General features: G+C 40.8%; 49 protein-coding genes, 1 tRNA gene and 2 pseudogenes (1 of these 52 running past the window's edge). 8 read left to right on the top strand and 44 right to left on the bottom strand.

The genetic code is table 11. From position 1 onward, the window contains the following. The 8 genes and pseudogenes from HT711_RS10355 to HT711_RS10320 all read right to left on the bottom strand — a co-directional run. Positions 1–279, bottom strand: the 5' portion of a protein-coding gene (locus HT711_RS10355) for an MATE family efflux transporter (protein ID WP_173250133.1). 1092 nt of this gene lie to the left of the window's left edge; only the first 279 of its 1371 coding nucleotides appear in the window; its start codon is at positions 277–279; the stop codon falls past the left edge of the window. A 114-nt stretch (positions 280–393) separates the two neighbouring features. After that, positions 394–1560: a recombinase RecA gene (gene recA / locus HT711_RS10350; RefSeq protein WP_173250131.1), complete on the bottom strand. Its 1167-nt coding sequence runs from the start codon at positions 1558–1560 to the stop codon at positions 394–396. Positions 1561–1614: 54 nt separating this feature from the next. Further along, positions 1615–2871: a competence/damage-inducible protein A gene (locus HT711_RS10345; RefSeq protein ID WP_173250129.1), complete on the bottom strand. Its 1257-nt coding sequence runs from the start codon at positions 2869–2871 to the stop codon at positions 1615–1617. An 83-nt stretch (positions 2872–2954) separates the two neighbouring features. Continuing rightward, the gene (locus HT711_RS10340; protein WP_000239274.1) at positions 2955–3971 is read right to left on the bottom strand and encodes an LCP family protein; all 1017 of its coding nucleotides are present in this window, start codon (positions 3969–3971) and stop codon (positions 2955–2957) included. Positions 3972–3978: 7 nt separating this feature from the next. Then, positions 3979–4497: a GNAT family N-acetyltransferase gene (locus HT711_RS10335; protein WP_101781719.1), complete on the bottom strand. Its 519-nt coding sequence runs from the start codon at positions 4495–4497 to the stop codon at positions 3979–3981. Continuing rightward, positions 4487–4930: a tRNA (adenosine(37)-N6)-threonylcarbamoyltransferase complex ATPase subunit type 1 TsaE gene (gene tsaE, locus HT711_RS10330; RefSeq protein ID WP_173233572.1), complete on the bottom strand. Its 444-nt coding sequence runs from the start codon at positions 4928–4930 to the stop codon at positions 4487–4489. The genes HT711_RS10335 and tsaE overlap by 11 nt, the downstream gene beginning before the upstream one ends. 189 nt (positions 4931–5119) lie before the next feature. Beyond that, a complete protein-coding gene (locus HT711_RS10325) occupies positions 5120–5740 on the bottom strand; it encodes a hypothetical protein (protein ID WP_049511713.1) in 621 nt (206 codons plus the stop codon). Positions 5741–6045: 305 nt separating this feature from the next. Next, positions 6046–6414: pseudogene (locus tag HT711_RS10320) on the bottom strand (transcriptional regulator); the annotation flags it as partial. A 267-nt stretch (positions 6415–6681) separates the two neighbouring features. Between HT711_RS10320 and HT711_RS11455 the strand changes: the two are divergent. The 5 genes from HT711_RS11455 to HT711_RS11500 all read left to right on the top strand — a co-directional run bounded on the left by HT711_RS11455 (position 6682) and on the right by HT711_RS11500 (position 10633). Then, a complete protein-coding gene (locus HT711_RS11455) occupies positions 6682–6852 on the top strand; it encodes a PhrA family quorum-sensing system peptide (protein ID WP_267241016.1) in 171 nt (56 codons plus the stop codon). A 314-nt stretch (positions 6853–7166) separates the two neighbouring features. Next, the gene (locus HT711_RS10315; protein ID WP_045611574.1) at positions 7167–7469 is read left to right on the top strand and encodes a lactococcin 972 family bacteriocin; all 303 of its coding nucleotides are present in this window, start codon (positions 7167–7169) and stop codon (positions 7467–7469) included. A 95-nt stretch (positions 7470–7564) separates the two neighbouring features. Continuing rightward, a complete protein-coding gene (locus tag HT711_RS10310; RefSeq protein ID WP_173233574.1) occupies positions 7565–9580 on the top strand; it encodes a DUF1430 domain-containing protein in 2016 nt (671 codons plus the stop codon). Between the two features lies 1 nt (position 9581). Beyond that, the gene (locus tag HT711_RS10305; RefSeq protein WP_000571433.1) at positions 9582–10214 is read left to right on the top strand and encodes an ABC transporter ATP-binding protein; all 633 of its coding nucleotides are present in this window, start codon (positions 9582–9584) and stop codon (positions 10212–10214) included. Positions 10215–10354: 140 nt separating this feature from the next. Next, positions 10355–10633 carry a competence protein ComA gene (locus tag HT711_RS11500; protein ID WP_173233576.1) on the top strand — a complete coding sequence of 93 codons (279 nt, stop codon included), beginning with the start codon at positions 10355–10357 and terminating at the stop codon, positions 10631–10633. 508 nt (positions 10634–11141) lie between these two features. Here the strand turns inward: HT711_RS11500 and ndk are convergent. The 4 genes from ndk to rpoB all read right to left on the bottom strand — a co-directional run bounded on the left by ndk (position 11142) and on the right by rpoB (position 19144). Further along, positions 11142–11555, bottom strand: coding sequence for a nucleoside-diphosphate kinase (ndk, locus tag HT711_RS10295; RefSeq protein WP_173233578.1), 414 nt, complete (start codon positions 11553–11555; stop codon positions 11142–11144). Positions 11556–11604: 49 nt separating this feature from the next. Further along, entirely contained in the window at positions 11605–11736 is a 132-nt protein-coding gene (locus HT711_RS11125; RefSeq protein ID WP_191904182.1) for a chlorohydrolase, read from the bottom strand. Positions 11737–11822: 86 nt separating this feature from the next. Next, positions 11823–15500 (bottom strand): DNA-directed RNA polymerase subunit beta', encoded by a 3678-nt coding sequence (gene rpoC, locus HT711_RS10290; protein WP_049487426.1) that lies wholly within the window; start codon positions 15498–15500, stop codon positions 11823–11825. A gap of 32 nt (positions 15501–15532) precedes the next feature. Further along, the gene (rpoB, locus tag HT711_RS10285) at positions 15533–19144 is read right to left on the bottom strand and encodes a DNA-directed RNA polymerase subunit beta (protein WP_173233579.1); all 3612 of its coding nucleotides are present in this window, start codon (positions 19142–19144) and stop codon (positions 15533–15535) included. A gap of 413 nt (positions 19145–19557) precedes the next feature. Here rpoB and HT711_RS10280 point away from each other — a divergent pair. After that, positions 19558–19628: transfer RNA gene (locus HT711_RS10280), tRNA-Cys, on the top strand. 246 nt (positions 19629–19874) lie between these two features. On the opposite strand, the gene HT711_RS10275 is transcribed toward HT711_RS10280, so the two are convergent. The 11 genes from HT711_RS10275 to HT711_RS10225 form a co-directional block, all read right to left on the bottom strand. Next, entirely contained in the window at positions 19875–21206 is a 1332-nt protein-coding gene (locus HT711_RS10275; protein WP_173233581.1) for a hemolysin family protein, read from the bottom strand. Between the two features lie 154 nt (positions 21207–21360). Next, positions 21361–22185, bottom strand: coding sequence for a DNA/RNA non-specific endonuclease (locus HT711_RS10270; protein WP_173212200.1), 825 nt, complete (start codon positions 22183–22185; stop codon positions 21361–21363). A 38-nt stretch (positions 22186–22223) separates the two neighbouring features. Further along, positions 22224–22418, bottom strand: a complete 195-nt coding sequence (locus HT711_RS10265) for a DNA-directed RNA polymerase subunit beta (RefSeq protein WP_050236587.1) — start codon at positions 22416–22418, stop codon at positions 22224–22226. Beyond that, entirely contained in the window at positions 22405–23688 is a 1284-nt protein-coding gene (gene murA / locus HT711_RS10260; RefSeq protein ID WP_057488227.1) for a UDP-N-acetylglucosamine 1-carboxyvinyltransferase, read from the bottom strand. The genes HT711_RS10265 and murA overlap by 14 nt, the downstream gene beginning before the upstream one ends. Positions 23689–23711: 23 nt before the next feature. Beyond that, positions 23712–23942: a DUF1146 family protein gene (locus HT711_RS10255; RefSeq protein ID WP_078156193.1), complete on the bottom strand. Its 231-nt coding sequence runs from the start codon at positions 23940–23942 to the stop codon at positions 23712–23714. A gap of 57 nt (positions 23943–23999) precedes the next feature. Then, positions 24000–25037 carry a SepM family pheromone-processing serine protease gene (locus tag HT711_RS10250; protein WP_173233583.1) on the bottom strand — a complete coding sequence of 346 codons (1038 nt, stop codon included), beginning with the start codon at positions 25035–25037 and terminating at the stop codon, positions 24000–24002. Beyond that, positions 25021–25509 (bottom strand): pantetheine-phosphate adenylyltransferase, encoded by a 489-nt coding sequence (gene coaD / locus HT711_RS10245; RefSeq protein WP_057488225.1) that lies wholly within the window; start codon positions 25507–25509, stop codon positions 25021–25023. Before coaD ends, HT711_RS10250 begins: the two co-directional genes overlap by 17 nt. Continuing rightward, complete coding sequence (gene rsmD / locus HT711_RS10240; RefSeq protein ID WP_000706954.1) at positions 25499–26038, bottom strand: 16S rRNA (guanine(966)-N(2))-methyltransferase RsmD; 540 nt, start codon at positions 26036–26038, stop codon at positions 25499–25501. The genes coaD and rsmD overlap by 11 nt, the downstream gene beginning before the upstream one ends. A gap of 167 nt (positions 26039–26205) precedes the next feature. Next, the gene (gene asnA, locus HT711_RS10235) at positions 26206–27198 is read right to left on the bottom strand and encodes an aspartate--ammonia ligase (protein ID WP_000748003.1); all 993 of its coding nucleotides are present in this window, start codon (positions 27196–27198) and stop codon (positions 26206–26208) included. 109 nt (positions 27199–27307) lie between these two features. Further along, positions 27308–27991, bottom strand: coding sequence for a Bax inhibitor-1/YccA family protein (locus HT711_RS10230; RefSeq protein ID WP_173233585.1), 684 nt, complete (start codon positions 27989–27991; stop codon positions 27308–27310). A gap of 55 nt (positions 27992–28046) precedes the next feature. Further along, positions 28047–28787, bottom strand: a complete 741-nt coding sequence (locus tag HT711_RS10225) for an RNA methyltransferase (RefSeq protein WP_173233587.1) — start codon at positions 28785–28787, stop codon at positions 28047–28049. 33 nt (positions 28788–28820) lie between these two features. Here HT711_RS10225 and HT711_RS10220 point away from each other — a divergent pair, with 33 nt between their 5' ends. Together HT711_RS10220 and yidC are read left to right on the top strand one after the other, a co-directional pair. Then, a complete protein-coding gene (locus HT711_RS10220) occupies positions 28821–29099 on the top strand; it encodes an acylphosphatase (RefSeq protein ID WP_001174612.1) in 279 nt (92 codons plus the stop codon). Between the two features lie 77 nt (positions 29100–29176). After that, positions 29177–30103, top strand: a complete 927-nt coding sequence (gene yidC / locus HT711_RS10215) for a membrane protein insertase YidC (protein WP_173233589.1) — start codon at positions 29177–29179, stop codon at positions 30101–30103. Between the two features lie 37 nt (positions 30104–30140). Here the strand turns inward: yidC and HT711_RS11370 are convergent, their stop codons facing one another. The 21 genes and pseudogenes from HT711_RS11370 to rpmH all read right to left on the bottom strand — a co-directional run bounded on the left by HT711_RS11370 (position 30141) and on the right by rpmH (position 57514). Next, positions 30141–30335 (bottom strand): hypothetical protein, encoded by a 195-nt coding sequence (locus HT711_RS11370; protein ID WP_240149010.1) that lies wholly within the window; start codon positions 30333–30335, stop codon positions 30141–30143. A 39-nt stretch (positions 30336–30374) separates the two neighbouring features. After that, positions 30375–31169, bottom strand: coding sequence for a pyruvate formate-lyase-activating protein (pflA, locus tag HT711_RS10210; protein ID WP_057488220.1), 795 nt, complete (start codon positions 31167–31169; stop codon positions 30375–30377). A 125-nt stretch (positions 31170–31294) separates the two neighbouring features. Beyond that, positions 31295–32545: a diaminopimelate decarboxylase gene (locus HT711_RS10205; protein WP_173233591.1), complete on the bottom strand. Its 1251-nt coding sequence runs from the start codon at positions 32543–32545 to the stop codon at positions 31295–31297. Positions 32546–32611: 66 nt separating this feature from the next. Further along, positions 32612–33439 (bottom strand): pur operon repressor, encoded by an 828-nt coding sequence (purR, locus tag HT711_RS10200; RefSeq protein WP_025169708.1) that lies wholly within the window; start codon positions 33437–33439, stop codon positions 32612–32614. 266 nt (positions 33440–33705) lie between these two features. Further along, complete coding sequence (locus HT711_RS10195) at positions 33706–34647, bottom strand: 3'-5' exoribonuclease YhaM family protein (protein ID WP_173233593.1); 942 nt, start codon at positions 34645–34647, stop codon at positions 33706–33708. Then, a complete protein-coding gene (locus tag HT711_RS10190) occupies positions 34637–35893 on the bottom strand; it encodes a DNA recombination protein RmuC (RefSeq protein ID WP_173233596.1) in 1257 nt (418 codons plus the stop codon). Before HT711_RS10190 ends, HT711_RS10195 begins: the two co-directional genes overlap by 11 nt. A gap of 1 nt (position 35894) precedes the next feature. Further along, positions 35895–36557 (bottom strand): thiamine diphosphokinase, encoded by a 663-nt coding sequence (locus HT711_RS10185; RefSeq protein ID WP_173233598.1) that lies wholly within the window; start codon positions 36555–36557, stop codon positions 35895–35897. After that, a complete protein-coding gene (gene rpe / locus HT711_RS10180; RefSeq protein ID WP_173233600.1) occupies positions 36520–37176 on the bottom strand; it encodes a ribulose-phosphate 3-epimerase in 657 nt (218 codons plus the stop codon). The genes HT711_RS10185 and rpe overlap by 38 nt, the downstream gene beginning before the upstream one ends. A gap of 10 nt (positions 37177–37186) precedes the next feature. Further along, complete coding sequence (rsgA, locus tag HT711_RS10175; protein WP_173233602.1) at positions 37187–38065, bottom strand: ribosome small subunit-dependent GTPase A; 879 nt, start codon at positions 38063–38065, stop codon at positions 37187–37189. Position 38066: 1 nt separating this feature from the next. After that, positions 38067–38939, bottom strand: coding sequence for a 16S rRNA (adenine(1518)-N(6)/adenine(1519)-N(6))-dimethyltransferase RsmA (rsmA, locus tag HT711_RS10170; RefSeq protein ID WP_173250127.1), 873 nt, complete (start codon positions 38937–38939; stop codon positions 38067–38069). Between the two features lie 130 nt (positions 38940–39069). Beyond that, positions 39070–39378, bottom strand: coding sequence for a hypothetical protein (locus tag HT711_RS10165; RefSeq protein WP_173250125.1), 309 nt, complete (start codon positions 39376–39378; stop codon positions 39070–39072). Then, the gene (locus HT711_RS10160; RefSeq protein WP_000565529.1) at positions 39371–40012 is read right to left on the bottom strand and encodes an ABC transporter ATP-binding protein; all 642 of its coding nucleotides are present in this window, start codon (positions 40010–40012) and stop codon (positions 39371–39373) included. The genes HT711_RS10165 and HT711_RS10160 overlap by 8 nt, the downstream gene beginning before the upstream one ends. 1 nt (position 40013) lies before the next feature. After that, positions 40014–42044: a bacteriocin-associated integral membrane family protein gene (locus HT711_RS10155; RefSeq protein WP_173250123.1), complete on the bottom strand. Its 2031-nt coding sequence runs from the start codon at positions 42042–42044 to the stop codon at positions 40014–40016. A gap of 103 nt (positions 42045–42147) precedes the next feature. Continuing rightward, positions 42148–42444 carry a lactococcin 972 family bacteriocin gene (locus HT711_RS10150; RefSeq protein ID WP_023936706.1) on the bottom strand — a complete coding sequence of 99 codons (297 nt, stop codon included), beginning with the start codon at positions 42442–42444 and terminating at the stop codon, positions 42148–42150. Positions 42445–42891: 447 nt separating this feature from the next. Then, the gene (locus tag HT711_RS10145) at positions 42892–43803 is read right to left on the bottom strand and encodes an XRE family transcriptional regulator (protein WP_164226881.1); all 912 of its coding nucleotides are present in this window, start codon (positions 43801–43803) and stop codon (positions 42892–42894) included. 71 nt (positions 43804–43874) lie between these two features. Next, positions 43875–44435, bottom strand: coding sequence for a ribonuclease M5 (gene rnmV / locus HT711_RS10140; protein ID WP_049521364.1), 561 nt, complete (start codon positions 44433–44435; stop codon positions 43875–43877). Continuing rightward, the gene (locus tag HT711_RS10135; protein WP_173250122.1) at positions 44435–45208 is read right to left on the bottom strand and encodes a TatD family hydrolase; all 774 of its coding nucleotides are present in this window, start codon (positions 45206–45208) and stop codon (positions 44435–44437) included. Before HT711_RS10135 ends, rnmV begins: the two co-directional genes overlap by 1 nt. A gap of 303 nt (positions 45209–45511) precedes the next feature. Beyond that, a complete protein-coding gene (locus HT711_RS11495; RefSeq protein WP_345890518.1) occupies positions 45512–46597 on the bottom strand; it encodes a DUF1542 domain-containing protein in 1086 nt (361 codons plus the stop codon). 66 nt (positions 46598–46663) lie between these two features. After that, positions 46664–54730 (bottom strand): annotated as a pseudogene (locus HT711_RS10130) (DUF1542 domain-containing protein); the annotation flags it as partial. A gap of 546 nt (positions 54731–55276) precedes the next feature. Further along, the gene (locus HT711_RS10125) at positions 55277–57241 is read right to left on the bottom strand and encodes a peptide ABC transporter substrate-binding protein (RefSeq protein ID WP_173250117.1); all 1965 of its coding nucleotides are present in this window, start codon (positions 57239–57241) and stop codon (positions 55277–55279) included. 138 nt (positions 57242–57379) lie between these two features. Then, positions 57380–57514 (bottom strand): 50S ribosomal protein L34, encoded by a 135-nt coding sequence (rpmH, locus tag HT711_RS10120; RefSeq protein ID WP_000831905.1) that lies wholly within the window; start codon positions 57512–57514, stop codon positions 57380–57382. Positions 57515–57671 lie beyond the last annotated feature (157 nt).

The raw sequence follows: 57671 nt of genomic DNA, 5'->3' as shown, positions 1-57671 counted from the left end.
CTTGATTTTTGTGAAATTCCGAGCCCCGTAATAACGGGCAATAACAATTCCCATGCCATTGCCAACACCAAGAGTAAAACCTACAATCAGGTCAAAAATGGCAGTTGTCGCCCCTACTGCAGCCAAGGAATCTTGACCAAGAAAACGCCCAACAATCAAGACATCAGCAGTGTTATAGAGTTGCTGAAAGATATTAGACAGCAAGATTGGGAAGGCAAAACTCACAAGCGAGGGAAGAATAGGACCATGAATCAGGTCCACTGTTCGTTTTTTATTCATAAGGCTATTATATCAGCTTTCTAGCAGAGCGACAAGAAACAGCAAACTATAGGAAATCTGAAATCTTGAACAAAGAATCGAAAAAGCAGTGGATTTCTCCACTACTTGGACAGCTTATTCTTCAATTTCGATTTCAAGTTCATCGCCTAGGTCAAGCGTAACCTCTTCATTCACAGAATCTGCTTGAACTGCTTCTTCTTTTTTAGCTTCAACACCTTCTACAGAAGCTTCTTCTCCATCAATCAAGCCAAATTTAGAACGGACTTGCTTATCAATTTCATCAAAGATTTCTGTGTGCTCTGCCAAGTATTTCTTAGCATTCTCAGAACCTTGCCCGATTTTTTCATCCTTGTAAGAATACCAAGCCCCTGCTTTTTTGATAATATCCAAATCGCTTGCAATCTTCAAAAGCTCACCAGTCTTAGAAATTCCTTCTCCGTACATAATTTCAACTACGGCTTCCTTAAACGGTGGAGCTACCTTATTTTTTACAACCTTAATCTTAGTTTCTTTACCAACATTGGTTTCTTTTTGGTCACCAGTTCCCTTAATTTGTGTATTACCACGAACATCCAAACGCACTGAAGCATAGAATTTCAGAGCACGTCCACCAGGTGTTGTTTCTGGATTTCCAAACATGACTCCAACTTTTTCACGCAATTGGTTGATAAAGATGGCAATTGTTTTGGTTTTATTGATAGAGGCGCCAAGTTTACGCATGGCCTGGCTCATCATACGAGCCTGCAAACCAACGTGGTTATCTCCTATATCTCCATCAATTTCCGCACGAGGGACAAGGGCAGCAACTGAGTCGACTACGACAAGATCAACTGCACCTGAATCAATCAATTTTCCTGCAATCTCAAGACCTTGCTCTCCTGAGTCTGGTTGGGACAAGAGCAATTCGTCAATATTGACACCAAGAGCCGCAGCATAAGCTGGATCGAGGGCATGTTCCGCATCGATAAAGGCTGCAATCCCACCTTCTTTTTGCGCTTGTGCAACTGCATGAAGGGCAACCGTTGTCTTACCAGATGACTCTGGTCCATAGATTTCGATGATACGTCCCTTAGGATAACCACCTGAACCAAGGGCAATGTCAAGAGCCAAAGAACCTGAGCTCATCACTTGCACCTTTTGCTCGGCACGTTCACCCAAACGCATGATGGATCCTTTACCAAAGTCTTTCTCAATCAATTTAAGAGCGTCATTCAAGGCTTTTTCACGTTCTGCCCCAAATTTTTTTGAAATTTCTTCTAATTTTTTTGGTTTTTTCGCCATTCTATTCTCCTACATTCTAATGATCCTCAGACCTATCTACTATTATATCAAAAGTTAGTCACTTAATAAAGCCTTGCGAACTAGGTTAAAGGCATGCATAACCGCAATGTGACGTACATCTGCTCTACTTCTGCCTCCAATATTCACCTTGATAACCTCAGTTCCTTGCTCTTGAGCCAAGCCTATGAAGACTGTCCCAGCTGGGTATCCTTCTAGGCTATCTGGTCCTGCCACTCCAGTCAAACTAATTCCAAAATCAGACTGGGTCTTACTTCGTGCCTGCTCAGCCATCTTCTGAGCTGTAAATTCAGACACCACACCATGTTCTTCCAAATCCTTGACAGGAATATCCAACATGTTTGATTTTTTCTCCAAGCTATAGGTCACAAAACCACCCTTAAATATACTGGAAGCACCAGAAAAATCTGCTAGACTAGCTTGGAAAAGACCCGCCGTCAAACTCTCTGCAGCCGTGATGGTTTTCCCTTGTTTTTTCAGTTCCTCTATCACAATGCTGGCTAAACTAGTTTCTTCCCCATAACCATAGCAAAGTTCTCGTAAACAAATTCCTTCAAAGGTCTGGCGATCCAAGATTTGGTTTTCTAAGATATCCAGCACTTGATTCGCTTCTTCTTGACTGCTAGCCTTTGTTGACAGACGCAAGGTTACCTCTCCTGTCTTGGCATAAGGTGCCAAGGTAGGATCGGTCTGATTATCAATCAAATCAGCCAAAATCGTAACCAACTGGCTCTCGCCAATCCCAAAGAAACGAAGAACTCGGGAATATAGCTTGCTTCCTGTCATTAACTTGGGTAGAAGGTGGTTTAAGACCATAGGTTTCAATTCACTTGGTGGACCTGGAAGGACAACGTAGGTCACTCCATCGACTTCCAATATTCCTCCCACAGCCAGTCCTGTTTCGTTTGGCAGTGGAGTCGCTCCTTCTACAATTTGAGCTTGTCTTTCGTTATTCGGTGTTCGGGCATAGTCTGGTCTCTGGGCAAAAAAGACATCCAACTTCTCCTGTGCCTGAGAGTCAAAGACTAATTCTTTCCCTAAAAATTTAGCCAGAGTTTGTTTGGTCAAATCGTCCTCAGTTGGCCCCAAACCGCCTGTCAAAATCACCAGACTGCTACGTTGACTGGCAATCTCAAGTAAAGACAAGAGACGAGCTTCATTGTCTCCTACAGCCGTTTGAAAATAAATATCTACCCCAATCTCTGCTAGTTTTTCCGATAAAAACTGGGCATTGGTGTTGACAATCTGTCCTGTCAAAATCTCTGTTCCAACAGCAATGATTTCTGCTTTCATGTTTCCTCCTACCTATCTATTCGTATTTTTTTGAAAAAATCGCAGGAAATTTCCTACGATTGATTTTTTATTTGTATCAAAAGTTAATTATCTTCATCACCAACAGGTGCTCTGCCAAATAAATCTTCAAATAAGACCGCATTGGTTTCAAGCTGAGTGACTTCTTCTTGTCCCAAAGAACGTCGGAGTAGATTTTGCATTTCCAACATATGTGCTCTCGAAACAATCTGGTAAGAAACACCTTGAAGCATCTCTCCTTCACCCTGCAACTGCTGAGTTTCAATGGTTTTAAATGAATCTTTATAGCCTAGCAAGTTAGGGATACTTTTTGCAGACAAATCAATATTGGTCTGCATATTGTCACTCAAAGCTTTTAGAATCTCTTGATAATGACCAACGCTATTTAAACTGAGGGCTTTTTCCATGACTTTTTGAATAACTTCACGTTGACGTTTTTGACGACCATAATCCCCCTCAGGATCTTGGTAACGCATTCGTGCATAGACTAGGGCTTCTTCTCCCCCAATATGTTGCTCCCCAACACCGATAGAAATGGTATTAAATTCTTCTTGGTCACTGATAGAAATTGGGAAACCTAGGGTATTATTGACTGTAATACCACCTACTGCATCCACTAGTTTTTGCAACCCTTTCATATTGACCATCACATAGCGATCAATATGGATATTCATCATTTTTTGAATGGTTTCTATAGCAAGCTCTGCTCCACCATCTGCATATGCTGAATTCAGTTTCGCTTCATGAGCCTGACCATTCCCTGATTCAATGCGCGTCAGAATATCCCGCTCTAAACTCATCATCGTTGTTTTTTTCGTTTTAGGATTCACTGTCATCAAGATCATGCTATCACTTCTACCGACCCAAGTTTCAGTTCGTTCAGCATTTCCGGTGTCCACTCCCATTAACAGAATGGTCAAAGGTTCAGTTGCTTCGATAACCTTGGTTTCTTCGCCGATTTTTTTATAGGTTTTAGCTAAGGTTTCTGTCCCTTGTTGATAAATAGTATAAGCAAAAATACCTGCTCCTACTACAGTTACAGAAAGTAAAGCTAGCACCATTCCAATAATTTTTTTAACCATATTTCTACTAATCGATCAGTTTACCCATCAAGTAAACATCGATAAATTTCCCTTCTTCTATATATGCCCCACGCTCTTGGCGACCTTCAATGACAAAGCCATGCTTTTGATACAGATGAACTGCAGCTTGATTACGAGTTTGGACAGTCAGTTGGAGACGACGCAGAATGCCACTTGCTTGTGCCCACTCTATCGCTTCTTCTAGCAACAAACTTCCCAAGCCATTATTCCAATATCTTTTCCCAATCACAATGAAGAGATCTCCAATATGACGGACTCTCTTACGCTGGTCAGCTGTAATATTTACAATACCAGCAATTTTATCATTTAAGAATGCAAGTAAGGTTATCTGATTGTCCGAACTAGCTTGCTTGTTGAGGAATATTTCCATCTCCTCACTGGTCAAGAGAATACCATCTCTGTCTAGGCTGGTAAAATCTGTCTCCAAACTTACACGATTTAAAAAAGCCACTAATTCAGCTGCATCTTTGGGCTCTGCTTCCCTAATGAGCAATTCATACTCCATGTCGAAGCTCCTCTAAGAGTTTCTCAGCACGCAAACCCTTTGCCTGAAAATTTAAACGACGTCCATCTGCTTCTTTTAGAATTTCCAATTCTAAATAAGTATCTGGCAAGGCATCTCCTAAGAGATTTCCCCACTCAATAACAGTCACGCCTCCACCAAAGAGAAATTCATCCAAATCAATAGAATCCGCATCTCCTCCAATACGATAAACATCTAAATGGTAAAGCGGAAGACGCCCCTCATACTCTCTTACGATAGTATAGGTGGGACTTTTAATCATTTGAGAAATCTGTAATCCTTTTGCAAGTCCTTTAGTAAAGGTCGTTTTACCTGCACCCAGTTCTCCAGTTAAGATTAAAACATCATTCTTTTCTAATAAATGACCCAAACGCTCCCCTAAGGCTTGCAGTTCTTCTTCATTTTTTGTGTACATATTCTTATTATACCAAAAACTTTTCTTTTGTGTCTATTTTCCTGCTAAACTTATACTCAATGAAAATCAAAGAGCAAACTAGGAAGCTAGCCGCAGGCTGTACTTGAGTACGGCAAGGCGACGCTGACGTAGTTTGAAGAGATTTTCGAAGAGTATTACCATCATAACATCCATAAAAACAAGCCTTCTCTAAAAGAAAATGAGCGTAGCAATGACCAATACAAGATCTCGGAAAATATGACCATAAAAGGAAACTTCCTTCTTAACAGAATTTGGGACAAGATAGGCTGCAAAAAACAAACCCAGTCCAATATAAATCAGAAGAGAGACAATGGTCATTGGATTTCTTAAGAAGAGAAGTGTTGCTAAAATAGTCACCAACACTGTCTTTTTTCTGTCTAGCATAGCAAGCAAATCGCGCATGTATTTTTTCAAGGGTAAAAAAATCAGCAAATCTAGTCCAAATAGGAAAAAGAAGGATGGCAATAAAAAGTCAACTAATTCTTGCTGCAGAGTATTTTTGATGAACAAGTTATCTGACAGGACAAGAACAGCTCCTAACAAATTAATTAAGAGCAGGATACTGTAAAAAAGCTTCACTGACCGCTTACTGGCTAGGACACTGTGGACTTCTTGCTTACGGGTATAAAGATAATTTACTCCAGCACAGATTCCTGAAACGAAAACCATACTTCCGATGAAAAAAGCTGTACTTTGTTTAAAGGACAAGATGCATTCCTTCCATAGGAAACAGCTACTCAAACTGATTTGAATTAAAGCTAACAAAAATAAGATTCTCATTGATTTCATCTTTTCTCTCCCTTCCTACCAATCATTATACTAGGAGAAAAGAGAGAACTGCTTCTAATCTTCTCAAATGTCTTTTTAAGACGCTAAACAAACATGAGAGACTAATACTCAATGAAAATCAAAGAGCAATCTAGGAAGCTAGCCGCAGGTTGCTCAAAACACTGTTTTGTGATTGCAGATAGAGCTGACGTGGTTTGAAGAGATTTTGGAAGAATATAAACTTGAAATAAGGCTGATAGTATTCATTTCACTATCAGCCTTACAGGTTATTTAACGTTTCAGAAAAACTATAATGTCAAGATTAACTAAACAGTATCTAATTCCTTCAAATAATTTTCTATCTTCATCAACATTAAAGGATTGTTATAAATCTTACATAACTCTCTTGCTTCTATATAATAATTTTTGACTTGTTCTTTGTCTAGAAATTTAGCTCCAGCATTTCCTACAAGAATAAGTAGAGGAGCCAGTTGGTAGCTTGTCTGTCTTTGTTTACAGAGTTCAATCGTCTCAAGAGCTTCTTGGATGGCTTCGTTATATTTTTCCTTTGATACTAGGTAGTGAGCGTAGTTGTAACGAACTCTGATGTAGCCAAATAAAAACTCTTGATGCTCAAAATTTTTTGTCTGATATAACTCCATTAAATGAAAGTAGTTTACCTCATATTCTTGTTCACAAATTCCTTCTGCAAGAGTTTGTTGGGAGAGTCTCAACTCTTTTCTTTTCAATCTGAATTTTTCAGCTAATGTAGTCATAAAAACAAAAAACCTTCCTAATTTATATTTGTCAATTATATATCATTTAGTTAAAGACGGCAAATATTTGCTCGATAAAATTACAAATAGAAATAATAAAAAAAGTTCAAAATATAATAAAAATACTTGACTGAATAATATACATATGTTAAAATAAAAACAAGGAAACAGAAAGGGGTTTCACGAATAAAGAAAAATCGTGGAATTCAAAAATTAGCTATATTAGTATTACTAGGTGTTTTTACGTTTAGTAACACAATTCCTTACCAACAGTTTGTTCAGAAGAATAAACGATTGGAGATTCGAGTGCAATTACAAAAGAATTCCAATGGTCTTGATGTTGGGAAGGCAGATTGATTTCGTATTACTTTAAAATTCAACTATTTAGAGAAAGGTATTCTTATGAGAGCTTGTAACAATACCAGATAGATATAAGAATGGAGATGTTTGATAAAATGCTTTCATAGCTAACCAACTGTTGAAAATTATGAGTTACAAAATCTAAAGTATTTAAGATTGGTTTATAAAATTAGGTCTCTGCCTGTAGAAAGGAACGTGCAGTTAGAAAGGAGGAAAAAATAGGATACTATAATTCAGACTGAGATTTCTAATTAAAATATGTAGTTGCATTTCGCTCATTTTCATAATATTTCATTCAGAGGAGTAATAATATGTTAAAATTTAGAAAAGTAGTTGCATCATCCCTTGCCGTTTTGGCATGTAGTTTGGCTCTTCCTGTTTTGGCAGTTTCTCTCCATGGTGGCGAGTGGACCTATGGAGGCTATCATGATCCAAATAATTGGGGAGCATTTTCGAATTATTATCATGGTTCAGAGGATCACTGGGCCTATGTTGGAAGTAATGGACGTGACAATCAAAAAACAGCTTATGCAGGAGCACATAGTGCGGCCTATGCGTTTGTTAATACAAATTTTGGGGAGCAAGTTACATTTGATGCGGGATTGCAAGAATAATTGAAGAAGATTCTTTTATCAATAGTTTAGTAAGCTTGTTAGTTTATAGAGGGCAGGGGTATTTCTGCCCTCTATTTTAGAATAAGGAATGCACTATGAAAAAATTATTTATACTCATATCCAACCTGCTTGCTAGTTTGTTCTTTGTTTGGGTATTTACCATTTGGACTGATACATATGTTTCCCATTATTACCCCAACGTTGTTGTACGTGATTCTTCCCCTGAAACAACTTTTCAGCATGTTGCTACACGCTTGGAAAAACTAGCAGAAGAAACGGATAGCTTTATTGCGATTCAACACCAGGATCCTAACTCAGAAGGTACTCCAGTGTTTTCTTATACGACCTTTGGGAACGGAAAGTTGCCTGATGGGCTACAGGAAAAAAATCTAGAAGATGCTCAAAGTAGTAGTGTTGAAACAAACTATTTTGTATTCGATGGAAACCTAGATATTCACTTGCTAAGGGAGGAGCTAAGTCAACTTGGCTTGACTAACATGCACCTGATAATTCCATCTAAACTATCTACGTTAATGGCTATCTTTAGTAACGGATTTCAGTTAATCGGTTTATTGATTTTCATCTTAACCTTTGGAGCACTGACTTTAATTAGTCAAATTAGCCAATTACGGTCGTCGGGCATTCGCCTCATTTCAGGAGAGAAACGGTGGTCCATTTTCCTTAGACCAGTTGGTGAGGATTTGAAAGGGATAGCTGTTGGTTTCAGTTTAGCTGGCGTGCTCGCCATTCTTATGCAAAAAATTCTGTCGCTTCCAACGCAATCCCTAATGACCATAGGAGAAGGCTTGCTCAGTTATAATCTCATCTTGTTGTTGATCTCCCTGTTTTTCGCTCAACTCTTCGCAGTTGGGATAAAAAAGATACACCTGATGCAGATTATAAAAGGGCAAGTGCCTGTCAGAGGAATCATTAGTTTGATTTTAATCGGTCAACTATTAGCGATTATTATTGTAACGCTGGGAATAGGGAGTAGCTTAAAGTATTCCCAAGCCTGGCAACAGCATCGGATTGGACAAGAGGCTTGGAGCCAGGAAAGGCAACTGATTACCCTATCATTCAGCCGTGAAGGAACGAGTCCTGGTTTTGATGAACAAGCTCAAAGGAAACTCAGAACTTGGTATCAATTGATGGATCTGGCTGTTTCAGAAAAAAAGGCTTTCTTATCTAGACACCAGTTAATTGACCGTACTTTGCAAAATGGCATGGCTTCCTCCAAAAACTTTATAACCTCTACAGAATGGCACGATTACAACCCGAATGGCAATGTCCTTATCGTCACACCGCAATACTTGGAGCGTCAAAACATTCCTGTAGATACAACTATTGAGCAAAAGATGAATCACCTTGATGTAGGGGAGTTTGTCTTATTGCTGCCTGAACACCTCCGTTCAGAGGAAGAACATTATAAATCTGTTTTTGAAGACGACTTAACCAGTCGCATGTCTAGTAAAGATGAACGACAGCAAATGACTGCTACGGTAGGTTATTTGGAATCAGGTCAGGATCGTTTTGTGTATAATACGACCCCTATTTCTTACCAGCAGTTTTTGAAAGATCCAATCATCATTGTTATAACACCCCAATCAACTGGTCCACAGTCCATTTTCTTTTGGGTAGACGCAGTACAGAATTACGTTCTCTTTAATCAATTGTCTGATGCCCAGGAGCTTATCCAGAGACAAGGCATTGAAAATTGGGTCTCAGAAATGCAAACAGGTTACCACAACTACATCACATTATCGGATAATATCCAGAGGGAACGTTGGGTAATGCTAGCAGGAGCTGTGCTTGGGATTACAACTTCAATCTTGTTGTTTAACACTATGAATAGGCTCTACTTTGAAGAATTTAGACGTGCCATTTTTATCAAACGCATTGCAGGTCTCAGGTTCTTAGAAATCCATCGCACTTATCTCTTTGCTCAACTGGGTGTGTTTTTACTGGGATTTGTTGCGAGTGTATTTCTTATGGTAGAGATAGTAGTTGCTTTCTTAGTCTCGTTACTCTTTACTGGTCTATCTCTTTTACAGTTACATGTCCAAATGCAGAAAGAAAACAAGATGTCCATGCTTGTTTTGAAGGGAGGTTAATATGATTGAACTTAAACAGGTGAGTAAATCTTTTGGAGAACGAGAGTTATTTTCGAATCTTTCAATGACATTTGAGGCTGGAAAAGTCTATGCCTTAATTGGTTCAAGTGGTAGCGGAAAAACAACCTTGATGAACATGATTGGAAAATTAGAATCTTATGATGGGACGATTTTTTACCGAGGTAAAGACTTGGCCAATTATAAATCGAGTGATTTTTTCCGTCACGAATTGGGCTACCTCTTCCAAAACTTTGGCTTAATTGAAAACCAAAGTATTGAAGAAAACCTTAAGCTAGGTCTCATTGGTCAAAAGTTGAGTCGGTCGGAACAGCGGTTGAGGCAGAAGCAGGCTTTAGAACAGGTCGGCCTGGCTTATCTTGACCTAGATAAGCGCATCTTTGAGTTATCGGGCGGAGAATCGCAACGGGTTGCCTTGGCAAAAATTATCTTAAAGAATCCACCCTTTATTCTGGCAGATGAGCCAACAGCTTCAATAGACCCAGCAACCTCTCAGTTGATTATGGAGATTTTGCTATCTCTTCGAGATGATAATAGGCTAATCATTATCGCAACACATAATCCGGCAATTTGGGAGATGGCTGATGAAGTGTTCACGATGGATCGTCTGAAATAAAAATCCTTGTTTTTAATTGCACGATGAGTTACTAAAATATTATCATGAATCAATAATTGGAGTTAATTTAGAATTGTATTTTATTGATATTGAGGTAACTTTTTCTTGATAAAGGAAGAAATAGTGGAGAGGAAGTTAGAATGAAAAAATTCGACAATTATATTATTGAGAAGCCTTGCGATTCTAATTCAGATAAACTGCAAAAAATCTTAATAATTGAAAGTTTGGTAGATGATATTTTGCAATTTTCTCTCAGAATCAATAATAGTGTAGGAGAGATTTTCCTCCTACAACCGTTTCAAAAGAAAACTATCTTTATTCCATGTTATTTTGAGGAAGATATTGTGAAAGTCAAAGATGATGATAAAGTTGAGTGGGATTTGTTAGAATTTCAAAAATTTAGAGCATTTTTGACTTAGTTATCTGTGTTGAAGGCTCAAAACCTATGGTAAAAAGTAGCTTTGAAAACGTATTACATCCAAAGATTTAGTTAAATAATGATTTAACACAAAAAGAAATTATTGAAGTTCTGGAAAGATGTTGTTTCAGTATTGAGAAAAGGTGGGAAAAACTTGCAATTTTCACAGAGAAAGGAAGAAAAAGTATAGAAATATAGTCAATTGAAACAAGAACAGGACAAAAGAACCTTTTGTGCCATATTTTTCTCCTTTCGCTTTACAATTGGCTTGAACACCTTTATTGTATCGCGTTTGGAGTTTTTTGGTATAACCTTCAACGCGCACCCGCATAGCGGGTGGTTTTTTTGTCTCGAACCTAATGGAGCGAGACGAACTAATAGTCACATAATCAAAAAAACGCATCATATCAAAGACTAAAAAGTTTGATATTATGCGTCATGTCTTAAACTAATTGACTATACTTTATATTCAAATGAGCTTTTAACCAATCTCTTTGATCAATCAACTCTTAAAACCAAAGTGCAATTTCTCGCTTAGCTGACTCTTCTGAATCTGAACCATGTACAACATTTTGGATAACCTCATTTTCTCCAGAAGCTTTTGCAAAATCACCTCGAATAGTTCCTGGTAAAGCTTCTTCTGGACGAGTTGCCCCCATCATAGTCCGCCAAGTTTCGATTACTTTGGGACCAGAAATGACACCCACAAGAACTGGGCCTGAAGTCATGAATTCACGAATCGGTGGGTAAAAACTTTGGCCAACCAAGTCCTGATAGTGCTGGTCAATTAACTCTTCTGAAACCTTTGTACGCAACTCCAATTTTTCGATTGTAAACCCACGTTGTTCAATGCGTTTCAACACTTCACCCACTAGCCCTCTTTTTACACCATCTGGTTTAATGATAAAAAATGTTTGTTCCATACCCGTCTCCTTTGTCAGCTTCTTTCTTTTATACTCTTCGAAAATCTCTTCAAACCACGTCAACTCTATCTGCAACCTCAAAACAGTGTTTTGAGCTGACTTCGTCAGTTCTATCTACAACCTCAAAGCAGTGCTTTGAGCAACCTGCGGCTAGTTTCCTAGTTTGCTCTTTGATTTTCATTGAGTATTATTTTACCATATTTCATGGAAAAATGGAGAGAGTTTTCAGAAAAGAGAAAGAGAACCCGAAGGCTCTCTCATTCTCTTTTATTCTACTGTTTCTTCCACAGTTTCAACGGCAGTATCCACAACTACTTCTGTTGTTTCTTCGTTTCCTTCTTCCTCTACTGGAGGATTAAGATATTCTTCTTCGTTGATAGCTTGTGGTTCAAGGTTACGGTAACGGGCCATACCAGTACCAGCTGGGATGATCTTACCGATGATAACATTTTCTTTAAGTCCAAGGAGATGGTCTTTCTTACCACGGATAGCCGCGTCAGTAAGGACACGAGTTGTTTCCTGGAAGGAAGCCGCTGACAAGAAACTATTTGTTTCAAGTGAGGCTTTGGTAATTCCCATAAGGACTGGGCGACCTGTCGCTGGAACTCCACCTGCGATAAGGACATCTTTGTTAGCATCTGTAAAGTCATTGATATCCATGAGGGTACCCATGAGAAGATCTGTGTCACCTGGATCCATGACACGAACTTTACGGATCATTTGACGAACCATTACCTCGATGTGTTTGTCACCGATTTCTACCCCTTGGCTACGGTAAACTTTTTGTACTTCACCGAGAAGATAAGTTTCAACTGACAAGACATCACGGACTGCAAGGAGACGTTTTGGTTGGATAGAACCTTCTGTAAGAGCGGCACCACGCGCTACTTGGTCTCCAACTTCTACACGCATACGAGCTGTAAATGGAACGACGTACTCACCTTCGCCAGTTTCACCCTTAACAAAGACTTTCTTAGTACGAGTTGAAGCGTCTTCTTCGATAGCGGTAACTTGTCCTTTAACCTCTGTGATAACCGCTTCCCCTTTAGGATTGCGGGCTTCAAAGATTTCTTGGACACGAGGAAGACCCTGAGTGATATCGGTATTTGAGGCAACCCCACCCGTGTGGAAGGTACGCATTGTAAGCTGTGTACCAGGTTCCCCGATAGATTGGGCAGCGATTGTACCAACTGCTTCACCAACTTCAACCGCATCACCAGTCGCCAAGTTGATACCGTAACAGTGACGGCAGACACCATGACGAGTGTTACATGTAAATACAGAGCGGATAGTCACTTCTTCCACACCAGCATTGACAATTTCACGCGCTTTGTCTTCTGTAATCAACTCATTTGGACCGATAATAACTGCACCAGTTTCTGGATGTTTAACAGTTTTCTTAGTGTAACGACCGTTGAGACGCTCTTCGAGTGACTCGATCATCTCTTTTCCTTCTGCGATAGAGCGGATCAAGAGACCACGGTCAGTTCCACAGTCGTCCTCACGGATGATAACATCTTGGGCAACGTCAACCAAACGACGAGTCAAGTAACCTGAGTCGGCTGTCTTAAGGGCCGTATCGGTCATACCTTTACGGGCACCGTGAGTTGAGAAGAACATTTCGAGTACTGACAAACCTTCGCGGAAGTTTGAAAGGATTGGCAATTCCATGATACGTCCGTTCGGAGCAGCCATCAGACCACGCATACCGGCAAGCTGTGAGAAGTTTGAGATGTTACCACGGGCTCCTGAGTCCATCATCATAACGATTGGGTTCTTAGGATCTTGGTTGGCAATCAAGCGTTTCTCTAGTTTTTCACGAGCAGCACGCCATTCCGCTGTAACGGCATTGTAACGCTCGTCGTCTGTGATCATACCACGACGGAATTGTTTGGTGATTTGTTCTACACGTTTGTGTGATTCTTCAATGATTTCAGCCTTGTCATCAACAACTGGGATATCGGCAATACCCACTGTCAATCCTGCAAGAGTTGAGTGGTGGTAACCGAGGTTCTTCATACGGTCAAGTAGGGCAGAAGTTTCTGTCGTACGGAAACGTTTGAAGATTTCAGCGATGATATTTCCAAGGTTTTTCTTCTTGAATGGAGGGTTAAGTTCAAGATTGCTGATAGCTTCCTTGATATCTCCACCAAGTGGCAAGAAGTATTTAGCTGGAACGCCTTCTGTCAAGTTGGCATTGTTTGGTTCTTGCAAGTATGGTAGACCCTCTGGCATGATGTCGTTGAAGAGGATTTTACCAACTGTTGTAAGCAAGACTTTATGTTTTTGCTCTTCTGTCCATGGTTTGTTAAGGCTATCTGTTGCGATACCAACACGTGAGTGAAGGTGAACATAACCATTGCGGTAAGCCATCACAGCTTCATCACGGTCTTTGAAGACCATTCCTTCACCTTCACGACCAGCTTCTTCCATGGTCAAATAGTAGTTACCCAAAACCATGTCCTGAGATGGAGTAACAACTGGTTTACCATCTTTCGGGTTCAAGATGTGCTCAGCAGCCAACATCAAGATACGAGCTTCTGCTTGGGCTTCTTCTGAAAGCGGTACGTGGATGGCCATTTGGTCCCCGTCAAAGTCAGCATTGTAGGCTTCACAGACAAGTGGGTGCAAGCGAAGGGCCTTACCATCAATCAAGACTGGCTCGAAGGCTTGGATACCCAAACGGTGAAGGGTCGGTGCGCGGTTCAAAAGCACTGGGTGTTCTTTAATCACTTCTTCAAGAATATCCCAGATACGTTCATCTCCACGTTCCACCAAGCGTTTAGCTGCTTTGACGTTTTGCACGATATCACGGGCAACGATTTCACGCATCACGAATGGTTTAAAGAGTTCGATCGCCATTTCACGTGGCACACCACATTGGTACATCTTAAGAGTTGGACCAACAGCGATAACGGAACGTCCTGAGAAGTCAACACGTTTACCGAGCAAGTTTTGACGGAAGCGTCCTTGTTTACCTTTAAGCATGTGGCTCAATGATTTCAGCGGACGGCTACCTGGTCCTGTGATTGGACGACCACGACGACCATTGTCAATCAAAGCGTCAACCGCTTCTTGAAGCATACGCTTCTCATTTTGAACGATGATACCTGGTGCATTCAACTCAAGCAAACGAGCCAAACGGTTGTTACGGTTGATAACACGGCGGTAAAGGTCGTTCAAGTCAGATGAGGCAAAACGACCACCATCCAACTGCAACATTGGACGAAGATCTGGTGGAATAACTGGAAGGATGTTGAGAATCATCCATTCAGGTTTGTTTCCAGACTTGTAAAAGGCATCCAAAACATCCAAACGACGGATGGCTTTGACACGTTTTTGTCCAGTAGCTGTTTTCAACTCTTCTTTGAGTTCAGCAATTTCTTTTTCAAGATCTACTTGTTTCAAAAGGTCTTGGATGGCTTCGGCACCCATCTTGGCAACGAATGATCCATAACCATACTCACGCAAGCGCTCACGGTATTCGCGCTCTGTCATGATAGACTTGTGTTCAAGTGGTGTATCCTTAGGATCAATCACCACATAAGCCGCAAAGTAGATAACTTCCTCGAGGGCACGGGGGCTCATATCAAGGGTCAAGCCCATACGGCTTGGAATTCCCTTGAAGTACCAGATGTGAGATACAGGAGCTTTCAACTCAATGTGCCCCATACGCTCACGACGAACTTTTGTACGCGTTACTTCAACCCCACAGCGGTCACAAACAATCCCTCTATAACGAATACGTTTATATTTACCACAAGCACATTCCCAGTCTTTTGTAGGACCAAAGATAACTTCATCAAAGAGTCCTTCGCGTTCTGGTTTCAAGGTACGGTAATTGATTGTTTCAGGTTTTTTGACTTCTCCATAAGACCATGAACGGACTTTGCTTGGAGAAGCTAGGGTGATTTGCATACTTTTAAAACGATTTACATCAACCACTATTTCTTCCCTTTCTATTCTAAGTGAACTGCTTATTCTTCTTCAGCAGCTTCTTCTGTTGCTTCCGCTTTTGTTGCTTTTTCAGCTTCTTCAGCTTCAAAGGCTGCTTTAGCCTCTTGGGCTGCTTTTTCGCGGGCTTTTTCAAGGTCATCTACGTGGATGACATCTTCGTCCATTCCTTCATCCAAGTCGCGAAGTTCCACTTCTTGGTCATCTTCGTCTAGGACACGCATGTCAAGACCAAGAGATTGCAATTCTTTGACAAGAACTCGGAAGGATTCTGGAACACCTGGTTTTGGAATTGGTTTTCCTTTTGTAATAGCTTCATAGGCTTTCAAACGTCCGTTGATATCGTCAGACTTGTAAGTCAAGATTTCTTGAAGGACATTTGACGCACCGTAGGCTTCAAGAGCCCAAACCTCCATCTCACCGAAACGTTGTCCACCAAACTGAGCTTTACCTCCAAGTGGTTGTTGGGTAACGGTTGAGTAAGGTCCGACTGAACGCGCGTGCAATTTATCGTCAACCATGTGGTGGAGTTTGATCATGTACATGACTCCGACAGAAACACGGTTATCAAACGGTTCCCCAGTACGTCCATCGTAAAGGATTGTTTTGGCATCGCTATCCATACCAGCTTCTTTAACAGTTGACCAAAGGTCTTCAGAACTTGCTCCGTCAAAGACTGGTGTTGCGATGTGAATACCAAGAGTACGAGCAGCCATACCAAGGTGGAGCTCCATAACCTGACCGATATTCATACGTGATGGCACCCCAAGTGGGTTCAACATGATATCGACTGGAGTTCCGTCTGGAAGATAAGGCATGTCTTCTACAGGAACGATACGAGAGACAACCCCTTTGTTTCCGTGACGTCCGGCCATCTTATCTCCGACCTTGATCTTACGTTTTTGAGCGATGTAGACACGAACCAGCATGTTAACACCTGATTGCAACTCATCTCCATTTGCACGTGTAAAGATCTTGACATCACGAACGACACCATCGGCACCGTGTGGTACACGAAGAGAAGTATCACGCACTTCACGAGACTTGTCTCCGAAAATAGCGTGCAAGAGACGTTCTTCAGCTGAAAGGTCCTTCTCACCCTTAGGTGTTACTTTACCTACAAGGATATCACCTTCTTTAACCTCAGCACCGATACGGATAATACCCATTTCGTCAAGGTCTTTAAGGGCATCTTCACCAACGTTTGGAATTTCACGAGTAATTTCTTCAGGCCCAAGCTTTGTATCGCGTGTTTCTGATTCGTATTCTTCAAGGTGAACAGATGTGTAGACATCGTCTTTCACCAAGCGTTCGCTCATGATAACGGCATCCTCGAAGTTGTAACCTTCCCATGTCATGTAGGCAACGATTGGGTTTTGTCCAAGCGCCATTTCTCCATTTTCCATAGAAGGTCCGTCAGCGATGAAATCGCCTTTTTCAACGACATCGCCAACTTTAACAAGCGTACGTTGGTTGTAAGCGGTACCTGAGTTTGAACGACGGAATTTTTGGATGTGGTAAACGTCCAATGAACCATCTTCACGACGAACTTCTACCTTGTCAGCATCTGCGTAAGTAACTTTACCATCATACTGAGCAATCACAGCAGCTCCTGAATCGTGGGCTGCTTGGTATTCCATACCAGTACCAACGTAAGGTGCCTGAGGATTGATCAATGGCACAGCCTGACGTTGCATGTTGGCTCCCATGAGGGCACGGTTGGAGTCATCGTTTTCCAAGAAAGGAATACATGCTGTCGCAACGGCAACTACCTGTTTTGGTGATACGTCCATGTAGTCAACAACATTAGCTGGATACTCTTGGTTGACCCCTTGGTGACGTCCCATGACAATCTTCTCAGCAAAGGTTCCATCTTCATTCAGACGAGAGTTTGCCTGAGCTACAGTATATTCATCTTCTTCATCGGCTGTCAACCAAACGATTTCGTTTGTAACAACGCCTGTTTCACGGTCAACCTTACGGTATGGTGTTTGAACAAATCCATATTTGTTCAAGTGTCCGTAAGATGACAAGTTGTTAATCAAACCGATGTTAGGTCCTTCAGGTGTCTCGATTGGACACATACGACCGTAGTGAGTGTAGTGCACGTCACGTACTTCATATCCAGCACGGTCACGTGTCAAACCACCAGGTCCCAAGGCTGACAAACGGCGTTTGTGAGACAACTCAGAAAGTGGGTTGTGTTGGTCCATGAACTGTGACAACTGTGATGAACCAAAGAATTCTTTCACCGCAGCTGTTACAGGACGGATATTGATGATTTGTTGTGGTGTCAAGACTTCATTGTCCTGAACAGACATACGTTCACGGACATTACGTTCCATACGAGAAAGTCCAAGACGTACTTGGTTAGCAAGCAATTCACCAACCGCACGGATACGACGGTTTCCAAGGTGGTCGATATCATCTACACGACCAAGTCCTTCAGCCAAGTTGAGGAAGTAACTCATCTCAGCAAGGATATCAGCAGGAGTGACGATACGAACCTTGTCATCTGGATTAGCATTACCAATGATGGTTACAACACGGTCTGGATCAGTTGGTGCAACAACCTTGAATTTTTGAAGAACAACTGGCTCAGTCACAACCGCTGCATCATTCGGAATGTAAACAATCTTGTTCAAGTCACCATCCAAATGGCTTTCAATGCTTTCAATCACACTACGAGTCATAACAGTTCCAGCTTCTACCAAGATTTCTCCTGTTTCAGGATCTACCAACGGCTCAGCAATTGTTTGATTGAGCAAACGTGTTTTAACATTGAGTTTTTTATTGATCTTGTAACGACCAACTGCTGCTAGGTCATAGCGACGTGGATCAAAGAAACGAGCTACAAGTAAGCTACGTGAGCTTTCAGCAGTCTTAGGCTCACCTGGACGAAGACGTTCGTAAATTTCTTTCAAGGCTTCGTCTGTACGAGAATCCATTGGGTTCTTGTGGATATCTTTTTCAACAGTGTTGCGAACCAATTCGCTGTCACCAAAGATATCAAAGATTTCATCATCACCTGAGAAACCAAGCGCACGAACCAAGGTTGTAAATGGAATCTTACGAGTACGGTCGATACGAGTGTAGGCGATGTCTTTCGAGTCACTTTCAAGTTCCAACCAAGCTCCACGGTTAGGGATAACCGTTGAACCGTAGCCCACTTTACCGTTTTTATCAACTTTATCGTTAAAGTAAACACCTGGTGAGCGCACCAACTGAGATACGATGATACGTTCACCACCATTGATAATGAAAGTACCCATTTCTGTCATGATTGGGAAATCACCAAAGAAAACTTCTTGAGTTTTGATTTCGCCTGTTTCTTTATTGATCAAGCGGAAAGTTACAAAAATTGGTGCTGAGTAGCTAGCATCGTGGATACGAGCTTCTTCTAGCGTATATTTTGGTTCCTTGATTTCATATCCAACAAATTCCAACTCCATTGTGTCTGTGAAGTTTGAAATTGGCAATACATCTTCAAACACTTCCTTCAGACCATGGTCTAGGAAATCTTTGAATGAGTCAGTTTGAATTTCAATCAAATTTGGTAAGTCAAGAACTTCTTTGATTCTTGAAAAACTACGACGGGTACGATGTTTCCCGTATTGAACGTCATGTCCTGCCAAGATGATTCTCCTTTGTAAATAAGTTCCAAGCCTTGTCAATCAGGCTTTCTAATCGTCATATGGTTGTAAAACCCCTATCACCGTGTCCTCTTGACGAATTTTCAGAATCTTTAAGTCTTTGTTACAAATACTCAAAATCCTGAAAAAAAGCACAAAAAGAGCAGCTAAATCTGACTTTTTCAGAAGATTTAACTGCTGTGAGCCTTGTCCGGACAATATTTCAGACAAAACCTACGACAAATGATTATTTACATTATATCCTATTTAGCTAGATTTTTCAAGAGGATTCTGTAGTTTTTTGGTAATTTTTTCCCATAGAAAACTTGGCATCACATTCGAATCACACTATGGTACAAAAAACTGAAAAAGCTATTGACTGAAAATCATTTTCAAGGTATAATAAGAAACGTTAAGGCGGTATAGCCAAGTGGTAAGGCACGGCTCTGCAAAAGCTTGATCGTCGGTTCAAATCCGTCTACCGCCTTCTATAACTTGATTTATCAGGTTTCAAATGAACAGAAAGCCCAATTTAAAGGGCTTTTTTTTATTTTTCTTCTGATAAATACGGATAATTTTGAAAAAATTTTGGGGCTGAGTTTTCCCAGAATACGACTTCCCTATGAATTAACCGAAATAGACTCCAGTCTCTCGTGCTCTTTGCTATAAAGTCATTAAAGAACCTTTGAAACTGAAAAAAGCTTCGTCACGCCTGGTGACAAAAGCCTCTAGTTTACTCTGTTTCTTCTTCTATTTCGACTTCTGTAATTTGGACTTTTACCTTGGTAACACGTCCATTTTTCACCTTATCATTGGTTAGGATAAGCTGTTTGTTTTGGCTGACTAATTCATAACTGAGTTTTTCAGTCGTTGGAATGGTTCCAATTCCTGTCAAATAATAACCAGCGATGGTATCAACGTCATCACTTTCCAGTTCAACATCAAAGTAATTATTGAAATCATTGAGGGTCATAGTTCCTTGAACAATATAGGTATCCTCGCCAATCTGATGAACATCTATTGCTGCTTTGTCCGTTTCATCATCGATTTCACCAACAATTTCCTCTAAAAGGTCTTCCAAGGTTACCAAACCAGCCATCCCACCGTATTCATCCAGCAAGATTGCCATTTGTCTTTGAGTGTTTCGCAATTCTTTTAGCAAGTCATCCACAAAAATAGTTTCAGGTACAAAAAGTGGATCTTGTAAGATTTTCTTCCAAACAATATTATCAAAACCGTCCACAAAACCAGCCTTAAGGAGACTCTTGGTGTGAATGATTCCAATTACATTGTCCTTATCCCCATCATAAACCGGGATACGAGAATAATTTTGTTTTAAAATACTTTGGATAATGGCTTGACTATCATCCTGAATATCCACCATAAAGGCATCCGTTCGAGGAACCATAACCTCTCGTGCCATCAGTTCATCGAGCGAAAAGACACCTTGTAGCATCTCAATCTCATCAGCATCCAATGTTTCTTCACTATTTGTCAGCATATAGGCAATTTCATCACGGGTCATCTTTTCATCCGCATCATCGAATGACATAGGAGTCAAATGGCTCAAGAAATTGGTCGAAGCAGCTAAAAGCCAAACAAAAGGACTGACTAGTTTTCCGATCCCAATGATAACCGGCGCTGTACGAATTGCCAAGGCATCCTTTAGATTAAGAGCGATTCTCTTAGGATATAATTCCCCAAAAACGATGGAAATATAGGTCAAAAATGCCAAGGATAGAAAAGTTGCCACGGCTTGTGCTGTTTCGCCATTTCCAATCCAAGAGGCAATCACACGGCCTAGAGTATCAGCTAAACTCGCCCCTGATAAGATTGTAATCAGGGTGATTCCTACCTGAATGGTTGATAAAAAGTGGTTAGGATTTTCTAGTACCTTCAGCAGGCGGATGTAGCGTCTGTCTCCTTCTTCCGCCTTTTGTTCAACTCGGGCACGATTAAGAGAAACCATGGCCATTTCTGTGGCTGAGAAAAAGGCATTTAATACCGTCAAGATAAACAATAAAACAAATTGTAGCAACAAATTCTGACTACTTGGGTCTTCCATAGTTCTTCTCCTAAAATAGTATCTTGTCACTTATTATATCACAAAAATTAACTCAGTACATATTATTTTTTCTCAGTGTCTATTCTAGTTCTACTTAAATTGTCCAAAAAAGAACTCCTATATCCATAAGTGACATAGGAGTTTATCTTATCTTTTACTGAGTTACCGTTACTTCTCCAGTTCGGTAATCCAGTTGAAGTCCCTTTTGGACATTGGGAACTAGAACATTGAATTCCAATTCTCCGTCTGAAGACTTGGCTTCAATCTGTGAAGCTGAAGGAACTAAATCCTCGTTTGAAGCGTAATAAAGGGTTACACGGTAACGGACACGCTTGTTTTGGTCCAAGGCTTTACGCACCTTGCTTTCATAGTAGTTTTGACCAGTCGAATCCTCGGCTTGCGCCTGATTTGCCCAGGCTGTTTGAACAGCAATGTTTTTGGGATTGCTTGTTGAGGCATCAAAACCATCCAAGCCACCGATTAAGGCATAGCCTAACAAGTGCCCTCTATCAACGGCATGGGTATAAGAGCCCTTTAGATTCTTAACCTGATGCCAACCTGGAGGAGTCCAAGAAGTTGAACCATTCCCAGTTTCTTCACGATTCTTGTACTGGCGAGTGGCCTTAGACAAGAGGGCATTAGCCACGGTTGGAACAGTTTCCTTGCCCACTGTCTTTGTTTTATTATCAGCGTAGGGCTTACTTGAAACCTTGGCATTTAGGTTTGTTTTATTACCATTGACGATAAAAGCACCAGCCCCGTTCCACTCCAGACTCCCTTTTATTTGGCTTTTGACTGCATCTGTTAAGACACTTTCCGCCAATTCTTGACCAGGCGCGTCTGGTGATTGACTTTTCTGACTTATTTTTGTCTTAGCAGCCTGATTGCCTAGTTCATTCTGCTTAATATAATAGCTCCCCGCAGATAAGAGCAATAACACTAGCAAGCCAATCAGTGTCTGTCTTGTTTTTTTGTTCATATTTCTCCTTATCTTTATAAAAAGGCTGGTCTCCCAGCCTAATTTCCTGTAAATTTATGAATCAATTCCTGCCATTTTGCTGGAGACAAGATAGCCCATGGATCTTGACCCTTGCCCAAGATTCCATAGCCGACCATTAAGCCGATTCCTAGGGCTAGAAGCCCTAAAATCAGTACCAAAATAACTAAAAGTAAACGCTTGATTACGTAGCTTGATTTCTTATTCTTCTTCATCACTTGCCTCAATCCGCTGAATCTTAGCACCTAGCTGCTCCAACTTCTCATGGAATCGGTAGTAACCTCTATCCAAGTGAACCAATTTACCGACCACAGTTTCTCCCTGTGCTACCAAACCTGTCAAAATCAAGGCTGCACTGGCACGAAGGTCAGTTGAAAGAACTTCTGCTCCCTGCAAAGCCTGTCCACCAACAATACGAGCTGTATCACGGATAATTTCCGAGTGCAAGCCCATGCGTCGCATTTCTTCTAGGTGTTGGAAACGATTTTCGAAAACTGTCTCCACCATGGTTGATTCGCCTTTTGCGACTGTCATCAAGGCTGTAAATTGAGCCTGCATATCTGTTGGAAATCCTGGGTGGGGCAAGGTTTTTACATGAACAGCTTTTAGATTTTCTAGTTGAGAACGAACACGAATTCCTTCAGTCTCCTCTGTCACTTCCACTCCCATTTCAAGCAATTTGGCAATCAAGGGACGGTTGTGCTCCCAAACAGCGTCTCGAATCAAGACATCACCACCAGTCATGGCAGCAGCTACCATAAAGGTTCCTGCTTCGATACGGTCTTGGACTATATTGTGAGTCGTACCATGAAGTTTCTCAACACCAGTAATGGTAATAGTCTCTGTACCAGCCCCTTTGACCTTGGCTCCCATTTCATTGAGGAGAATGGCTAGGTCGACAATCTCAGGCTCACGCGCAGCATTTTCAATCACTGTGACCCCATCAGCCAGAGTCGCTGCCATCATCAAGTTCTGCGTAGCACCAACACTTGGAAAGTCCATATAGATATGGGCACCATGTAAGCGATCAGCCTTGGCTTCGATATAACCAGCAGTCTGGCTAATCTTAGCCCCCATAGCTTCCAGACCTTTCAAATGAAGATCGATAGGGCGACTACCAATCGTACAACCACCTGGCATGGATACTTTGGCATGACCTACACGGGCAAGGATTGGCCCTAATACAACGATGGAGGCGCGCATCTTGCTGACATACTTATAAGGGGCTTCCTCAGTGATGTCGCCAGTAGCATCCACCTCAACAAGATGGGCTTCCTCATCAAAGTCAACCTTGGCATTCAAACCACCAACTACCTGATTCATAATAAAGACATCCGACAAGATCGGTACATTCTGTAAGACTGTCTTTCCTTCACTTGCTAGAATAGTCGCTGCCAACAAGGGCAAGACTGCATTCTTTGCTCCTTCGATGGTTACACTTCCTACCAGACGATTATCGCCACCTTGAACCACAATTTTGTCCATACTCGTTTCCTTTACATTTGATTTTATAATAATCCTCTAAGCGCTTCTTGCCACAACTGATATAGGCCGATAAAGAAAGAACTCATGATATAGCCCATGACAATGCTGAAAAAGGCTACTAGTAAACGAACTTTTCCTGTATTCTCAGTTGTCACTTTTAAAACCTTTTCCCATCTAACAAGATTCTTTAAAAGGTAAAAACTCACATAAATAAAGAGCATGTGACTGCTTAGAGTGAATAATAATTGAACCATTTGACTATTATACCATCTTCTCTGTTTGTGCGCTAGTTTGGAAACTTCACTTAAAAACTAGGGATTGTTTTTCAAGTAATCAATTGCATCTTGTAGGGTTTTAACAGGCACGATTTTCATATCTGTCTTGATTGTTTTGGCTGCTTCTAGGGCTGTTTGGTAGTTGTTTTTTGCATCCGGGTGTGCTTTTTGTTCTTCTTCGCTAACAGGGTTATCAGGGGCAAAGAAAATAGCGGCACCTGCTCTAGCCGAAGCTACAACTTTCTTGTCAATACCACCAATATCCCCCACATTGCCATCGCGGTCAATGGTACCTGTACCGGCAACAATACGACCATTACGAAGACCTGGGTGAGCTATTTGAGTATAGATAGCTAGACTAAACATGAGGCCAGCACTTGGACCGCCAATACCAGCTGTTGAAAAACTAATTGGGACATTGCTGATTACCTCTGTACGATCAATCAAGCCGATTCCAATCCCATTTTTTCCATTTTCCAAGCTGATAATCTTTCCTTCTGCAGACTTGGTTTGCCCATCCTCTTCATAGGTGACCTTGACGGAGTCCCCTAATTTTTGAGAACTGACGTAATCAATCAAGTCTTTAGAACTATCAAAGGTCTGATCATTGACTGCTGTGACCGTATCAGAGATATTGAGAATCCCTTTAAAGGTTGAATTATCCGTCACATTCAAGACATAAACCCCAAAATACTTGAGTTCGATATCCTTACCAGCTGTTTTTAGACCTTGATACTTGGCCATATTTTGCGATGTTTGCATGTAGAATTGATTGATCCGCATAAATTCAACATCGGAAGTTCCACCTGTGGTCTCCTGGGCACTACGAATATCTGTAAAAGGCGTCAACCAAGCATAAACCATATGGGCTAAAGTGGCATGCTGGACACCAACCGTAACAAAGTGATAGGCACCAGCCGCCTGATCTTCTCTGTCATTTACTTTAAGGACTTGGCGAATATCTTCCGAACCACCTGGAACCTCTATATAGTAGGGCAAAGGCACTACAAATGCCAAGAAGGTCACAATCAAGGCCGCAATGACATATAAGGGCCATCTAATCTTTTTTTTCATTTCTTATTTCCTCCAAAATACTCTCAGGAACATAGCAAGCAACATCCTGACCAAACTTCAATAGCTCTCTAACACCTGATGAACTGAGATAGAGATGTTCAGGTCGGCTATGTAAATAAATAGTCTCTATATCAGGAGACAGCTGATGGTTGTAGTAATCAAAACTGGCTTCATATTGCAAATCCGACGCATTCCTCAAACCTCTCACTAGGCAAGTAGCCCCCAGTCTTTTCGCAACATCAACCACCAATTCATCATGAGAAGACACAACTTCAACATTTTCCAAATGTTTCAAAGCTGTTTCTAGCCCTCGTTTACGATTTTCGATAGGGAGAAATCCTTGTTTGTGGGGATTAAAAAAAATACCCACATAGAGCTTATCAAAAAGTCTGCTCGCCCGTTCAATGATATCCAGATGCCCATTTGTCATCGGATCAAATGAGCCTGTGAATAAGCCAATCTTATCTGACATAGACTGTCACCTTACTAATTCCATAAATTTTTTCCTTCCAGATGCCCAGGCAGGCAATTTCTTCTGGAAGTTCAACGGCTTTATCCGTCTCACAGACGACCATGACATCTTCAGAAAAAAGCTCCCTCTCAGCCATTTTTTCAATATCTGCTACGATTTGTTCCTTGGCATAAGGAGGGTCTAAGAAAATGAGATCGAATTCCCCAGATACCTGTTCCAATGCCCTTTCTGCATCCATCTTGAGGAGTTGAAATTTTCCAACTTCCTTGGTCATCTGAATATTTTCAGCCACGATAGCCTGAGCCTTACGGTCTCGTTCCACCAAAACAGCGCTGGACATGCCACGCGATACTGCCTCGATAGATAAACCACCACTACCTGCATAAAGGTCCAAGACTCGCCCCCCTTCAAAGTAGGGACCAATCATGTTAAAAATAGCTCCCCTAACCTTATCTGAAGTAGGTCTTGTCGTCTTGCCTTCTAGTGTCTTGAGGGGACGTCCCCCATAGATTCCTGATACGATTTTCATACCGTTTATTATACCAAATTATAGACAAAAAGAGAAAGAAGAGGCTGGCTAGTACTAAATTCGAGGATAAAATTCAGAAAATCTGTCTATAATAAAACGCATAACATCAACCTTTACTGAACTGATATTATGCGTTTTTATCATTTTGAAACTTTTAAAATCCTTATCTACAAAATATTTTCGTAAGTATCGCGGACTTCTTGAGGCCAAACACTTGTTTGCACTTCTCCGATGTGTTTCTTGCGAAGTAGAAACATAGCCATCCGAGATTGTCCAATTCCCCCACCGATTGTCAATGGGAATAGGCCGTTCAACAAAGCCTTGTGCCATTCCAATTCTAAGCGGTCTTCATCACCTGTGATGGCAACCTGACGGCGAAGCGTTTCTTCATCTACACGAATCCCCATAGAAGACAACTCAAAGGCTCCACCTAAAGACTCATTCCAAACAAGAATATCGCCATTTAGACCCTTGTAGCCATTTTCAGACTCGCTTGTCCAGTCATCGTAGTCTGGTGCACGTCCATCGTGCGGTTTACCATCTGGCAACTCGCCACCGATACCAATCAAAAAGACGGCTCCAAATTCTTTACAGATAGCATTTTCACGTTCTTTCGGTGTCAAGTCTGGGTAGCGTTCTACCAACTCTTCTGTGTGGATAAAGGTGATTTGTTTTGGCAAGATTGACTCGATGTCATAGCGGGCTTCAACAGCTAGCTCTGTCAAACGAATAGCCTTGTAAATCTTCTCAACTGTTTCTTTTAGATAAGCGATATTGCGTTTACCATTTGGGATAACCTTCTCCCAGTCCCACTGGTCAACATAAACGGAGTGGGTCGCATCAAGCGAATCTTCGTCTGGACGAAGAGCCTTCATGTGGACAAAAAGACCTTCTCCCTCACCAAAACCAAAACGGGCCAAAGTATGGCGTTTCCATTTAGCAAGAGAGTGCACCACTTCATAAGTAGCATCAGGGATTTGGAGAACCTTGACCGATACGGCATTCTCAACACCTGATAAGTTGTCCTGCATCCCGTCGCCGACCCTGCTCAAGATAGGACCTTGAACTTCTACAACTTCTAACTTATCTTTCAAATACTGGGTAAAAGTGTTTTTGACAAAGGAAATTTCTTCTTGTTGGTGGATAAAACTTTTCTTCATAGGCTACTCCTCAAAAATTAGTTAAAAGCATTATACACCTATTTCCAAGAAAAGAAAAGAGAAAATATAAAAAATCAGTGCTCCTTGGAACACTGATGTCATGGACCTTCTAGTCATTACGACCGAAGATACGTAAAATACTTAGGAAGAGATTGATAAAATCAAGATAGATACTGAGAGCCATTGACACAACCCAACCTGTCGCTACACGACCTTGTGATTGCTCATAGGCAAGGCGAATTTTTTGGTTATCCCAAGCAATCAACCCAGAGAAGACCAAGACCATGGCTACGCTGATCATATAATCAAAGAAACCGCTAGCCAAGAAAATATTGACTACCATAGCAATCAGTAAACCAATGAGAGCTGCCATCATTGCTCGACCAAGGCCACTCAAGTCTTTCTTGGTGAAGATACCAACTGCCGCCATGACAAAGAAGAGAAGGGCGCTCGATACAAAGGCAGATAAAACTGTACCCGGAGTATAGAAAGCCACCACAAAACTAAGGGTAAAGCCGTTTAATACTGAGTAAAGTAAAAATACTGGAAGAGCCGCTGGACTATTCTTTGAAGCCATACTACTGGCAACGAAAACCAAGGCCAACTCCGCAAAAGTAGCAATAGTCAACCAGAGACGCCCCTGCATCAAAAAGTAAAGCAACTGAGACTGAAAGACCGTCAACATAAGGCCTGATACCAAAGCAGATAGTCCGATTCCCAGACCAACAAAGGCATAGACTTTAGCGTAAAATTGATTGAGACCTGCACGGTCATGTATAATAGTGTGATTCATCCTTTTCTCCTTTTCTATGAACATCTTTCCTTGATTATAGCAAAAAAAGTTAAAATTAGCTTAAATGGAAGATTAAAATACCGGCCGCAACCGCAACATTCAAACTCTCCGCCTGCCCCTTCATGCTAATGTGGACCAACTGGTCTGCACTTTCAGCCATGAGGGGACTAATTCCTTGCCCCTCATTTCCCATGACTAGTACAAAATTTTCTATAGAAGGCAGTTCTCTGTAATCAACAGAATCTTTAGATAGGGTTGTTGCCAGCACTGGGATACCTGCCTCTTTGGTTTCCTTAAGAAGCGCTTGACTAGACATTCGGTAAATAGGCAGATGGAAATGACTGCCCTGCATAGAACGTAAGGTCTTGAGACTGTATATATCTGCCGACTTTTCTGAAACAATTACTCCAGTAAAACCTGCTGCATCCGCAGTCCGAATGATCGTTCCCACATTACCAGGATCTTGCACATCTTCCAAAAATAAGAACTTGCCCTGACTAAAGTCAGCTTGTCCTACTTCTTCTTTTTGAACCACGGCAACGATTCCCTGTGGAGTCTGAGAATCCGCCAAATCTAGCAGAATATCCTCTGACACCCAGACAGTTTGCGGAAAGGCAGCTAACTGATCTCGGTAATTTTCTAGGGCAAAGATTTTCTCAATCGTCACTCCAGCTTGAACAGCTTCTTCAAACAAGTGCCAGCCTTCAATCAAATAGGAAGACTTGCGATATTTTTTTTGGTGTAATTTCTTGGCATTTTTTACCACAGAATTGGCTTTTGAGGTTATAATAGTCATAGAAATATTATAACACAATCAAAGGGGTTTGGTATGCAAAAGGTTAGAATGATTGCCCAAGGTAGGGTACAGGGAGTCGGCTTTCGTTGGGGTGTTTACAGCTTGGCACTTGAAATTGGTGGCATCACAGGTCGAGTATGGAATAACGACGATGGCACAGTGGAAATCTTAGCCCAAGCAGACTCATCTGCTATCATGGCAAAATTTATCCAAGAAATCCGAAAAGGACCCACACCTTTTTCAAAAGTCAGCTACTTAGATGTCAAACTGAGCAACTTTCCTCCTTACCCTGACTTTAAAATCGCAAATTAGGTCTCCAGAACTATTGTATATTTTGTAAAAAAACAGTAGAATAGAAAGGTATAATTTTTAAAGAAGGAATAAAAACAGTGAAATCTATTAAACGTTTTGCACTCTCAGCTATGGGAGTGGCTATGTTGCTTGTTTTGACTGGCTGTGTTAGCGTCGATAAAGCAACAGGACAGCCAACAGGAGTCATTTGGAATACTATCGGAGCGCCTATGGCTGAAGCTATCAAGTACTTCGCTACTAATCAAGGTCTAGGCTTCGGTGTCGCTATCATCATCGTAACCATTATCGTGCGCTTAATTATCTTGCCACTTGGTATCTACCAATCATGGAAGGCAACGCTTCACTCTGAAAAGATGAACGCCCTCAAGCACGTCCTTGAGCCACACCAAACTCGTCTCAAAGAAGCAACTACTCAAGAAGAAAAACTCGAAGCCCAACAAGCTCTCTTTGCTGCTCAAAAAGAGCACGGCATCAGCATGTTTGGTGGTGTAGGATGTTTCCCTCTCCTCCTTCAAATGCCTTTCTTCTCTGCAATTTACTTTGCTGCCCAACATACTGAAGGGGTTGCTCAAGCAAGTTACCTAGGCATTCCTCTAGGCTCTCCAAGTATGATTTTAGCTGCCTGCGCTGGTGTCCTTTACTATCTTCAATCACTCCTTTCACTTCACGGAGTAGAGGATGAAACGCAAAGAGATCAAATCAAGAAAATGGCTTACGTGAGCCCAGTCATGATTGCCGGCTTCTCCCTCATTTCACCAGCCAGTGTCACACTTTACTGGGTTGTCGGTGGTTTCATGATGATTCTCCAACAGTTTATCGTCAACTATATCGTTCGTCCAAAACTTCGCAAAAAAGTCCGTGAAGAACTGGCCAAGAACCCACCAAAAGCAAGTGCTTTCTCTACACCAAGTGGACGAAAAGACGTTACCCCTGAACAACCAACTGCTATCACAAGCAAGAAAAAACACAAAAATCGCAACGCTGGAAAACAACGTTCGAGATAAGAAGAAAAAGGCTTAGCTGGTTTGCTAAGTCTTTTTGCTAGTCATACTCTTCGAAAATCTCTTCAAACCACGTCAGCTTCGCCTTGCCGTATATATGGTTACTGACTTCGTCAGTTCTATTCACAACCTCAAAACAGTGCTTTGAGCTAACTTCGTCAGTTCTGTCCACAACCTCAAAACCATGTTTTGAGCAGCCTGCGGCTAGCTTCCTAGTTTGCTCTTTGATTTTCATTGAGTATCAAAAGCCCGATGTTCCCATCAGGCTTCTTTTTTATCCATGCACACGTTTCATATAGTCTTGGTAACTTTCGGTATCCATGAGTTGTTTAGCGTTCTTGACGCGATCTGCTGTTGGTGGTTTAACCCCTTCGAGTGAATATGGAATTCCCAATTCACGCCATTTGAATTCTCCCATGGTGTGATAAGGCAGAATTTCAAACTTATCAACATTTTTAAGGGTCTTGACAAACTTCCCAAGTTCAATCAAGTCATCATCTCTGTCTGTCAAGCCTGGAACTAGCACGTGGCGAATCCAGACAGGTTTTCCAATATCTGATAGATACTGGGCACAGGCCAGGATGTTTTTATTGGTTTGGCTAGTGACAATCTTGTGCTGTTCTTCGTTGATTTCCTTGATATCCAAGAGAACCAAGTCAGTGACGGCCATGAGTTTGTCAAACTTCTCAAGGTAACGTGGTTTATTACGGAAAGGAAGAGCACAGGTATCCAAGGTACAGTGGATTCCGTGTTCTTTGGCCTTGGTAAAGAGGGCAATCAGGAAATCAATCTGCAAGAGGGCTTCTCCTCCACTGACTGTAATACCGCCCTTATTTCCCCAGAAACCGCGGTAGCGCAAGGCCTCTGTCAAAACATCATCTACCGTCCGTTCACGTGATTTATTGGACTCCATAGCCCAAGTGTCCGGGTTGTGGCAATACTGGCAACGCATGTGACAGCCCTGCAAAAAGACAATAAAGCGAATACCAGGCCCATCTACTGACCCAAAGCTTTCTGTCGAATGCACCATTCCTGTCACTTGTCCATAATCAATTGTTTCTTCAGACATATCGTTACCTTCCTTGAAAACGTTTTATAGTTTTATTATATCACGACTTGAATGAAAAACAAGATTTTTGCCTATTTTTTAGAAAGCAATCTGTTTTTCAATTTCATTTTCAATTACTTATCATTTTATTCTTCAAAATCAAAACCATACAGGGTTGCAAAATAGTCCTCAGGGCGCTCTGCACGGCGGATTTGACGGGCTTTGCCTTCTTCGGTATAGAGGATTTCCGCAGAACGAAGTTTGGCGTTGTACTGGTAGCCCATTGAAAATCCGTGGGCACCTGTATCATGAATGACCAGCAAATCACCGATTTCTGTATGAGGCAGTTCGCGATTCACTGCAAATTTATCATTGTTTTCGCAGAGTGAGCCGACCACATCTACCACTTCAGCTGGTCCATCTGGATGGGTCACGTTAGTAATATGGTGGTAGGCTCCGTACATAGCTGGACGCATGAGGTTGACTGCTGATGCATCCACACCTAGATAGGTACGGTAAGTTTTCTTCTTATGAGTGACTCTTGTGACCAAAGCACCGTGAGGTGCCAACATAAAACGACCCAATTCGGTGAAAATCTTGACCTGACCAAGACCTGCTGGCGTAAGAACTTCTTCATAAACCTTACGAACCCCCTCACCAATCAAGGCAATATCATTTGGCTCCTGATCAGGACGATAATTGACACCAATACCGCCAGAAAGATTGATAAAGTCTAGCGAAATGCCCAACTTTTCCTTGATTTCAACAGCCAATTCAAAGAGCTGACGCGCCAACTCTGGATAATAGAGATGAGTCACAGTATTAGATGCTAGAAAGGAGTGAATCCCAAAAGTCTTAGCTCCTTTTTCCTCCAAGATGGCAAAAGCTTCAAAGAGCTGGTCCTTGGTCATGCCAAACTTGGCTTCTCCAGGATTGTCCATGATGTCTGTTCCCAGTTCAAAAACGCCTCCGGGATTGTAACGACAAGAGATGATTTCTGGAATACCTGCTGCACGCTCCAGATGTTCAATATCTTCAAATGCATCCAAGTTAATGGTCGCACCCAATTCACGCGCATAGGCATATTCCTTATCTGGCGTATTGTTTGAAGAGAACATGATCTCAGAACCTGGAAAATCCAGTTTATGGCTCATCAAAAGCTCCACATAACTAGAGCAGTCCACTCCACAACCTTCCTCTTGAAGAATTTTTAAAATAGCTGGGGTTGGAGTAGCCTTAACTGCAAAATATTCCTTAAAGCCCTTGTTCCACGAAAAGGCTTGGTTGACGGCTCTTGCCTTCTCACGAATTCCCTTCTCATCATACAAGTGAAAGGGAGTCGGGAACTCGTCAACAATCTTTTCTAAGTCTTCTTTATTGATAAATGGTGTTTTCATAAGTTTCCTTCTATTCTATTTGCAAAGAAAGGCTGGGACAATCGTTCCAACCTTTAGTTCTATGTCTTATTTATCTTCGTCAAAGATATTACCAACCTCAACATCGATGGCTTGGTTCTTGACATCAATATTGGTTACCTTCAAGAGTGACTTGTAGTCAAACTGCTTTTCGCGTTCTTCTTGAGCATTGTCCGCAAAGACGGCTACACCTGCTAATTCTGAATCAAACTCACGCAAGAGACTAATCATCCCGTTGACCGTTCCGCCACCTTTCAAGAAGTCATCCACAATCAAGACACGGCTACCTGCCTTGAGACTACGTTTTGAAAGGAACATTTTCTCAATGCGGTCACCACTTGAACCTGAAACATAGTTGACGCTGACTGTTGAACCTTCGGTAATTTTCAAGTCACGGCGCACAATAACAAAGGGAACATTGAGGACATTGGCAACTGCATTTGCAAGTGGAACACCCTTAGTCGCTACTGTCATAACCGCATCAATTTTTTGGTCCATAAAGCTCTTGGCAATAATGCGACCAATATTTTTCAAGATGGCTGGTGTGCTAAGCAAATCGGACAGGTAGATGTAACCACCTGGCAAGATACGGTCACTTTCTGACAACTTGGCACGCAAGTCTTCAACCATTTCCTTAGCATCCTGACTCGAAATAGACGGTGTAAAGATAACACCTCCGCCAGCACCAGTTACTGTCTGGATGTGACCAATTTCGATTTCTTCAAAGGCGCGTTTGATAATCACGATATCTTCTGAGATGGATGATTTAGCAGATTCATACTTTTCAGCAAAAGTATTGAGACTAGTTAGTTTATAAGGATGATTAATCAAATAGTTGGAAATGACAACCATCCGATCACTTCTTCTTAATTTCATTTCTATTTCCTATTCCATTTTTATTCAAAAAATCAAAAAGCAAACTAGAAAGCTGGTCGCTGGTGGTTCAAAACACTGTTTTGAGATTGTCGATAGAACCGACAATCCCTGTAATATACATGTATATATACATACGACAAGGCGATACTACCCTAGTTTGAAGAGATTTTCGAAGAGTATTCATTTTTGTCTTTTACTTATTATACCATATTCACATAAAAAAACGAACATTCTTATCCTAAAAAATGCTCATTTTTCTTAAATTATTAATCTAAATCTGGTTTATAGAAGGAACGATTATCCATAGCGAAGATTTTATTGGTCATCTCTCCTTTATCCACCAAAGCCAGAGCTGTTGACATCATCATCATGCTAGCATCCAGATTGTCAATCATATGGATAATCTCTGCCTCCATAATGCGTGGACGGACTGGGCTTCCATACTCAAGTAAGCCGTGGTGACTGAGAATGACGTGACGAAGCAAAACGACTTCTTCCTTGGTATCATCGATGCCGAGTTCCATCACTGTCTTGGTAATTTCACTATCAATCAGAGCGATATGTCCAAGAAGATTGCCTCGCACTGTGTACTCGGTCTGGTCTGGTCCCGTCAATTCAATGACCTTAGCCAAGTCATGCAACATAATCCCCGCATAGAGCAGGCTCTTATTGAGCTGAGAATAGACCTCGCTAATGGCATCGGCCAGGCGCACCATGGTTGCCGTATGATAAGCCAAACCCGTTTCAAAGGCATGGTGGTTGGTCTTGGCAGCTGGATAAGAGTAAAATTCCTTATCATACTTGGTGTAGAGCTTTCGGACAATCCGTTGCCAGACAGGATTTTCGATTTTGAAAATCATTTGCGACATATAGTCACGAATTTCCTTGACATCAACTGGCGACTTGACCTTGAAATCAGCCGGATCATTGGGTTCACCAGGTTGAGGCAGGCGGAGAGTAATTTGATTGACTTGAGGGGTATTGTTATAAACTTCTCGGCGTCCTTTCATGTGGACAACCTTACCTGCGGTAAAGGCCTCAATGTTATGAGGTTGGGCATCCCAGAGTTTTCCTTCAATCTCGCCACTATCATCTTGGAAGGTAAAGGCTAGGTAGTTTTTCCCAGCTCGAGTTTGCCTCAGGTCAGCTGATTTGATTAGGTAAAAGCCTTCAAACAGCTCATCTTTTTTCATGTGACTAATCTTCATATTCTTCCTCATTTTCTTGGAAATGGAGTAGTTCAAGCGTAGGCTCATCTTCTGACAACTCAATGTGACGGAGCGTCCGCTCGATAGCTGTGGTGCGACGGTTTAATAATTCATCAATATTGCCAGAGGCATGTTGGAGGTGTTTTTGTGCCTTAACCAAAATCCCACCAAACTTGCCAAACTCGGTCTTGACGCTGGCAAGCGTTTTGCTGATATGGTCGGCACTCTTTTGGATATTGAGAGTTTTGAAGCCAACTGATAGGGAATTGAGGAGGGCTGATAGGGTACTTGGACCTGCGACAATAATCTGCTCCTCCCGTCTTAAATCATCAAAGAAGATAGGATTGCGGACGATTTCTGAGTAAAGACCTTCTGTCGGAACAAACAAAACTCCAAAATTAGTCGTCCGAGGTGGTGCTATGTACTTGTTCCTGATATCCTTGGCAAAGCGCTTGACGCTTGCTAGGAGTGACTTGCGACAGCGTTCAATCTCATCCTTATCACCTGCTTCATAGGCTTCTTCTAGGCGGTAATAATCTGCCAGTGGAAACTTAGAGTCAATCGGTAAGTAGACATATTCCTGGTCGCCTTGTCCGGGTAACTTGATGGCATACTCCACTCGTTCACTAGAGTTTTCAACCGTTGCGTATTCTCGTTCGTACTGAGCAGGGGTCATGATGTCTTCGATGATTTGCCCCAGTTGCAATTCTCCCAGAATCCCTCGCGTCTTGGTTCCAGAGAGAACCTTGTTGAGGGCGCCGACATCGCGGGCAACTGTCTGCATTTCTCCAAGGCCACGATTGACTGACTCCAGTTGTTTGGAAACTGTCTCAAAGGAAGCCTGCAAGCGTGTCTGTAAGGTCTTTTCTAGTTTTTCCTCGACTGTCTGGCGCATTTGTTCCAAACGTTGCTCATTGGATTCCTGCAGGGCTTGGAGACGTTGGTCTGTCTTATCTCTGGTTTGGAGGAGATTCTCTGTCATTTCTTGACGGACTTGCGTCAGACCTTGGTGCAATTCGATTCGCACTTCTTGCAAACGGTCGCTGACAGCTACTTCCAAGTCTTTTTGGTCCAACTGGCTGGCTTGTCTGGCTTGTTCAAAACGGTAATCCAACTGGTCTGACAAGTGATCTGCCTGATCCTCCAAGCTCTTGCTGAGATGTTTTTCCTGCTTATACTGCCTCTGCCAAATCAGAAAGAGTCCAGCTAGGTTGGCAATCAATAATAGAACAAGTAAACTTTCCATCCTACCTCCTGTCCTTACTATGTAGCACGACCACATAGCCATCTGGGCAAGTCACCGACACTTCCCTATCTATATATTCGTTAGAAGCGTACACTTTTTTAAAGAAAAAATTTTCCTCTGTCAACTCATACTTGGCACCGAGAATGGTCAGCTGGCTATCCCGAACTGGCATAAAGGCTAGGTAGTCATAGTCTGAACGGGGTTCAAGCTGACTGGTCCCTTCCGGACAATAGGCAATCAAGTTTTGCCCATCCTCAATTTCTATCTGGCGCATATAGGGTGCTAATTTGGGATTGCTAGGCAGAAAGACATTGGCCAGCATATGGTCAATACGGCCACCCAAAGCACCGAAAATAGTGACCTGAGCCTGAGGATTGTTCTTAAAGATAGTCAAGAGAGCCAATTCCAAATCTGTATCATCTTTTTCTGGTCGCGCTTGGACAAAATACTGGGCACGTTTTTGAATCACCTGTCGCTCTTCTTCCGTCACAGAATCAAAATCTCCGACTGCTAGAGTGAGAGGCAAATTTTCTTCCAAGACCCAGAGCGAGCCTCGATCCACACCGACAAAACTATCAAAGTCCGTCCGATAATGACCGCGGTCTCCACCGGCAAAAACGGCAACCCTAGTCCAGTTGTTTTCTGAGAGTTTGTACTCGCTCATTGACATCTCCCTTAAAGACATAGGAACCTGCTACAAAAACTGTCGCACCAGCTTCTTTGGCTTGGGCAATAGTTTGATCATCAATCCCGCCATCAACTTCAATCTCAAATTTCAAACCTTTTTCCTCACGAAAGGCAACCAACTCACGGACCTTATCCATGGTTTCTGGCAGAAAGGCTTGACCACCGAAGCCAGGGTTAACTGTCATGACTAAAACTTGGTCAACTAGGTGAAGCACGTGCTTAATAGCTTCAACAGGCGTACCAGGATTGATGACAACTGATGGCTTGACACCGAGTGAACGAATTTTTTGGAGGGCACCATGAATATGAGGTGTTGCTTCCACATGGATGCTGATGATATCCGCACCTGCACGCGCAAAATCCTCTAAATGATGCTCTGGATTAGCTACCATCAAGTGGCAGTCAAAGACCATCTTGCTATGAGGACGAAGAGATTCGACCACACCCGCACCAAAACTGATTTGCGGTACAAAATGACCATCCATGATGTCGATATGTGCATATTCTGCCCCAGTTGCTTCTAGGCGTTTGATTTCACGTTCAAAGTTGGCATAATCTGCTGCCAGAATTGACGGAGCAATCTTGTATTGAGACATAGGTTTCTCCTTATTTTGGAATTTTTTTGCTGACTTTTTTATAGGTTTCTCTGCGATTTTCAATTTCGCTAAGGAATTGCAGGTAGTTGTCAAAACGGAAGGACGCAATGGTACCCTCTTCTACAGCTGGCTTGACAGCACAAGACGGCTCATGGGTATGGGTACAAGTGCGGAATTTGCAGTCTCGACTGACAGTAGCAATCTCTGGAAAGGCCTGATTGAGGTCTTCCGCCGTTGATACTTCATAATCCAAGGATGAAAATCCTGGTGTATCCGCGATTTTGCCCCCATTAAGGTTGTAAAAACTAACAGCTCGAGTAGTGTGGCGCCCACGACCCAGACTGTCTGAGATTTCTCCTGTTTCAAGATTGAGATCTGGTGCGATTTTATTGAGAAGGGTTGACTTACCAACACCTGTCTGCCCCATAAAGACTGTAACCTTGCCTGTTAACAAAGGCAAAAGTTCTTCTTTACTGGTCACAAATTCATAGCCGATGTCACCATAAGTCTGTTCATAAAAATCCAGTTCCCCTCTATCTTCCAGTAGGTCCATCTTGGAAATATAGACGATGGGATGGATGCCCTTGTGCTCCAAAAGAACCAAGAACCGATCCAGCAAATTGCTGTTAAAATCAGGTTCCTTGACGGACATGATTACTACAGCTTGGTCAATATTGACAATGGGCGGACGGACTAGGCTGTTTTTGCGTTCATGAATCTTAAGAATATAGCCCTCTGAATTTTCCTCGGCAGAGAAATCTACCCAGTCCCCAACGTAAGGGGTATGGCCTTTTTTACGGAAATTCCCACGCGCCCGTGTTTGATAAACCTGACCATCACTTTCCACATAGTAGAACCCAGCCAAGGCTTTAATGATTTGTCCCTGCATCTTAGAGTCCTTGCCCTTTAAGTGCATCTGCTAGACTGGCAAACTCTTCCAAGCTGAGAGCTTCCCCACGCACACTTGGTGACAAGCCTAATTGGTCCAAAGCCTTAGTCAGCTTGTCCTTGACTTCTTCAGTCTTGCCAAAGTAACCTGTCAAGTTATTCCACAAGGTCTTGCGGCGATGAGTAAAACTAGCCTTGGAAACCTTAAAGAAGAAGTTCTCGTCTTCAACTGCTACGGCTGGCTCTGAACGACGCACCATTTTCAAGATGGCTGAATCCACATTTGGCGCTGGCACAAAGACCGTACGAGGCACGATAAAGGCAACCTTGGCAGTCATGTAATACTGAACCGCAATCGACAAGCTACCATAAGCCTTGGTATTTGGTTGAGCGGAAATGCGGTCCGCCACTTCTTTCTGCATCATAACCACAAACTCACTAAAAGGAATCCCACTCTCAATCAAGTGCATGAGAATAGGCGTCGTGATGTAGTATGGCAAGTTAGCCACTACCTTGATTGGCAAGTCAGGATTTTCAAAATTTTGGATATGTTGCGCCAAGTCAACCTTGAGAATGTCCTCGTTGACTACAGTCACATTATCAAAATCACGCAAGGTATCTGCCAAAATCGGTACCAAACGATGGTCAATCTCAAAGGCCATAACTTGAGCTGCACGCTCAGCCAAAAACTCCGTCAAGGCACCAATTCCTGGCCCAATTTCGATGACATTAACCTGGTCATCAATTCCAGCCGTATCCACGATCTTTTGAAGGATATTAGTATCCGTCAGGAAATTTTGCCCGAAGGACTTTTTAAAGGTAAAACCGTGACGCTCCAGTACTGCCTTGGTCACGCTATAATCTGCAATTCTCATCTATTCTCTTTTCTAATATCTGTTACTACTATTGTAACACATTCCCCTTGTATTTTGGGGGTGAAAATCATACCAAAAAACTATCTTTCCTCATGAAGAAAGATAGTCTTGGAAATCTTTAAAGGGGGACTTAGCGCTTCTCTCGAAACATCCGTTCGAAAAAATCAGCTTCTTGATAACTTCGATTTTCAGGTAGGGTCAAATCTACATCCTCCTCCACATCATCCACTGTCAGTTCAACCGTTTGAGGTAAATTTTTCAAACGATAATACTTTTGTCTTTGCCCTTCAATGCTAGCAAAATCAAGCAAATAGCCATTCACTCGGATTTGAACTAAAAGAAGATGATTGGTCATGTTTTCCATGATGAGAATATCTTCTAAACCACCTCTGGCACTAGGATAATCAGATACCCTGCGAATACGGATTTTTTCACACATGAGCAAGCTCCCTCATATCAATAATTTCATCGGCCTTATTCCAGACTAGGGGATTATGGGTCGCAATGATGATCATTCGATTTTCATCTTTCAAGCCCACCAAGAGATTCATAACCTCCTCTGAATTTTCAGGATCAAGAGCTGCTGTCGGTTCATCTGCCAAAATCAAGGGTGGATTTTTCAAAATAGTCTTCGCAAGGGCAACTCGTTGGGCCTCTCCCCCAGATAAAGTATAAATTTTTTGTTCCAAATCCAAATATCCTAGATTAACCTTTTCTAAAGCCTCCACTTGCCTTTCCAAACGCTCGACTTTTGAGATTTTCTGACCAACAAAGCCCAAATCCAAATTCTCTTTGATTGATTGGTTTTCTAAGAGGCCAAAATTTTGAAAGAGATAGCCCATCTGGTCTCGAAAATACTCACGAGTGGGTATGGTTTTTAAATCTTTCCCCTGATAGAGAACCCTTCCTCCATCTATCTTTTCTAGTTTGCCTAAGATATTCAGCAGCGTCGTCTTTCCGCTTCCACTCTTTCCGATTAAGGCATAGACCTTGCCCTTCTCCAGCTTGAGATTTAAACCAGAGAAAATCGCTCGGTCATTAAATTTCTTTTCCAATCCTTGAATATCAATCATCTTATTTTCCTTTCAATACTGCCATGCTACCAGCTTCTTCCTTTTTATCCTGCCTTACTAAAATCAAGAGGGCGTTAAGCGTAAACAAAGCTACAACTAAAGCGCTGATCAAGCTATCTCCTGTCAAAACACTAGATAGGATTAGGCCAAGCAAGAGAACTCCTCCTTGCGCCAGTAAGTACTTGCCATGAAGCTCATAAATTGTCATACCAGAAAGACGTTTAATCATAAGCTCCCGTCTAAACTGCTCAAAATAGAGAAGATTCATGGAATCAAATAACAAGATAGCCGTAGACAGGGTCAAAATCGTCCCAATAAGGAGAGAGTAATACTCCACCCGTTTGTCATTTAGTACCTTGGCAAAAAATAGCTGGCTTTTTACCAAGTAAGAGACCTTGTGATACAGACCTTGCTCTTTTAGAGCGGTAATGCTGTCTCCATATCGATCTAGTTTCAAGGCACTATTAGCCGTAGTTCCCCACAACATCCCTGCAACAGGTCTTGTTCCAGTCGCTTGCGGCGTTAGAACTACAATAATCGGATCTTTTAGGTACTGACGTGTTGTCTTGTACCCATCATTATAGAGGAAACGTTCCTGTCCTGTTTCTGTAAAAGCTAGCCTTAACTGTGGAAGGTAGTGTTTCTGACTCGTCGCCTCTACACTTTCAGATGAAAATCTTTGCAGGTAATCTGTAAACAATCCTTGGTAGTAGGCAGACTGCTCTCGCAAGCTCTCAGGCAAGATCAGCCCAAACTCTCCCTCAGACAAGTTTTGCATCTTATCCATAAACTCTGAAGAAACGGTAATCTTTTCTTCTATCAGATAGCGCGGTGAGACATAGATAACATTCCCTGACGGTGTGTAGTCACTGAGACGATTGCCATCTAAGTCCACTTCTGCTCCATCTGAGAAATTGTCAACATTGCTCATAATATAAAAAGAGTCTGTATTAGCTAACCGTTCTTCAGTAAATGTCTGCCACTCACGATTATCCTTACGCATTCCTTCTTCATCGGCAAATGCACTAGACCAACCAAAGGATAGACGGTAACGGTCTGAGGACTGGCTCCATTTATCGCTAGCTTTCTCCATCTCCTGCATTTCACGGTAGTGGGGTAGGAGAGTAGTCGCACTCGAACCGACCACCAATACAGCTAAGAGTTGCCCCATCATCATCAATGTCATCATACGTTTGAGAGGGAGTTTCCCTTTCAATAGATCCACCAGACTATTTTCCTGTAAACCAAGTAGATAGACGACACTTAGTAAGGTAGAAATCCCGGCCAAGGTCAATCCATAAAGTAGAAGAGCAATGATGACCAGTTGCACCGTTGCCATAAACAAGGCACCTTGATACCAGAGAATCCCCAATCCCAAAAGACTGGATACCAGCACTGAGCAGATAAGCTGTCTCATATCTTCTAATACTGGTCTGAGAGCCACTCCAAACAAGCTCTCACCAGCGATTAAGCGAATCCCTGCCTGACGAAGGGACTTGATCCGATAAATCAGGGTCAGACTCATAAAAGTCAGCAGAAAAATAGCTAGACTCAGTAGCCCCATTGGGGTAGCAGACAAGAGGACGACCATCGAAAATGCCTCTGTTCTATTCGAGACAACACCATTATAACCAAGTTCTTGCAGGGCGGTCTGTAAGCTCACTCCATCCAAACTTCCTGATACAATCAAGTAAGACCCTAATAAATCACTCGTTTCTACACTCTCCTTGGAGGAAATGGTCAAACCTTCTGGAAGCTCTCCCTGACCATAAGTGGCATAGGTAAAGCGTGTTTCTCCAGCTTCATTTGGCTCAACAATCCGACGAGCGATGAGACTATTGTGCTCTACCGCCAAGTGACTCAAAGCCTCTGTCAGTTTTTCTCGATCAGCTACTGATTGGTCTAGCCCAGTACCCATCACATCAACAGAGGGATAGTTACCAAATAAAATCTCTTCTCGATGATCAACGGAATTTATCACCATATAAAGCGATACCAATACCATTGAAATCAAAATAAATAAACGTTTCATCACTTCCTCCAAAAAGTTACTTGGTCACCTGCTAGAGAGATGACCAAGTAAAGCATTGTTATCAACTCACCCAGAAATGTTTTTACTTTCTCGTGTATAATTTTTAATAATCATAATAAAAGCTTACTTGCTCGCCCCACGCAGTACGAATCCAAGCTCGAGATGTTCCTCCTGCATCAGCATATCCCTTATCAGATGAACTATTCCATCTGCTAGAAACTGTTGAACTATGGTATTTTGAGGGGTGATAGTAGTTTGAGTAAGCACCTCCGTTAGCCGAACCATACGTCCAGACACCACCGCCTGGATACTTAACCGCGGCCGATACTACTGCTACTCCTCCACCTAATGTTGCTGCAAGACTCGCTACAAGGGCTAATTTTTTAACTGTTTGTTTCATATTGATACTCCTCTATTTTTTATTATATCATAAATATTTATTATATATTGTCTATTTTCTATTCAAGTAAAACTAAGTCATGGATCATAGACCTTTTCAAAGCAACACCTCATGGTATCCTCTCCTTATTTTTCTAATTTAGTCTATCAAGTTGTATTTATTATATGTTATGAATAAATTTTTTGAGACTAAGTAGACATAACTAAATTTTATTTAAACCACCAAGTAACTAAATAAAATAAACTAAAAAAGTTCATACTGTAATCTCCTTTCACGTTTTAATTGATTATAAATTATTTTTAAATAAACTCAAAGGACATCAATGTCCTTAAAATCTAACTATTTCATATTATTTTTGGCTCATATCTAAAAAAACAGCTCTAAAAACGAACTTTAGAACTGTTTTGATGCGAGAACAAGGACATTTTTGTCATTGCTTCACGATATTTATAAATATTTTTTTAAATCTTCTTGCCATTGTTTCTCCAACATAGTAACTAAATAAGAATTTTCTATTATATCAGCAAATAGCTTCGATTTCTGATAGAACTGTTCGGCAGATACATAATCATTGTTTATTATTAGAGATAATTTCCACTCCAACATCAATATAATTGGTTTCTTCTGGAAATCTTGTGTTTTTTCCATTATATGATTAAGGCTAAAGATATAAGATTCTAGTGAATCATAAGACGACAAATTATCCAAACAGGCTAGACCCGAAAACAAAGTGTTACTTAAAGCAAACAGATATTCTGGTGCAATCAATTCTACATGATTTGTCAAACGAACTAAAAACGAATGAATTCTGTTAATTTCTTCAATCTGATTTTGACCTTGTTTTATCTTTGTAAGCACTATAGCAAAATATAAGTTGATAACTTCTAATTCATTTATCAAAAACAATTCCTTATCGTAAATTGTTGTAAAATAATCGTCCAGTACGGTTTCCCCATATTCTGGTCGTCCGCTTCGAATAACATCTATCGTTGCTCTAGTAGCTTCAAACCATACTTTTTCCTCATTAGGAAGTTGCTCATAAAATAAATCCTCTATCTCTTCCAAACATGCTTCTTTCTTATCATACTCCTCTTCTTTACCATAGATTGGTTCACGTAAAATCTGGTATTTCAATTCTAAATAAGCAGGAGGAAGAGCTGAAAAATCCGGCATAAGGCTATAAGCTGGAACTCCTAGCCGGCGAGCAATATAGTCTAACTTGGGCAAACTCGGTTGCGAAGCTCCACTTTCAATTCGCGACAGTTGACGAACTGTCAGTTCTAGCTCATCTCCACAAAAATCTGGACGACTAATTCCTTTTTCTATCCGAATCTCTTTAATTTTTTGACCAATTAACATCAGACACCTCCTCTTCTACCTGCTTCGAAAAATACTGTGAAATTCAAAAAATTGTAACGGCTACATCTTTCCTACTCATAAGATTTCATAGCTTCTTCCACTTCTGCCAAGGTGACCCCAAATAACTCTAGGCGTTTGAGGAGTTGCTTGCCGTTGGAATAGCCGATTCGGAGAGCCTCTCCTAGATATTCTCGTCGCTTACGGCTATCTGCTCCTGCTAGAAAACCAAGGCGAATCAAGTCGCTACGACTGATGTCAAACTGACTCTCATGTTCAAATTGTTCTGTCACCTGAGCTAGAGCCGTTTTCAGGTCTTCATAGCTGGCATGCTCAATTCCCAGAGAACGTCCCTTGGTTTTGGACTTAGGAACAGCTTCATCTCGTTTGAGGAAGGCATGCTGGACTGTTGGAATGGCCGTCATAATCATGCGGCGAATCCGCTCCCCATTAAAATCTGGGTCTGTAAAAACAATGACTCCATGACGTTGGTGCAAGCGCTGAATCCGCTCTATATCCTGATCATTGATGGCAGAACCTCGTGTCTCATAGGTCTCTACATCGAAGTAACGTTTGAGATTGGCCGTATCATCGCGACCTTCGACCACGATGACTTGGGAAATTTTTTCTTTCATCACTTGTTGTCCAATCCAAAAATTCGCTCTGCATTTGCAGTCGTTGCTGCCGCCAGTTCTTCTGCCGTTATGCCACGCAAGTCAGCGATAAAGTCCACTACATAGCGCGTATAGGCTGTTCTATTTTCGCGACCACGCTTAGGAACAGGAGCCAAGTAGGGAGCATCCGTCTCCACCAAAATCTTATCCAAAGGTAACTCTTTAGCTGCTTCTTGGATGTCAGTTGCCTTCTTAAAAGTCACCACTCCTGAGAAGGAAATGGTCATACCAAGCGCGACAAACTTCTCTGCCCATTCAAGAGTTCCTGAGAAAGAATGCATGATACCACCACGAGGACCAACACCCTCGCTCTTGATAATCTCATAGGTATCTTCCAGCGCATCACGGGTATGGACAACAAAAGGTAAATTCAAGTCCTTAGATAGCTGGATCTGACTGCGAAAAACCTGTTCCTGCACCTCTTTTGGCGCTGTCATCCAGTGGTAGTCTAAGCCAATCTCACCCAAGGCAACAACCTTGGGATGTTTTAACTTATCCAACAAGTAAGCCTCGACTTCCTCCGTGTAAGTCCCTGCTTCTGTCGGGTGCCAACCAATAGTCGCGTAGAGTTGGTCATACTCATCTACCAGCTCCAAGGCACGCTCAATCGTCGGTTGATCAAAACCAACAATATTCATCTGCGTCACACCCATCTCAGCAGCCAAGGCAATTTCTTCTGCCTCACGACCCGCAAATTCTTCTACATTCAAGTGTGTATGTGTATCAAAAATCATCTCTTCTAACCTCGTTTTCTATCTTCTATTATACCAAAAAAGAGGAGGGGCACCCAATTTTTCGGTTTCCCTCCTCTCTTCAATAGAGAGCTATTCTGCTAGCTTTTCTATCCGATATTGCCCATCTTCTATTCCACTGTTAGAGACAGAAGAGACTGGTTACATTGATAGAATATCCCTTTTCAGCTAAAGTGTGTGATTATCTTGGGTTCTTACTTTGCTCACCCATCACTAGGATTGATGACTTCTCAAAATCCCCCTTATAATCTAACTTTAAGTAGAGAATAGAATTTTCTAGCTGTCCTATTTTCTACGTCTAGCCTTTCTTCCTAGCAAAGCAAAACCACTGGTTGCCGCCACTAGACCAAGACTAGCAAGTGCTGCACTTGATGCTGAACCTGTGTTAGGTAATTGTTTGCCAGCAGGTGACTGGTAGGTAACATCTTGCATTGTTCCTGCAGTTGCCTGCGGTGTACTTGTTGCCTGAGGAGCAGCATTAGGAGCCACTGGTCTCTTAGGAACTGTAACCATGGCAATGGCTTGCACTCCAATCGTTTCTGCTTCCTTCACATCTTCCACAGTTTTCGCATTTTCAATCTCTTTGAGAGCTGCTTGTTTTTCTGCTTCCACTCTTGCTAAAAGTTCTGCTTTTTCTTTATCAGAAAGCGGTGAGCCTTTGATTTCATCCTGCTTGTCCTTGGCAGCTTTTTCAATGGCCTTTTTAGCTGATTCTTTTTCAGTAGCTAATTGCTTAGAAGCTTGTGATTGAGCTGGGTTTTGTGAACCTGTATTAGCTTGTCCGCCTGCCTGGCTACCACCGCCTGCATTCGCATTAGCATCTGAGCTTCCAGTATTGCCTCCATTATCTCCACCTGGTGTAGTTTCTGGCTTATACTCTGGTGTAGCTTCTTGAGTTACAGATTTACCTTTGGCAGATTGTTGAACTGTATCTTTCCCTAGAATCGTCACTACTGAACCATCTGGGAATGTGATTGTTGCTGTACCATCTCCAGCTACATTGATTGTCGCTCCGTCTAATGCTGAACCATTTGCTTGTAAAATAGCAACCTTAACTTTTTCTTTTTCTTCATCTGTTAAATGAGTTATATCTTTTACATCTACTCTTTGAGCAGGCGCTTTAACAGTTGATTTTTCAGCAGTCGGTTTAGTGCTATCTTGTGCTTTTGGATCTTGTGCTACCAATTGATTTCCTGGAATTGTAATAGCTGAACCATCTTTAAAGACGATTGTCGCTGTGCCATCTCCAGCTACTTCAACTTTAACATCGCTTCCGAATCCATTTGCATCTACTACAGCTTTTTTAACAGCTTCTTTTTCTGCATCTGTTAATCTTGTAGCTTCTGCTACTTTTGTAGGGTTAGCTGGGATGATTACTTTTGTCTTCTCTGCGATTGTTGGTTGCTCTTGTGTTGAAGTTTCCTCTTTTTGAACTACTAGACTGGTGCCTGGAATTGTATTGACTGAACCATCTGAGTATGTCAATGTCGCTGTTCCGTCTTTAGATACCTTAACATCTGTAGCAGTCGGATTTGCTTGTTTCACTTTCGTAGCTACTGCAGCTTGTTCCTCAGGTGTTAAGCTATGAGCATTTCCAACTTCTGTAGTTGCTGGTACCACAGCTGGGTTTTGCGCGGCTTGTGTTGCAACTTCATTGTCAGTATCTTTGGCTACTACTAGACTGGTTCCTGGAATTGTGTTTACTGAACCATCTCCATATGTTAGCGTTGCTGTTCCATCTTTAGATACCTTAACATCTGTCGCCGCTGGATTTGCTTCTTTGACCTTAGCTGCTACAGTATCTTGCTCCGTCTGTGTCAAGTTGTGAGTATTTTCAACAGGTACAAAGTTTCCTGGAACTTGCGCTGGGTTCTTCTCTGCATCTGTCTGAACTTTTGGAGTTTCTTGTTTACTTCCTTTTTCAACAAGTTTATCCCCTGTTATTGTATCTACAGATTTATCTGGATAGGTGATGACTACTGTTCCATCAGGTCTTACTTCTACTGTAGTTCCTGCTGGGAAGTTGTTCGCTTCTTCAACCGCTTTTTTAACCACAGCCTGTTCTTCTGGTGTTAACTTCGTAGTATTTCCTACTTGTGTTTTTCCTGGGATAACTGGCTCGGTTCTTGACGCGATTGTTCCTGTCTCTTTGTTAGCTGGCGTTACTAATTTATCTTTAGAAATTGTATCACTTGAACCATCTTTATATGTGATAACAGCTGTTCCATCTGGTTTTACTTCTACTGTTGTTCCATCTGGGAATGTGTTAGCTCCTTCGATGTTTTGACGAACTTGTTCTCTTTCTTCATCTGAAAGTTTTGCTGGATTTTCCACTTCCACTTTGTTTTCAGGAACTTTCGGATTGAATTTAGATGCAATAGAGCCCTCTGGTTGAACTTCATTTATCTTATGAATACCAGCCTCTTTCGCCGCGTTGATTTCATCTTTAGATTGAGCTTTGTTGATGTCTTCAATCGCTTTGTCTTTGACCTTATTGATTTCTTCGATAGCTTTGGCTTTCGCTTCGTCTGATAAATCTTTATTGTTCTTGATTTCGTCAATGCGTTTTTGAGCTTCTTCTAGTATCTCAGCTTTTGCTTTCGCTTTTTCTTCATCAAGGTTTGTTACATCTGGTTTCTTAACTTCTGTATCAGCTTTTGGATCATATTTTCCAATATTTTCTTTTGCTTGATCCGCAATTTGTTTAGCTGTTCCTGCTGATGATGCTTCGTCAATAGCTTTGTTAGCTTCATCTTTAGCTTTATTGATTGCTTCTTCAGCTTTTTGTTTTTGCTCTTCAGTTAAACCTGTATCCTTCTTGATTTCAGTGATTTTAGCTTTGGCAGCTTCTTCTACTTGTTTTTTAGCATCTTCTTTCGCCTTAGCAAGATCATTATCTTTATCAGCTGTGTCTAAGGAATCAACTACTTCAACCGGTACTTTCACAGTTACTTTGTTACCATCCGCTAGCGTTACTTCCACTTCTGCTTCTTTAGTTCCTGTTTCAGTTGTAGTTGGTTTAGAAATAACTTTCGCTGTTACTCCATCAGCTAGTGCTAATTGTTTTAGGATTTCTTCATCAGCTAAGTCTTTACCTTTTTCTACAGTTACTTTTCCGGATACTAAAGCAGTTTGTAAGTCTAACTCTGGCTTGAAGACATTTGTTGATTGCCCTTTGGCAGTTTGTACTACTACATCTTCTTTTGGTAGATTTCCGTTTGGAGTCTCAACATTTCCTTGATCATCAACCTTGACAGCGTCCTTGTTTAAGCCTGGATTTGCTTCAACAATAGCTTTCTTAACATCTTCTTTTTCTTTGTCTGTTAAGTTATTCGAATCTTTAACTCCTACAGGTGTGACAGGTTTCTTCAAAGCTGGTGTTACTACATCTTTTGCTGGTAAATTACCTTGTGGTGTTTCAACATTACCTTGACCATCAACCTTAACATCATCCTTGTTTAAGCCTGGATTTGCAGCTACAACAGCATCCTTAACAGCGTCTTTTTCTGCATCTGTTAAGTTTTTAGGATCTTTAACTTCTACAGGTGTAACAGGTTTCTTCAAGGCTGGAGTTACAACTTCTCCTGCCAGTAAATTACCTCTTGGCGTTTCAACATTGCCTTGACCATCAACCTTGACATCGTCCTTGTTTAAGCCTGGATTTGCAGCTACAACAGCATCCTTAACAGCGTCTTTTTCTGCTTCTGTTAAGCTATGGACATCTTTAACAGGGACAAGTTTTGTCGGTTTTTTCAAAGCTGGTGTCACTACATCCTCTGCTGGTAAATTACCTTTTGGTGTTTCAACATTGCCTTGATCATCAACGTTAATTTTATCTTTTTTATCCGCTAAATCAGGATTATTTTTAATAATCTCTTCTACAATCTTAGATTTCTCTGGTTCTGTCAGTTTAGATGGATTAACAACTTCAACTGGGGTTGTTGGTTTCTTCAAGGTAGAAGTTACAACATCTTTTGCTGGCAAGTTACCTTGTGGTGTTGTGACATTTCCTTGATCATCGACTTTGACTTTATCTTCAGTTAAACCTGGATTTGCCTCTACAATAGCTTTCTTAACCGCTTCTTTTTCTTTAACTGTTAGGCTATTTGGATTTTCTACTTCAACAAGTTTATTTGGTTTATTTAAAACTGTTGTGACAACATCTTCTTTTGGTAGATTTCCTTTTGGAGTTTTAACATTTCCTTGGTTATCTACTGTAACATCACCTTTGTTTAAACCTGGATTTGCAGCTGCGACAGCATCCCTAATGTCCTCTTTTTCTTTTTCTGTTAAAGCATTAGGATTTCCAACTACAACTGGTGTTGTTGGTTTGTTCAGGGCTGGAGTTACTACATCTTTTGCAAGTAATTTATCACCATTCTTAGTTGTTACATTACCTTTATCATCGACTGTAATATCATCTTTGTTTAGACCAGGATTTGCGTTGGCTACAGCTTCTTTCACTTTTTCCTTTTCATCATTTGTTAAATGATTTGGATCAGCCACTACAACTGGTGTCGCTGGTTTGTTTAATGCTTGAACAACAACTTTTTCTGCTTCCAAGTAACCTTTAGGAGAAGCTACATCTCCCTTATCACTCACATAGATTTCAGATTCTTCTAATGAAAGGTTAGTCGCCACAATCGCTTTTTTAACAGCTTCTTTCTCTTCATCTGTCAAATGATTGATATCTGTGACCTTAACTCTTTCTTTTGGTGGAGTTAACTTTCTCTTAGCTGTTTCTGTAATATCTTGTGGAGTATGAACAGCAGCAATTTCTTGTCTACCTTTTTCTGTGGCTGACGCTATAGCTTCTGGCGAAGTTGCATTATTGATCTTTTCTTCGTGTTTGGCTTTCAGTTCATCAACTTGTTTCTTCAATGCTTCTTTTTCTTTTTTAGATAATGCATTGTCTTCATCAATTTCAGCTTTTTCAGCATCTGCAGCTTTTGTTAGGTCAGCTTTTGCTTTTTCCTGATCAGTTGCTTTTCTTACAGGTACTTCGATTTCATCTTTTGATCCGTCACCATAAGTAACTTCTACTACAACTACTTTCTTACCTTCATTTGCTCCTGTTCCATTCACAATTTTTCCGTCATCTTTGACTTGTTTGTCTGTCGGTTGTGGTTGTCCTTCTGGTACTACTACAGCTTCTGTAATTGCTTTTTTATCTGCTTCTGCTACTTTAGGAGCGTTAGATGGGTCAACACTTACTGGAACTCCTCCTGCTTCAGTTACTGAATCTTTTACATTTGGAGTTGCTTGCTCAGCATTAGTTTTATGAACAGCATCAATTACTTTCTTACCTGCTTCTGTTGCTTTCGCTACTTCGTCAGTTGTTCCAGCTTTATCGATGTTAGACTCTGCAGCTTTCTTAGCTTTATCAACTTTATCTTTTTCAGCTTTCTTTTGATCTTCTGTTAAGGTCTTGTCTGCTTCGATTTCTGCTTGTTCTTTGTTAGCTGCTTCTGTTAAGTCCGCTTTCGCTTGCTCTTTTGCTTTGTCTAACTCTGTTTTGTGCACTGCATCGATTGCTTTCTTACCGTCTTCTGTTGCTTTCGCTACTTCGTCAGTTGTTCCAGCTTTATCGATGTTAGACTCTGCAGCTTTCTTAGCTTCATCGACTTTTGCTTTTTCAGCTTTCTTCTGATCTTCTGTTAAGGTCTTGTCTGCTTCGATTTCTGCTTGTTCTTTGTTAGCTGCAGCCGTTAAGTCTGATTTCGCTTGTTCTTTAGCTTTGTCTAACTCTGTTTGGTGCACTTCATCGATTGCTTTCTTACCGTCTTCTGTTGCTTTCGCTACTTCGTCAGTTGTTCCAGCTTTATCGATGTTAGACTCTGCAGCTTTCTTAGCTTCATCGACTTTCGCTTTTTCAGCTTTCTTCTGATCTTCTGTTAAGGTCTTGTCTGCTTCGATTTCTGATTTTTCTTTGTTAGCTGCTTCTGTTAAGTCTGATTTCGCTTGTTCTTTAGCTTTATCTAACTCTGTTTTGTGTACTGCATCGATTGCTTTCTTACCGTCTTCTGTTGCTTTCGCTACTTCGTCAGTTGTTCCAGCTTTATCGATGTTAGACTCTGCAGCTTTCTTAGCTTCATCGACTTTTGCTTTTTCAGCTTTCTTCTGATCTTCTGTTAAGGTCTTGTCTGCTTCGATTTCTGCTTGTTCTTTGTTAGCTGCAGCCGTTAAGTCTGCTTTCGCTTGCTCTTTTGCTTTGTCTAACTCTGTTTTAGCTTCTACAGTTTTGTTTGCTTCCAACGTGTTTGTTGATGTATCTGGATATGTTACTGTTACTTTTCCTTTTTCATCTACTGAAATATCTTTGTCGTTTAAGTTTGGATTTGCTTTCTTAACTGCTGCTTTTACTGCTTCTTTTTCATCATCTGATAAATTATCAACATTATTAACTTTTACTTTTTCTGGATCATTTAGTGGAGATTTCGCTGCTTCAGATTGAACCACTTCAATTTCAATTTCTTTTGAAATATTTTCGTGTGTAACTTTTACTGGTACGTATTTTTTATCAGCTTTTGCTACTATTGGTTTATAGATTACTATTGCTCCAGTCGGTATTCCGTTTATCTTATCTTGAACTAACTTTTTATCTTCTGAAGATAAATTAGTCGCTCCTACAACTGGATTAACAGAAATAAGTACTGGTTTGTCATCTTTCTTCGTTAATTCAAATTCATCCGCCTTACCTGTTAGTGATGAACGAGCTGATTCTAAATCTTCTAACGCTTTATCTACTGCATCTTGTGTAGCATCAGTATTATCTAATATTTTTTTAGCTTTTATTAATGCATTATCATAAGCTTGTTTTTTCGCTTCATCTTTTTCTTTAGTGTACGCTGGTGAGTTTTTAACCGAATCCTTTTTATCATACTCTGCTTGTAAGGCTGATTTATCGGCATTAACTTTTACTTTTTCACCATTAGGTTGTAAATTATTAATCGCTGTCTCTAATGCAGTAAATAAATTGCCCACAGTTGTAATAGTTTTATCAGCACCATTTTCTTTATTTAGCACACTTTCTGCTTTTTCTAACGCATTATCAAAGGCTGTTTGTTTCTCTGTTGCAGCCGATGTATATTTAACCGTTGGTTTAATTGTTTTTGCTTTTTCAGCTAAGTCATGAAGTTGTTTCATTTTACTATTTAATTGTCTAGCTTGTGAAACATAATTTTCTATATCTTCTTTATTAGCGCTGTTTTCTACTCGTTCTTTAAATGATTGTTTTTGATTATTATTTAAGTATTGTAGTTTTTCTAATTCAGCTACAGCTTTTTTACGTTCACCTGATAATTTAGCAAAGTCAACGATAGCAGCCATTTCATCGGTACTAGTTGCTTTATCGATTGCATCATCGTATTGTTTTTTCTCGTCATCAGTTAAACCTGGAATATTAGCAATCATATCCTTATATTGCTGACGAACTTTATCGGCTTCTGCTTTTCTACGAGCAGCTTCTGCATCTGACGCTTTTTTTTGCGCTTTTTTTACAAGATTTAAGATAGTTTCCTCGTCATTTGCTTTCTTTATGTCCTCTATATACTTATCTTTTTCAGCTTTTGGTAAGTTCTCATCTGAAATTTTGTTAATATTTTTAATTGCTTCATCTCTAACTCTTGTTAAATTTGTTGCTACCAAGTCTGCTACAACGCTATCTAAACGAGCTTTTGTCTCTTCGCGATTAGCGTCAGTATCTAGATTATTAGTCCCGACTGCTTTATCAACAGCCGCATCATTTTGTTTAATCGTTGCAGAATTAATCTTGTTAATTGCAGCATCTTTTTCTTCTTTTGTTAGGTAACCTAGCGCATTGATCTTATCATTAGCATCTTTTTTCATTTTAGCTAATTCTACAGCATTTTCATTAGCTTTTGATTGGGCTTCATTCAGAACTCTTTCAATCTCTTCTCGAGTATTTTTTCCTTTAATTTGATTTTTATATCCTTCTTTTTCACTTGGATATAGATTATCTAATGAATCAATTACCGTATTTGCTTCAGTACGTGCAGCGTTAACATCAAATGCAGGTTGTTGCTTTTGCCTAAATAGGTGTTCTTTAGGTACAGTACCTAGGGTACGTACAAGTCCTGTTCGTATAATATCTAAATCATCTTTTCCATTGAAGGCAAGTCTAGCAGGCTTCGCCACCAAGCTAAGGTCAACCCCAGATTTAAGATCACTCTTACGTACTTCTTTATGACTTTTGTAGTAATTCAGACCACCTTCCGTTAAATTGGCACTTACAAAGCTATCTAAGGCTCGAGCTTTGTCTTCTTCACTTATTTTATCATATCTTTCCACTTCTACAGGATTAATGTAGTACGTAAGCCATCCATGCGTAACTTTTTTTAGAGTCTCAGTTTTGGCTGGTTTTGGTTTTTCATAAATCAACTTAGAACCTTCAATAGTATCAGTACTACCATCCTTATAAGTAATCGTTGCATTACCAGTTTTTTCATCAATACTAATTGAATCTTTATCGTTTTTTAGATTATCTTTAAACGATTTATTAGTAGATAAAAGCTCACTTTCATTATTGTTATTTGTTGTCCAAATTTTTTCTTTAATTGTTGTTACTTCATCATTTGTAAGTTTTGTTTTATCTACTACTCCTGTACGTTCTGGCACCTTTGGTTCAAAAAGTTCATTTAATTTATACAATACTGGTAGTTTTATAGTTTCAACACGAGCATATTGTTGTTTATTTAATTCTTGATAGATCCCCATACCAATCGTTAATTCTTTAGTATTTACAGGATCTTTTACCTTAGTAGTATAAGTAACCGTTACAGTTCCAGCTGCTCTTTTTTCCCAGTCAACGTAAATACTGCGACTCTGAGTACGAAGGTCATTCATAATTTTTTGAGTAGGCATATTACTATTATCATACCAACGATTATTATAATCTCCTAAAAACTTATTAAATTCACTATTTAAACTTACAAAAGGTGTTTTTCTTAACGTTTCTCCAGTAGTTTCATTAAATCTTTCCCAAGCATCTGGGTTACCTTTATATTTACTATGAATAAAACGTGAATTACTTTCCCAACTACTCCAATTTGTATAATTATTAGTAACTCCACTACCATTTGTTAGTGTAAGTCCATAGTTATTTCCTAATTCTTCTGTTCCTTCTGGCACAGTGAACCAATGGAATGGTCGTCCACTCCAGAATATCGGAGCTTTTTCATTCGGGTTATCTGGAGCGTTATACCTTAATGTAACCGTAATGACTGGATTTTCTTTTGTATACTTGGAAGTATCAACGTCCATGCGGAATGCATTATAAATACTTGTTGAAGTACCTCTAAGTTTATACACACTTTCTCCATGAGCATAAGCGGTCACTTTATCACCATTAGCTTCATAGAATGTTATCCCGTCCGCACTAGCTATTTGAGATGATGGACCAAGTACAGTAATAGCCCCAATCAAACACGACGCTGCTCCAAAGCTAAACTTTCTAATCGAAAATTTTTCCACACGCTGCCACATCTGCTTAGAGCGTTTCTGAGTTCTCTTGTACTTCATTATTTGATCTCCATTTTTTATTTTTATTTCTTCTTATTCAAAAATCCGATAAATGATAATGATATTTTATTATGATATTTTCGTTTTAGGCGATAAGAATTCACGTACATTATAGCATAAAATCCCCCCCCCCCGTCCACTTTTAACCTAATTTTTTTTATTATTTAGAGTGCGGAGAAATTTACCCTATTTGCTATTTTTTTATTTATAATCGCTTATACCGTTTTATGAATTTTAATTGATTTATATAAATGTTTTAGTAGTTATGATGTACTAGTCTAGCTTCAATCTGCTATGTTTTGGATTCATACTCTTCGAAAATCTCTTCAAACCATATCAGCTTCACTTTGCCGTACTCAAGTATAGCCTGCGGCTAGCTTCCTAGTTTGCTCTTTGATTTTCATTGAGCATCAAACATAAAGAAAAGGCCCTACCAGAATCAAAAGCGTCTAGTAAGGTCTTTTTCTGAATCCAGCCACTATGCTTAACTGAAAAGCATGACTAGGAATATTATTGAATATGGTTAGCTAAATCTTCCTGAGCTTTTTTATTTGACTCAGCTTTTTCTTTCAGCCATTTTTCATAGAGTTCTTGGTACTGTTTCGCAGTTACCGGCTCTTTTTGTAGTTCAACATATTTGTAGTTATCAGCATCTCCCTTATGACCAACGAAAGAGAAAGCTCCTGTGAACGGTACAGTCTTACGGAAGATTGGGTTGGCTCCGCCACTTTGAACTGGTAGGAAGAGGGCGCTGTCAGTCAACCAAGCTTGGACTTCAGCAAATTTTTCATAACGAGCCTGAGTATTTTCAACTTCCTTATCTGCTTCATCTAGTAACTTCTTATAAGCAGAAAGTCCAATTTTTTCTTTTACTTCATTATCTTTTCCAGCAGTCAACCCAATGTTGTTAAGCTGTGAACCTGACTCTGGATCCAAGAGATCAAGATAAGTTTTCGGATCCGAGTAATCTCCGCTCCAACCTGAAATATCAATGTCATAGTCCTTTTGTTCAGCTGTATCTGCAAAGAATGTAGCTTGATCCTTCTCGTCTGGAGAAAGTTGAATCACGTCAATCACAACATTGTCCGACCCAAGGGTTTCTTCCACTGTCTGCTTAAAGGAACTTGCTTGTTGCACATCTAACTTGGCCGTCTGGTCAACCGGCATATCCAAATGAATTGGGAAGGTCACGCCTTCTGCTTGCAAGGTTTCTTTAGCTTTAGCAAATGCTGCCTTGGCTTTTTCAGGATTCAAAAAGGCAGGTTGCGCATCATTCAAATTGATATTCGACCACTCTGTACCATAGTTAATAATCTTTTCATTGACAACATCTCCAAAGTTTTTACCACCGATTTGGACAAAATCACTTGGGATAAGCGTGTTACGTAAGATACGGTCTGCTCCATCTTCACCATTTGTCTGCGCCGCATAGGCATGACGGTCAAAGGCAAAGTTGATAGCCTGACGGAAATCTTTATTTTGCATGGCCGCAAGTGAATCTGTCTTTTCCTTATCAGACTGTTTCATGGTCTGCTTGTAGCTTTGACGATTAACGTTAAAAAGATAATAGAAGGTAATTGAGTTTTGTGGTGTGTAGGTGATTTTATCCTCATTCCCTTTTTTCAACTGATTAAACACTGAACTTGTCGGGAAGATACGACCGTCCGAGTAGTTCCCTTCCAAAAATCCTCTCGCTAAACTATCTTGATCAGAACCGTCAAAGAAAGAGAGCTTCACTTTCTCAATTTTCACATTGTCCTTATCCCAGTAATTAGGGTTTTTATCAAATTCAATCAAAGATTTTGATGAGAAAGATTTAAACAAGTAAGGACCATTTGACAAGATACTGGATGGTGTTACACTTCCAAAGTCATCTCCCTTAGATTTCAAAAAAGCTTCATTTACAGGACTCAAAATGCCCCCAGTAGTCTTAGAATTCCAGTAAGATTCCGGCTTATTCAAAGTATATTGAAGAGTATAGTCATCCACTGCCTTAACACCAACAGTTTCAAAGTCAGATGTTTCCCCCTCAACGTAGTCTGCGAGGCCCTTGATAGAGTCTTGAACCAAGTACAAGTTTTCAGCCTTTTTATCAGCTGCATACTTGAGACCTGTCACAAAGTCATGAGCCGTTACATCCGCATACTCTTCGCCCTCTGAAGTGTACCATTTCGCCCCCTGACGGATTTTATAAGTGTAGGTCAAACCATCTTTTGACACCGTCCATGACTCAGCCATAGATGGAATGAGATTACCATACTTATCATTTTCTAACAAGCCATCAATCAAGTTGGTCGTAATACTAGAAGTGGAACCACGTGTTGACGTAATGTAGTCCAAGGTATCAGGATTACTAGTAAATACATAAGAGTAGGTTTTCTCAGCATTACTAGATTGGGAAGACCCACATGCCGCTAGAGCTAGACCTGCTGTCAAAGCCATAGCTCCAAAAAGCATAACTTTTGATTTCTTCATGATTATTCTCCATTTTTTACAGTATGTGAAATATTATACACCATTTAAGCAAAAATATAAAGCCTTTTTGAACTTTTTTACAAAAATAAAAATCAGTAGACTCGAGTTCCTACTGATTTTTGTTATGGTTCGTTTGGATTATGCAGCCAAAACTTTGCGTCCTTTACGACGACGAGCTGCCAATACGCGACGACCGTTTTTAGTTGACATACGGTTACGGAATCCGTGTTTGCGCGCACGACGAAGTTTACTTGGTTGATAAGTACGTTTCACGATGAATACCTCCTCATAGATTTTGTATTCGTTTAGCCGGCTATAAAGTGATCAGTTACTAAACATACTTTACTATTCTATCTGATTCTTTCACTTTTGTCAATAGCTCAAGGCAAATGTTTACTGCTTTTTCGAATGTTGTAACTTCTCAAAGTAA

Source organism: Streptococcus sp. 1032, assembly GCF_013277015.1.
In the GTDB taxonomy this organism is placed as follows: domain Bacteria; phylum Bacillota; class Bacilli; order Lactobacillales; family Streptococcaceae; genus Streptococcus.
The sequence above is the reverse complement of the archived record's forward strand: the minus strand, read 5'-3'. Positions and strand labels throughout refer to the sequence as shown.

Bases quoted from the DNA above. Each gene is read 5' to 3' on its own strand.
- recA (WP_173250131.1), bottom strand. From the start codon at position 1,560: ATGGCGAAAAAACCAAAAAAATTAGAAGAAATTTCAAAAAAATTTGGG.
- HT711_RS10345 (WP_173250129.1), bottom strand. From the start codon at position 2,871: ATGAAAGCAGAAATCATTGCTGTTGGAACAGAGATTTTGACAGGACAG.
- HT711_RS10340 (WP_000239274.1), bottom strand. From the start codon at position 3,971: ATGGTTAAAAAAATTATTGGAATGGTGCTAGCTTTACTTTCTGTAACT.
- HT711_RS10335 (WP_101781719.1), bottom strand. From the start codon at position 4,497: ATGGAGTATGAATTGCTCATTAGGGAAGCAGAGCCCAAAGATGCAGCT.
- tsaE (WP_173233572.1), bottom strand. From the start codon at position 4,930: ATGTACACAAAAAATGAAGAAGAACTGCAAGCCTTAGGGGAGCGTTTG.
- HT711_RS10325 (WP_049511713.1), bottom strand. From the start codon at position 5,740: ATGAAATCAATGAGAATCTTATTTTTGTTAGCTTTAATTCAAATCAGT.
- HT711_RS10315 (WP_045611574.1), top strand. From the start codon at position 7,167: ATGTTAAAATTTAGAAAAGTAGTTGCATCATCCCTTGCCGTTTTGGCA.
- HT711_RS10310 (WP_173233574.1), top strand. From the start codon at position 7,565: ATGAAAAAATTATTTATACTCATATCCAACCTGCTTGCTAGTTTGTTC.
- HT711_RS10305 (WP_000571433.1), top strand. From the start codon at position 9,582: ATGATTGAACTTAAACAGGTGAGTAAATCTTTTGGAGAACGAGAGTTA.
- HT711_RS11500 (WP_173233576.1), top strand. From the start codon at position 10,355: ATGAAAAAATTCGACAATTATATTATTGAGAAGCCTTGCGATTCTAAT.
- ndk (WP_173233578.1), bottom strand. From the start codon at position 11,555: ATGGAACAAACATTTTTTATCATTAAACCAGATGGTGTAAAAAGAGGG.
- HT711_RS11125 (WP_191904182.1), bottom strand. From the start codon at position 11,736: ATGAAAATCAAAGAGCAAACTAGGAAACTAGCCGCAGGTTGCTCAAAG.
- HT711_RS10275 (WP_173233581.1), bottom strand. From the start codon at position 21,206: ATGGAAGACCCAAGTAGTCAGAATTTGTTGCTACAATTTGTTTTATTG.
- HT711_RS10270 (WP_173212200.1), bottom strand. From the start codon at position 22,185: ATGAACAAAAAAACAAGACAGACACTGATTGGCTTGCTAGTGTTATTG.
- HT711_RS10265 (WP_050236587.1), bottom strand. From the start codon at position 22,418: ATGAAGAAGAATAAGAAATCAAGCTACGTAATCAAGCGTTTACTTTTA.
- murA (WP_057488227.1), bottom strand. From the start codon at position 23,688: ATGGACAAAATTGTGGTTCAAGGTGGCGATAATCGTCTGGTAGGAAGT.
- HT711_RS10255 (WP_078156193.1), bottom strand. From the start codon at position 23,942: ATGGTTCAATTATTATTCACTCTAAGCAGTCACATGCTCTTTATTTAT.
- HT711_RS10250 (WP_173233583.1), bottom strand. From the start codon at position 25,037: ATGAAAAAAAAGATTAGATGGCCCTTATATGTCATTGCGGCCTTGATT.
- coaD (WP_057488225.1), bottom strand. From the start codon at position 25,509: ATGTCAGATAAGATTGGCTTATTCACAGGCTCATTTGATCCGATGACA.
- rsmD (WP_000706954.1), bottom strand. From the start codon at position 26,038: ATGAAAATCGTATCAGGAATCTATGGGGGACGTCCCCTCAAGACACTA.
- asnA (WP_000748003.1), bottom strand. From the start codon at position 27,198: ATGAAGAAAAGTTTTATCCACCAACAAGAAGAAATTTCCTTTGTCAAA.
- HT711_RS10230 (WP_173233585.1), bottom strand. From the start codon at position 27,991: ATGAATCACACTATTATACATGACCGTGCAGGTCTCAATCAATTTTAC.
- HT711_RS10225 (WP_173233587.1), bottom strand. From the start codon at position 28,787: ATGACTATTATAACCTCAAAAGCCAATTCTGTGGTAAAAAATGCCAAG.
- HT711_RS10220 (WP_001174612.1), top strand. From the start codon at position 28,821: ATGCAAAAGGTTAGAATGATTGCCCAAGGTAGGGTACAGGGAGTCGGC.
- HT711_RS11370 (WP_240149010.1), bottom strand. From the start codon at position 30,335: ATGAAAATCAAAGAGCAAACTAGGAAGCTAGCCGCAGGCTGCTCAAAA.
- pflA (WP_057488220.1), bottom strand. From the start codon at position 31,169: ATGTCTGAAGAAACAATTGATTATGGACAAGTGACAGGAATGGTGCAT.
- HT711_RS10205 (WP_173233591.1), bottom strand. From the start codon at position 32,545: ATGAAAACACCATTTATCAATAAAGAAGACTTAGAAAAGATTGTTGAC.
- purR (WP_025169708.1), bottom strand. From the start codon at position 33,439: ATGAAATTAAGAAGAAGTGATCGGATGGTTGTCATTTCCAACTATTTG.
- HT711_RS10195 (WP_173233593.1), bottom strand. From the start codon at position 34,647: ATGAAGATTAGTCACATGAAAAAAGATGAGCTGTTTGAAGGCTTTTAC.
- HT711_RS10190 (WP_173233596.1), bottom strand. From the start codon at position 35,893: ATGGAAAGTTTACTTGTTCTATTATTGATTGCCAACCTAGCTGGACTC.
- HT711_RS10185 (WP_173233598.1), bottom strand. From the start codon at position 36,557: ATGAGCGAGTACAAACTCTCAGAAAACAACTGGACTAGGGTTGCCGTT.
- rpe (WP_173233600.1), bottom strand. From the start codon at position 37,176: ATGTCTCAATACAAGATTGCTCCGTCAATTCTGGCAGCAGATTATGCC.
- rsgA (WP_173233602.1), bottom strand. From the start codon at position 38,065: ATGCAGGGACAAATCATTAAAGCCTTGGCTGGGTTCTACTATGTGGAA.
- rsmA (WP_173250127.1), bottom strand. From the start codon at position 38,939: ATGAGAATTGCAGATTATAGCGTGACCAAGGCAGTACTGGAGCGTCAC.
- HT711_RS10165 (WP_173250125.1), bottom strand. From the start codon at position 39,378: ATGTGTGAAAAAATCCGTATTCGCAGGGTATCTGATTATCCTAGTGCC.
- HT711_RS10160 (WP_000565529.1), bottom strand. From the start codon at position 40,012: ATGATTGATATTCAAGGATTGGAAAAGAAATTTAATGACCGAGCGATT.
- HT711_RS10155 (WP_173250123.1), bottom strand. From the start codon at position 42,044: ATGAAACGTTTATTTATTTTGATTTCAATGGTATTGGTATCGCTTTAT.
- HT711_RS10150 (WP_023936706.1), bottom strand. From the start codon at position 42,444: ATGAAACAAACAGTTAAAAAATTAGCCCTTGTAGCGAGTCTTGCAGCA.
- HT711_RS10145 (WP_164226881.1), bottom strand. From the start codon at position 43,803: ATGTTAATTGGTCAAAAAATTAAAGAGATTCGGATAGAAAAAGGAATT.
- rnmV (WP_049521364.1), bottom strand. From the start codon at position 44,435: ATGAAAGAAAAAATTTCCCAAGTCATCGTGGTCGAAGGTCGCGATGAT.
- HT711_RS10135 (WP_173250122.1), bottom strand. From the start codon at position 45,208: ATGATTTTTGATACACATACACACTTGAATGTAGAAGAATTTGCGGGT.
- HT711_RS10125 (WP_173250117.1), bottom strand. From the start codon at position 57,241: ATGAAGAAATCAAAAGTTATGCTTTTTGGAGCTATGGCTTTGACAGCA.